This window comes from Marinomonas shanghaiensis (assembly GCF_003259175.1).
In the GTDB taxonomy this organism is placed as follows: domain Bacteria; phylum Pseudomonadota; class Gammaproteobacteria; order Pseudomonadales; family Marinomonadaceae; genus Marinomonas; species Marinomonas shanghaiensis.
The window spans coordinates 403700-461370 of sequence record NZ_QGOK01000003.1 but is presented as its reverse complement, the minus strand read 5'-3'; the positions used below and the strand labels follow the sequence as shown (position 1 = coordinate 461370).

Here is a 57671-nt window from a genome sequence, read left to right as displayed (position 1 = left end):
AAGTTACAACAACGTCTGAGGAACGAGTCACCAAGGCATTTAAAGATTGATAAAGCGTACTATTACGGCGACGAAATAACGACAAAACAATTTCTTCATCTCCATCAATCACGTCGGAACAAGCAATTAGAGACAAACGATTATGAGGCTCAGGAAGATCCAAACCAGAATGAGGGGAATGATACACAGTAATGACGACATCTTTATGGCGAGAAAGAATCTCCACCGCACCGTCAAATGCAATGCGGGGACCTAAGTCCCCGCCCATAGCGTCTAAAGCTACCCTGATCATGGGTATCTTAGTTACTCACCTTTAGGGGTGATAACTTGACGACCACGGTAAAAACCATCAGCAGAAATGTGGTGACGACGGTGAAGTTCACCAGTAGTCTTTTCTACAGAAAGAGTTGGACCAGTCAAAGCATCGTGTGAACGGCGCTGGCCGCGACGTGAACGAGTTACTTTACTTTTTTGTACTGCCATTTTTGGAGCTCCTAACTTTACTTGGCCTTTAATTGGGCCAATATACTAAATGGATTCGGTTTTTCGTCATCCGGTGCGTCATCGGTAGACGAGGCATACTTTACAGCTGTTGGGTTGCAACCACTTTCTTCGTGATAAGCGAAAATCGGTAAGGCAAGTATAATTTCTTGCTCTACCATATCTGCTAAAATTACTTCACCATCGGTCATGACAACAGGATCGTAACTGTTCGGTAGATTTTTGGCATGATCTTCGTCATAGACAAATCCCAAAGACAAATCTAACGCCAGATCATGTGCAACAGCCCCCATACAACGTTGACAAACAACTTGCACTTGAGCAGTCAATAATCCAGTAGCAATGTAACGCCTATCCTCATCAACTCTAAAGTCTAGATGAATAAAAGCATTACCCTCATCAGAGGCTAATATAGCACAAAGCTCCTTAAATTCATTAAGGGGCACGTACCCTTCGAACGATTGCTCATTGCTAGCGTATTTTCGAGGGTCAAAATATTTAGGTAACGTATCATTCAACATGGCGGGGGATAATATTGCTAAGGACCCATTTTGTCAAAGTCTAACTGCTCTTAAAGTGTTTTTTTTCACTTTTTTACGTCATTGCCAATAAAAAAAAGTAAAATAATGACTCATTTTTCAGAAAACGATTAAAAAACAATGCCAACACAACTCATTTTAGGATCATCCTCACCCTACCGTAAAGAGCTTCTACAGCGCTTCGGAGTCCCCTTTGAATGCCATTCTCCTAACATTGATGAAACCCCATTGAGTCATGAATCTGCCATCGATGTGGTAAAACGCCTTAGTATTGCCAAAGCCCACGCCGTTCACAGCGAGCGACTTCTTCAAGACAAAGCCCCCAACGCCCTAATAATCACCTCTGACCAAGTGGCTGTTTTAGGCAATGAAGTGTTGGGCAAACCTCACACGGAGGAAAATGCCATCAATCAACTGAGCCGTTTTAGTGACAAAAAAGTGAGTTTCCTCACAGGGTTGTGCGTATTTAATCAACAAGATGAATCCTACCAGTACACACTAAGCGAGTATCATGTTTACTTTCGAGCACTCACACACAATGAAATCCGCCGATATATAGCTATTGAACAACCACTGGATTGCGCTGGCAGCTTTAAATGCGAAGGACTAGGCATTTGCTTATTTGAAAAAATGGAAGGAGATGACCCTAATAGCCTGATTGGGTTGCCGTTAATATCGCTATCACGTCTGTTACGCGAGCGAAACATCAACCCAATAGGCTAGCCAAAGAGCATTAATAGCCTTTGGGGAATGAGAAATAACTCGACGTTGGTGACTCCAAACCTTCGATCGCCTTAAGAGCGACTTCATAACCGAAGTCAATCAACTCTTTCGCTCGCCAGAACTCATAGAAACCTGAAATATCTTTGGGCATAGAAATAAGTAAATCAGGTGGATACCCAGCCAATTTGTATTGTGTAAGAGATTCTTGCATGGTCTCAAACATCATATTGATTGTCTGAAGGCGTCCCCAACTTTCAGGCGAATACTTAGGCTTCTCTTCTAAATCGTCTTCTTTCTCTTTAGCAAAAAAACCCTTCGCATTTAACCACCAAGCAGGCGCACTAGAGCTCGTATCAGCCACATCCGCCAACACGCCCTCTGCAGGTCCATTCAAGTCAACAGCAATGATATAGTCAGCGCCAGCGGGCACAGAAGGGATAATAGGCAATGGGTTCAAGACACCGCCATCTACATACATCCTACCGTTTAACGGCACAGGTGACACAATAGAAGGGATGGCAGACGATGCTCGCATCGCGCTGATCAAATCACCTCGCTGAAACCAAAACTCTTTCTGATTCAACAAATCAACAGCAACAGACGTATAGTCAATCGGCAAAGATTCAATAACCGGTGTTCCGATCATGCTTTGAATCTTCTCAAAAAACCGATCCCCCTTTATGTAACCCCCATTTAGGAATGACATATCCAACAACCGCAGCACACTTACCCTATCTAATGATTCCGCCCACTCACGGTACTCCGCCAATTTTCCTGCGGCAAAAACACCGCCAACGATGGCACCAATAGAACAACCGGAAATACTGATAATATCGTAGCCGCGCTCTTCAATCGCTTGAATAACCCCAATGTGTGCGTGACCACGCGCGGCCCCACTTCCCAGTATAAGAGCAACTGTTTTTTTTGAGCTCACCAATACCCCCTATTGACGTACATAAACAAAGGACACACGGTTCACACCGAGCGATTCACGCCCCAGATCCGCCAAATTAATAAAACGCACCCTGTCCTGAAATCTATCCCCCAAGCCGGCCTGCATCACAGAAATAAGCTGATCACCCGACTCAAGCGCACTCAAACCAGCCGTTTTTTGACTCGTCACAAAACCAACCAAGGTTTGACCAGCCGGCAACGCACTAACAAAGCGACGTATTCTAGGAATATCCTGAACATCCATTTGCGCCACAATCTCGAACTCCGTTCCGTTTGCTTGCGCTGATTTCACTTCATCTAAGCGCACCATAACATCGCCTGCGCCACGTCGATTGATGTACAAAACTTGGTAAATATCCTGCGTATTTTTCACCACCAACAGAAATTGACTTTGATCTGGCCCGTACAAGAGATAGTCACCAAAAAAGTTATTCGCCCAAGCATTACTGCTACCACAACTGCGGCTATCACACTCGAATAACACAGTGCGCCCATCCACTGTCATCTGCGAACGATAATGGCCATAGACATCCGATAAAACCGCATTACGATGAATTTTATAAAGTGATGAAAAAAGATCTCCCTCCAAACGCTCTACACGCTCCGGCTCCCAACCACTTCCCGCACGACTAATTTTACCAAGCGGTATGTCAACAATCTGACCAGCTTGTGAGTTACTTTTCACCAACTGAGCCTCTCGATAAGGCTCTATCCCCAACATTCCAGCAAAAGAAAGGCCACTGAAAAAAGCCAATGAAAAAAATGACATCATACGTAACTTAAGCATATAACCTTCCTCTCACCCATATAGGGATGAATAACGCCATACAACACTGATTAAACAAGGTTGTCGCATTAATTTTGATCAATAAAGCGCTGAATTTCTGTTGCCACCGCAAAGCACGTCTCTGGTTCAAGATGAAAATGATGATTCCCTTCAAGCCATTTAAGCTTGATCCAAGGAAATTGAGCCGCACGTTTTTCGACCAAATGATGGTCATTTTGATAAATGCCGTCTTTAGCAACCAAGGCCAAAGTAGGACACTTAATCTCTTGAATAAAAGCCTCAACACCCTCTTCATCCATACGAAAAGGTGACGGAAAAGTCAGTTTTCCATCGTGTCGCCATATCCAAGTACCGTCCGTATTTTGCTTCGCACCACGATCAACTAATATTTTAGAAGCCGCTTTGGATAGCTGAGTAAAGCCTTCCATGCGCGCCAGCACCATATCTTCTTTCGTTTGATAACTGGTCTCACGGCCTAAACGAAACTTAGCCATTTTATTCACGGCCCTTTGCAACGTCACCACACGATCGGCTGGCGTTCCAGTAAGTGGCCCCATATTATCCAACACAATCAAACCGCGCACTTTGTCAGACGCAATCGCGGCAACCAACATCGCCACGGCCCCACCCATGCTATGCCCAATCAACCACACACTTTGCTTAGACTGATTTAAAATAGACACCACATCTAAGACATAATCCCACAAGTGATAAAAACTTCCTGCAGGGCGATGCAATGACACACCATGGCCCGCCAGATCTAACGCGATATGAGAGAAATCTGACAAATGAGGAGATAGATTAGAAAAACTCGCCGCATTATCAAGCCAACCGTGCAATGAAAGCACCTTGAAAGCCGATGAATTTTTAGGCAACCACTGAAGTCCCGCTATCTCAGTGTGCGCAAGTTTATAAACGATTTCATTTCCCATATTTGCTTTTTACCGATCCATAAGATTTGATTCAATGACTCATGATGGTGAAACACACCAACGAAATTGGCAGCACGCTGCCGCAAAGAATTCTCCTTCAATCGACGCCAAAGCGCCTGTTGTCATGGCGAAATTCATTGGCAAAGGCTGGTCAACCAGATAATCCACAAACTGATGGGCGAAAGGCTGGTGAGTCACCAGTAAAATAGAGCGATAGGGCTGATCATTTAACCATTGCGCTGTATCGATTTTTCGACCATCAGGGGTAATAAATGGGCAGTTTTTCATCTCAACCGCACCATCTAAAGCCGCCAAAAAAACCTTTGCCGTCTGCTGAGCCCGAACATAAGGACTCACAAACACCGCATCAAACCTCTCGCCTTTTTCGCGAAAAGCGTGAGCAGCCATCTTGACTTCTGCCACACCAAGTTCCGTCAGCTCACGACTCTCGTCATGAGCATAACCATAGGGCTGAGCATTACCGTGGCGCAAAACATAAAGGCGTTTAAGCGTTGTCATCCACACCGTCCGAAGGCCAAGGCTGAAAAGGAAAAGGCTTTTCTTCTGACTGAAAAGATAAGAAAGAAAATATCTGGCCAATAAAGGCGGTTACACTTTTCAACCATGATGACAACATGACAGGCTCATGTTTTGAACCTAATTTCACCAAACTCACCAATACCAGCAAAACACCAAACACTGTTACAGCGATATTTAATACCACCCAATACAGCAACATAAAAATCACTCGAAACCAAAACCCTTGATCCGCATAACCAGGCTTAGACATTGTCGTTCTCCTCATTCGTCGCAAATTCGACATCCCATTTTTGCTCACCCGTCATCATCGAACCTATCAATGACTCCAGCTGGGCATTTTCAAACAATAATTTAGACAAACCTTCTGCAAGTGGCATATACAAACCATGCTTATGAGCCTCATCAACCACCATTTTCAAGGTATTCACCCCCTCAGCAACTTCGCCAATTCCGCCAATTGCGTCGTCTAAATTTTGGCCTGAACCAATAGCAAACCCCACTCGATAATTTCGACTCAGAGGCGAAGTGCACGTGGCTATTAAATCGCCCATCCCAGCCAAACCAAGAAATGTCATCGGATTGGCACCAAAATGCACAGCGAACCGACTCATCTCGGCCAGACTTCGGGTCATAATCATCGACATGGTGTTCTCGCCCACATTGAGCGCCTTAGCAAGGCCACACACGATCGCATAGATATTTTTTAGAGCCCCTGCCAGCTCGACCCCTTTACTGTCTTTATTTTCATAAACACGAAAAGTAGGTGATTTAAGCAACTCAATCACTCGGCGACGGACTTGGTCATCCGCACTGGCAATAACCGTCCCAGTCATTTGACCTGCCGCTATTTCTTTCGCTAAGTTTGGGCCGCTCAACACCCCAATTTTTTGCGTCACAGGGTTTCGACGCAAAACATCACTCATAAGTTCAAAACGATTTGGATTAAATCCTTTCGTTGTGCTAATTAATATTTTATCTGCCGTCAGCAATGGCTCAATACGCTGCACTACTTGCTCAAAAGATTTGGAGGGTATTGATACAAATACCGTATCACTGTCCCGTATTGCCTGTTCTAAATTGCTGGTTGCCAACAACTCACGGTGTAAGGGCGCATTAGGTAAATAGCGACTGTTCAAACCTGTCAGGTTGATCTCTTCAACCTGCTCTTCATTTCGCATCCACTGGCTTACCTGATGACCATTTTTGGCCATAATGTTCGCCAAAGCGGTACCAAAACTACCCCCACCTAATACACATACAGAATGCTTCATAATGACTGCTTCTCTTTAAAAATATCGTCTAACTATGTAAAAACGAACGAGACTAAGACGAACAACTAACTTCTAATGATTTCCCCCATTCTGGCGCTCTTTGCGCCAGAATATCGGATTCTGAATGCTCATCAAAAGGATGAGTGAGCACGTTCAACAAACGCCGAAATGGTAGATAATCACCACGCTCAGCGGCAAGAATCGCATCATGAGCCAAATAATTTCTCAGTATAAACTTTGGATTAACGGTTAACATGGAAGCACTCACTTGAGACCATGTTAATTCATTTTTGATGCGAGCTTCGGCATAGCGCTCCAACCATGCCGACAACCTATCTCGATCGATCACCTCGTCCAATAAAAGCGAAAAATCACTCCGGTCTAGATGACTCAATAAACGAAAAAACACGGTGTAATCCATCTTTTCCGATGCCAATATCGACAATAATGGCGGCAATAAAACATGAACATCTTGCGCTGAACACAAGCCCATTTTACCCATCATTAAAACATCATAATGAGATTGCAACTCTGGTTCATAACATTGCAAAATGGCAACAAGCTGATCTCGCTCAAGGTGTTTGGAAAAACATCGCATCAAGCAATTCAGATTCCACAAACCAACACCCGGCTGCCGAGAAAAGGCATAACGCCCCTCATGATCAGAGTGATTACAGATCCAATCTGGTTCATAATCCTCCATAAAACCATAAGGGCCGTAATCAATCGTTTCTCCTGTGAACGAAAAATTATCTGTGTTCATCACACCATGCTGAAAACCAACAGCTTGCCACTTCGCCATTATTCTGGCCGTACGCTTTACCACTTCTATCAACATGCTTTCTAACGGCGACTCGGTTGCCAAGCACTCTGGGTAATAGTACTTGAGACAATAATCGATAAGCTGATCCAGCTGCGCCTGCTTGCCTTGGTAGAAAAAATATTCAAAGTGACCAAAACGGATGTGACCTTGCGCCACTCTAAGCAACATGGCCCCCGCCTCAGGAGTTTCTCGATACACCGCTTCCCTGCTATCGTAAAGCGCCAAAGCACGTGAAGAAGGAATGGAAAGAGCCGTCATGGCTTCACTGGCTAGATACTCACGGATACAAGAGCGCAAAACAGCCCGACCATCACCGCGTCGAGAATAAGGCGTCGGCCCCGCCCCTTTCATATGCAAATCGTACAGAAGACCATCTTGGCCGCGAATTTCTCCGAGCAAAACGCCACGACCGTCCCCCAACTGAGGTGAAAAACCGCCAAACTGATGCCCCGCGTAAACCATACTTAGACTGAGTGGCAAAGTATCTTCGCCACTCAGAATGCGTTTTGTTTCGGTGGATTTAATATCAATAGACAGAAAAGAAGCGAGCGATTGGTTAAATTCTACCAAACGCTGCTCAAGAAGTGGCTGGACAAGAGTCTTCGAAGAAAACGCCTCACCCAGACTGGCAAAATGGTGCTCTAAATTCATTTTATCTCACTTAAAAATTAAGCGATCTTTATAGCGAAGTATCAACCATGTATTCACAACGGATACTTTCACCCACAACCCTTTCGATTTCAGGAATCATGAAAGCATCATCTTCGCTCGCAAAGCTGACAGACTTCCCTGTTTCACCACCGCGGCCAGTACGACCTATACGATGCACATAATCCTCAGGGTCTTCAGGCAATGAATAATTCACAACAAGCTCCACGTTATCAACATGAATACCACGTCCTGCGACATCCGTTGCCACCAACACTTGAATAATACCTTCTTTGAAGTTATTCAATGTCTTAACGCGTTTGTCTTGGGCCACTTCGCCAGATAAAATCGCACAGTTAATATTGGCTTTACGAAGACGCTCGTACAAATCACGCGTTTCGTCACGACGATTTGCAAAAATAATCGTACGTTGTCCACCGTTCTCATTAATTAGCTGCTTCAAAACGGGCCATTTTTGATCGGCTTCCACCGTATAAATGACCTGATCAATATTTTGGTTAGTCGCTTCCTTTGGTACAACAGAGACCTCTTTTGGAAAATACGTCCACTGCTGCGCAAGCGCTTGAATGTCTTTCGGGAAAGTAGCGCTGAATAACATGGTTTGCCTTAATTCTTTATGAGGCGTCATGCGAATAATACTTTTCACATCAGGAATGAACCCCATAGAGAGCATACGGTCAGCCTCATCAAGAACCAAACACTCTACTTTGCCTAATTGCACTTTTCGGCTACGAGCAAAGTCCAATAAGCGACCTGGCGTTGCGACCAAAATGTCTACATTCTCTGTTTCCAGAGCAATTTTTTGTTTCTCGTAGCTTAATCCACCCACCAATGTCACAACATTTAGGTGACAATTGGACGTTAGCTTAATGGCTTCATCTGCGATCTGAATGGCCAATTCACGAGTTGGTGCGATAATCAAACCACGCGCAAAGTTATTGGGACGTTTCTCTTCAAGAGGATAATCCAGAAAATCACTGATCATCGCGATTAAGAACGCTGCAGTCTTACCCGTTCCTGTTTGCGCTTGACCAATGATGTCATAACCCAATAAGGTCATAGGCAAGGTTTCAGCTTGAATTTCACTGCAATACTCAAACCCCATTTCCGCAATAGACTTAATCACGCGATCTGGTAGATTCAAATCATGAAAGCGCAATTTTCCTTCTACCTTAGCAACTGGAAAATCCTCTATGGACCAAATTGAATTTTGTGCACGACCAGTGGATGGCGTCTCTTCATTGACTTGAGCATTGGCTTGAACCGCATTTAAAGCGTCATCATTATTTTTTGGTCGCTTATTTGGGCGACGGGTACGTTTTGGTTTAGTGCTATTTTCTGATGGTGCTTCTTGAATTTGGTTTTCCATATTGGAATCTTTACGCTTCTATGTTTTGAGGTTAATGATCTTTGCAAAGAGTGTACCTAATTGGTAAAGCTTTATCACCCCTTGCTTACGCTTTGTTCTCGCTATTGGTAACGATACGGCGGCAAGCTATTAATTAACTGCGAGCCATAACGTTTTGTTCGCAATCGCTTATCTAAAATATGAATTTCGCCAGAATCCTGTTCGCTTCTGAGTAATCGACCTGTGGCTTGAACTAAACGCAGTGACGCATCCGGAATAGTAATCTCCATAAATGGATTTCCACCACGCTTCTGAATCCATTCGGCCAACGTTGCTTCAACAGGATCATCGGGCACCGCAAAAGGTATCTTCGCAATATACACACAAGTTAAGTACTTTCCTGGCAAATCTACACCCTCGGCGAAACTTGCCAATCCGAGCAACAAGCTGCCTTTTCCCTCATCAATGCGTGCTTTGTGAGAATCCAAAATAACACGCTTAGATTGTTCGCCCTGCATTAACAAGATTTCTTGCAACTTGGCAGACAAAGACTGAGCAACTTCTTCCATTTGCCGACGAGAGGAAAAAAGAGCTAGGCTGCCCTTTTCTACTTCTACATGTTCATTTAAGTAGGCAATGATCTCAGCCGTATGCTGTTCAACACGATTGGGCTCATTCACCATATTGGGCACAACCAGCAAACCATTTTTTTGAAAATCAAATGGACTCAATACCCGCAAGTATTCACTCTCATAAGGCACACCAGAGCGCATATTAAAACGGTGAAACTGATTCAATGCGGTTAACGTAGCAGAAGTCACCACCGCACCAAAACATTTATCCCACAATTGCTGCCTCAACGTATTCGCAGCAAGAATAGGCGAACCACCCAGTTCAATATCTTGCTCCATTCCCTGCCCCGATAGCAGCAGCCAGCGGGCATTAGGTGGAAAATTCTGATCATCCACGGCAGAGTATAAGCGCCATAAACCAATACACTGCTCTAAGCGACCAAGAATAACGCCTAAAATAGGTTGCCACGTTTCGGCGGTTTCAGGCGTCACTCCCATGCCTTCATTTTGCTTCGTCTTCTTACATTCATCCTGAATGCTTTCAATATTGTTGAATAATTTTTGATAAGAGGTTTGTAAACTGTAAGCCAATTGACGCAACTCATCTGGAATTTGACCAAACTCGAAGCGGTGCTGATTGTTATCTTGATCCAAGCCCAAACCTTGAATATAAGGCGCTAAACCTTGCTGCGCATATTGAATAAAGTTCACTATGCTTTGGATTTGCTGCGGGATTTTTAACAAGAGCTGCCCAGTCACGCTGACATCATCGGTAAGCTCTTGCTTTAAATTCACCAAGTTTTTCTCTAGCTGACGCAACCAAGTAATACTTTGTTGCAAACGCACTTCATGTCGAAAATGCCCAATCGCCTTATCCGGCAAATGATGGCCTTCATCAAACACATATATCGTGTCTTTTGGCGGTGTTAAGATAGCGCCACCGCCCAATGACAAATCGGCCAACACCAAATCGTGGTTGGCAACAATTACATCAGCCACCTCGATCTCTGCTCGCGCCTTAAAGAAAGGACAAGCGGAATAATTTGCACAATTTCGATTCGTACATTGTTGATGATCGGTGGTCAAACGCCGCCAATCTTGATCACGCACGATACCCGCCCAGTTATCTTTATCGCCGTCCCACTCGCCTTTCTGCAAAGCCGTGTCCATTTCCTGATAAAGTACGGTGTTGATATCATCGGAATGAAGATGTTGCTCAAAAAGACCCGCGAACATATCGTCCATCGCTTGCTCTTCTGAGTTGAGAAAACCTTCTAAATTATTCAGACACAGATAACGCCCACGCCCCTTGGCGAGCGTGTATTTAAAACTAAGCTGAGTGTGCTCAAGAAGATCTGGCAACTCTTTATGTAAGATTTGCTCTTGCAGCGCCACCGTCGCGGTAGAAATGATTAATTTCAACCCTCTCGCTTTTGCAATTGGAATCGCCGCAAGGCAATACGACAAGGTTTTCCCCGTCCCCGTTCCTGCTTCAATCACAGCAACATGCTTTTCTCCCAACCGCTCTCCTTCAGAGCCGCGATTGATATTACCCAAGGTTCGCGCGATCGCAGCAATCATTTGACGCTGTCCAGACCTAGGTTTATGGGACTTCGCATCCAATGAAGCACGGTATGCGAGTTGAATTTGTGTTTTTAGTTCATCTGAAAGCATTTATATCATTGAGTATCGTTAAGAATGCTGTATATAATAACAGTTACTGTATAAACAACCAGACTACTTATGATTAAACTAACCAAAAGACAATCTGACGTACTAGAAACCATTCGCGAATTTATTGGTGAAACTGGGTTTCCGCCAACAAGAGCAGAAATAGCGCACCGATTAGGGTTTAAATCTCCCAACGCGGCTGAAGAGCATCTCAAAGCCTTATGCAAAAAAGGCGCAATTGAGATGCTGTCTGGCGCCTCAAGAGGGATACGCTTAGTTGAGCGGGCTTCTAATGACGACCTAAAAGAAGACCTTGGCCTGCCTGTCATTGGCAAAGTCGCTGCAGGTTACCCTATTTTGGCACAAGAAAACATCGCCTCGCACGTGAACATACCTGCTGGTATGTTTTCACCACAAGCTGACTACTTTTTATCTGTGTCTGGAACCAGCATGAAAAACATCGGCATTATGGAAGGCGACCTACTGGCGGTTCACAAAACAACCGCCGTTCGAAATGGGCAAATAGTGGTTGCACGCATCGGCGATGAAGTCACTGTTAAACGCTTCGAACAAAATGGCAAAATTGTTCGCCTTATTCCAGAAAATGAAGAGTTCACAGACATCATCGTTGATCTTGAAAGCGAAGACTTTGCAATAGAAGGCTTATCCGTTGGCGTCATCCGTCAAGGTCTTTAAAAACTTTTCAGCGTACAGGCAAAAAAACACACGAATAAAAAAGCGAAGCCTATGCATCGCTTTTTTATTCGTGTTCACATCCGCTCACAGATTAATGCAAGATTTTGGGTCGAAACTCTTCATCATCAAGATAATCTGAATCTTCATCAAAAAAAGTATCTTCAGAATAAACAAAGTCTATACCAGCATGAAACATGCACTTTGCCAGCTCAAAATAACGATTTTTCAGATAAGACCGAGTGTCATCTGGAATCTGCAATATCGCCAAAGGAACGGTTTCCTCACCATCCTCGCTGGCTGGACGAAGTACGATATCACCATTCTCCAGCTCAACAATTTCTAGGTAGGATTCTTTCATATTCAATACTCTGATGACTCTTCTCTAAAACGCAAAACCAGCTCGACCAACTTGGTCAAATATAAACTCACAGACGCTCCGTTATCACTACCGCGACCAATCAAATTATCACTCTGAACGGAGGAAGACATGGAAGCTCGACACTCAAACTGCACTAAGTAAGCTTGGTTTAACTGGTAACACCAAGATTCAGAGCGTGAAAATAGATCCGCTAACTCAGCCAGTACGGGCACCATGATCTGTTTCTTTTCAGCCTCTTTCAGCAAACTCGCCACATCCAAAGAACCCGATAAAGAATAAGCCGTCGACACTTCTTTTAACAAACCATTCAATGCACTTCTTAATTGAAAAATAGCCGAACTTTCAAGACCAACATTCAGCCATGCCTCTTCACTGATTTGACTTTGCTGGATAAAACGTCTTGCCGTATCCAGCTTTTGATTCGTCAGACTCGCTAGGGTGACACCACTCATTTTTTCTTACCTTCTTCAATCACCCATTTAGAGCCAACGTAAAATGCCTTCCAGCCCGTTGGTTTACCCTCTTCTTCTGTCATCACATACTGCTCTTTTGTCTTACGACTGTAACGAATAATGGCAGGACGACCTTCAGGGTCTTTTTTTGGCGCATCGGCAAAAAAGTGATATTTAGGATCAATTTGATCCATGTAAGGAAGCAGCTCTTCTACCAATGGAGCACGCGTTTCACGCTTACGTGGAAATTGACTGGCCGCTAAGAACAATCCCGTTGCGCCATCACGAAGTACGTAATGATCTTCTACTTTCTGACAAGCAAGATCTGGCATAGGAACAGGATCCATCTTCGGCGGCGCGGCTTCACCACTCTTCAGTAGTTTACGAGTATTTTTGCACGCTTCATTAGTGCACCCAAAATACTTACCAAAACGCCCCGTTTTAAGCTGCATTTCTGATCCACACTTATCACATTCCAGTGTTGGACCATCATAGCCTTTTATTTTGAATGCACCCGTTTCCACTTCATAACCCGAACACGCCGGATTATTACCACAAACATGCAACTTGCGATGCTCGTCCATTAAGTAACTGTCCATGGCCGAACCACAAATTTTACAGCGATGCTTATTAATAAGAGCCTTTGATTCCGCCTCTTCATCATCCACGGCAATCGCTTCATCGCCACGTATTAGGTTAATTGTTGCTTTACAGCGTTCTTTTGGCGGCAGCGCGTATCCAGAACAAGACATAAACACGCCAGTACTGGCGGTACGAATTTGCATAGGACGAGAACAAGTTGGACACTCAATATCAGTCGGAGTCGGCTCGTTCAGCATCATCCCACTATCAGGTGATTCTGCTTTGGCCAATACAGAGCTAAAATCTTTATAAAATGCATTCAGCGTTTTAATCCAATCTTTATGCCCTTCTGCAATATCATCCAGTTGCTCTTCCATTTGTGCCGTAAAACTAAAATTCATCAACGAACTAAAGCTGTCAACCAAACGCTCAGTAACAATATCGCCCATTTTTTCAGCGTAAAAACGACGATTTTCTACTCGCACATAGCCACGATCTTGGATAGTAGAAATAATAGAAGCGTACGTTGAAGGTCGACCAATACCACGCTTCTCCAACTCTTTAACCAAGCTGGCTTCACTGAATCGCGCAACAGGTTTGGTAAAGTGTTGCTCAGGCAACAGCTCTTTAAGGAGCAAATATTCTCCCTGACCAACATCAGGTAAGATATTGTCTTCCCCTTTTTTTGCCACCGTATGCATAGCACGAGTATAACCATCAAAACGCAAGATACGTCCTTTGGCCTTAAATTCATAATCTCCAGAGGTAACCGTAATAGTCGTTGACGTATATTCCGCTGGCGTCATCTGACACGCCATAAACTGACTGCGAATTAAGTCATACAAACGATGCGCGTCTTTTTCCATGCCCTGCAAATCATCAACACGGACCGTCACATCAGAAGGTCGAATGGCCTCATGGGCCTCTTGCGCACCTTCTTTGCTGCTGTAACGAATAGGCTCTTCAGGCAAATATGCCTCACCAAAATTAGACAGTATATAGCCTCTTAGCGCCTCCACAGCATCGACACTCAAGTTTGTCGAGTCAGTACGCATGTAGGTGATATAACCGCCTTCATACAAGCGCTGAGCAAGCATCATGGTCTTTTTAACGCCATAGCCTAAACGCGTGCTGGCCGCTTGCTGTAGCGTAGACGTAATGAAAGGTGCGGAAGGTTTACTGCTGGTTGGCTTGTCTTCTCGACTGCTAACAAGATATTTAGCATCGCTCAAACGCGCCACATGCTCGTCAGATTGCGCCTTGTTAACAGGACGATATTCTTTATCTTGATATTTCGCCGCCTCGAACTTAATCACCTCTTTCGAAGGCGTTGCTAACATCGCGTCGAGTTCCCAAAACTCATCTGGGACAAACGCACGAATCTCTTTTTCACGTTCTACGATCAGGCGGACAGCCACGGACTGTACGCGACCAGCAGACAAACCTCTTGCCACCTTCGCCCAAAGCAATGGCGACACCATAAAACCAACCACACGATCTAAGAAACGACGTGCTTGTTGGGCATTAACGCGGTTCATATCCAATTCAGATGGCGTTTCGAATGCTGCTTTAATCGCCTTTTTGGTAATTTCGTTAAACACCACACGCTTGTAACGACTGTCATCACCGCCAATGGCTTCGCGCAAATGCCAAGCAATGGCCTCTCCCTCTCTATCCAAGTCGGTTGCGAGATAGATGGTGTCAGCATTTTTAGCCAGACGTTTTAATTCATCGACAACTTTTTCTTTGCCTGGCAAAATTTCATAGTGTGCTTTCCAGTTGTGTTCTGGATCCACACCCATTCGAGAAATTAACTGCTGACGTGATTTACTACTTTTATACTCAAGTTTTTCTTCTGGACTCATTTTGCGCGTCAAAGCCGCTTGCTTTGCGCGTTCTTGAGGCGTAGAGGTGGCAGTTGTACCTGTTGGCAAATCTCGAATGTGTCCTACACTCGATTTTACAATAAAGTCGTTGCCCAGGTATTTGTTGATGGTTTTCGCCTTAGCCGGCGATTCCACGATAACCAGTGATTTTCCCATTGAACTGTGTAAGCCTTTTAATAAAGTAGGTCTGCAAATCCACGTTGCACGAAGTTTCATCTCTAGGGGCGCTGATATTAAGCAAACACCTTTTATATGACAAGCGATCCCTGTATTGTTTCACATTAAATCTTGCTGAACTTAGTATTTCTTATTTAACATACTGAATTCATTGCTTAAGGACAATCATGGCTACCCTTCAAATATTAACAATTGCATTTTTGATCATCATTGTGCTTTTGTCTGTGGTCATTGGATCACGCGCACACCAAAAAGAAAAAGAAATTACACAACGGCGCATAAAACAACTGCAACTTTCCAACCGAGCCGATCGCGCCGAGCAACACATCCGCGGTTTAAAAGATATTAACACAGACACCATCGCGACGGATGTGCTTTATGACTTCTATCTAGACACACTTCGCGAGCTTCTGCAATATTCGGACGACCCAGAGAAAATAGAAATCCGCATCGCCACGGCTGAAGAAAATCGTAACAATGATCCACTTGTGTTTAATCCGGAACCCGATTTATTCAGTTTCCAGGAAAAAACCAATTACAGAGAACGCCTAACCAAACTGGCCAAAATGCTGCTCTATCTTCGCCGCAAAGGCCGCATCAGCCACTCCCATTACCAAGCATGTTACGAATATTTGCGCTGGCTCAACCTATGGATTCAATTGAATCGCCAAATAGTTCAAGCCAATAAAAATTTTGCCAGTGGTGATATGCGTGTTGCACAAACACTCTATGGCGTCATTCTGTCGCATCTTAAATCGGATGCGACAGAGCGACCAGAAAAAAACACGTTAAAAAATTTTGTCACAGACAGAATTCGACAGATTTTATCGCCCAAACTTGAAGCGATAAAAGACAGCGACAACCCAGAGGAAGTGCTGAGCGAGTTACTACACAACCTAGACGCTAATCAAAAGACCTAGTCAAACATCAGCAAGCGCTGTCATTACGCCACTATACGGTGACGTTTTTCAACTCTACCAGAGAAAAAAGCAGCTTTGCCAGTTCGTCTAATGACTCTTGGTCTGCAACCTCTTGCCAATAAAATGTGACGTACTCTGGTGTGATTTTTATAGCCGTGAGTAAACGCCCATAACGCTCTAAGATGCTTTTGGACGCCACATCAAACTCAAACAACTCACTAGACCACCACCCATCCGCCACAGGGTGATATTTCCAAACCTCAAATGGCAATAACAAAAGCTGCTTTGGCAAAGAAACAACTGGCTTTAAGCGATAAAAAGAATAAGCGACTGTTTTTTGTCGATTGGTTGTCTTATCCCACTTGTCAGGAAGATCAATTGATGTAAGCTGAACAGTAAGGCCAAGTTTTCGAGCATGCATGCGTAACGCCATGCGCTGACGCTCTTTTTTGGGCGGCATAATCCATAATGCAGAGCCCATTAATGATAACGTAATAAAAATAACAATAAGAGCAGTCATATTTTCATGTCTCTCTAGTTTTCAACTAAAATAAGTTAATCAAGCCAATTTTTTGGAGGTGTTCTATGATGTATAACAGAATTCTACTTGCTGTTGATCTAACGGATGAGAGTATCAAGGTGGCCAATAAAGCCGTCGCCTTATGTAAAGCAACGGGCGCTGAACTGACCATACTCCACGTCATTGAATCACTTAATTATGCCTACGGCGGTGATGTACCAATCGACATAACAGACATTCAAGCCCAGCTACAAGAAACCGCTAAAGAACGTATTGCCATCTTAGAAGCCCAATTGGATGTTCCTGTTCGAGAAAGCTGCATCTCTCAAGGCGGCATAGAAAGTGAAATACACCGCATTGCCGAAGAAAAAAGAGTCGATCTTATCGTGGTAGGAAGTCATGGTCGCCATGGTCTAGCACTTTTATTGGGATCGACCGCCAACGGTGTCCTTCATGGCGCACCCTGTGACGTATTGGCCGTCAAAGTTGTGAAAGATTAATTCAACACAACAATGCAATAAAAAGGCGATGATATCATCGCCTTTTTATCTATTTTAGCTGACTCTTTTTCATCTACTTTGGCGAAATTTCACTTAACTTCTGGTCCACGTAGTTCCTTCACGACTGTCTAAAAGCTCAATCCCCTGACTGGCTAATTCGTCACGAATTTCATCGCTGCGCGCAAAGTTTTTATCCTTGCGAGCTTGCGCTCTTTCGTCGATCAAAGCCTGTATTCTCGCTTCATCCAAGCCGTCGGATACCGTACTATTTTGCAAAAAATACTCTGGGTCTTGGTATAACAACCCCAGAAGTTCTGCCAAAGCACGCAACTCTGCCGCCAACAATGGCGCTCGGCCAGTTTCCTCAGCCTTCGCTTTATTCAACTCTCGAACCAATTCAAATAAAACCGATACCGCGACGGCCGTATTGAAATCGTCTTTCATTGCCTCTTCAAACCGCGCCGTAAACTCGGTCGGCTCATAAGATTCGGCAATGGATTGTTGACGTAATGCGGTGTAAAGACGCTCCAGCGCTACTTTCGCATCTTGCAAACTTTGATCAGAATAATCAATGGCACTGCGATATTGACTAGACACCATCAAATAGCGAACCACTTCAGGGTTAAACTTCGCCAACACATCACGTACCGTGAAAAAGTTACCCAAAGATTTGGACATTTTTTCGTTGTTAACACGAACTGCACCACAGTGCATCCAGTAGTTAACATACTCTTTACCTGTTGCCGCTTCTGACTGAGCAATTTCATTTTCATGATGCGGAAACTTCAGATCCGGTCCGCCACCATGAATATCGAAATGACTACCAAGGCAGTTCGTCGACATGGCAGAACACTCAATATGCCAACCAGGACGCCCCTCCCCCCATGGAGAAGACCAAGATACCTCACCGGGCTTTGCTTGCTTCCATAACACAAAGTCTGCAGGATGTTCTTTGGCTACTTCAACATCAATACGTGCACCAGCCAACATATCCTCTAACTTACGATTATTTAATTTACCGTAATCTTTGAATTTGGTGGCGCGATAATAAACGTCACCCGAAGTGCCTTGATAAGCAAACCCTTTATCGATAAGGATTTGCACCATATCGATAATTTCCTGCATAAACTCCGTCGCTTTTGGCTCACGATCCGGCATTTTATTACCGAGACGCAATTCGTCTTCACGCTGGGCCGCAATCATACGCTCAGTCAAAGACTGTGTAGACTCGTTATTTTCTTCCGCGCGCTTGATGATCTTATCGTCAACATCGGTAATGTTACGAACATAATTCAGTTCATAACCAAGATGTCGAATAAAACGCGAAATAACATCAAACGAAATCATCGCACGAGCGTGACCGATGTGACAGAAGTCATACACAGTGTTACCGCAGACATACATACCCACTTTGCCTTCCACAATGGGTTTGAAAATTTCTTTCTTCCCACTCAGGGTGTTGTAAATCTTCAACATGCGCTTAATTTCCTTTTGCTTCAATTTTCGCCCAAGAATCACGTAACGTTACCGTGCGGTTAAATACCATGCCCTCTTCTTTTAAGTCGCGACAGAAGTAACCTTCGCGTTCAAACTGGAAACCTTGACCTTTGTCAGACGCCAACAAAGAGGGTTCGACTTTGGCATTGGTCAACACAGCCAAAGAATCTGGATTAATGAAGTCTAGGAAGCTTTTATCTTCATAATTCGCATCTGGCGCTTCATTCACGAACAAACGATCATAAAGATTCACCGTCGCATCAACGGCATGTTTCGCACTTACCCAATGAATCACACCATTTGGCTTATAATCTTGCGGATTCACCCCAAGGGTATTTTCATCGTAGCGACATAGCAGCTCAACAACGTCGCCAGCTTCGTTTTTAATTGCTTCATCACAGGTAATGACGTAACCACCACGAAGACGAACCGCGCCATCCAGCGTTAGACGTTTCCATTTACGAGGCGGCACTTCAGCAAAATCCGCTGCATCGATGTACAACTCTTTGCTGAACGGCACTTCACGCGTGCCCGCTTCTTCGTTTTTAGGATGATTACTCACTGTGAAGATTTCTTCTTTGTCAGCTGGGTAGTTAGTCAAAGTTACCTTAATAGGATTAAGAACAACCATGACACGATTCGCACTCGCATCCAAATCTTCACGAATAGCGTGTTCTAGCATACCAACGTCCACAATACCGTCAGACTTAGTCACACCAATACGCTCACAAAAATTGCGGATCGACAACGCCGTGTAACCACGACGGCGCAAGCCCGAGATAGTTGGCATACGAGGATCATCCCAACCATGAACGTGCTTTTCATCCACTAGCTGCTTAAGTTTACGCTTACTCGTCACAGTGTAATTTAAGTTCAGACGCGCAAATTCAATCTGCTGTGGATGAGCCGTATTTAAGGTTTCCAACACCCAATCATACAATGGACGATGATCTTGGAACTCTAGCGTACAAACAGAATGCGTAATATTTTCCAATGCATCAGATAAGCAATGTGTAAAGTCATACATTGGGTAAACGCACCATTTATCACCGGTTTGGTGATGGTGAACATGACGAACACGATAAATAATCGGATCGCGCATATTGATGTTTGGACTGGCCATATCAATTTTGGCACGTAAAACCACGTCGCCATCTTTGTATTTACCGTTCTTCATGTCCATAAAAATAGCCATGTTTTCTTCAACGGTACGATCGCGGAATGGGCTGTTCTTGCCTGGCTCTTTCAGCGTGCCACGGTATTCGCGCATTTGCTCAGCATTGAGCTCGCAAGCATAAGCCTTACCAAGCTGAATAAGCTGAACCGCAAAATCGAATAACTCGTCGAAGTAGTCAGAGGCAAACTTGGGCTCACCACTCCATTCGAAACCAAGCCATTCCACATCGCGTTTAATAGATTCTATGTATTCAACACTTTCCTTTTCAGGGTTGGTGTCATCAAAACGTAGATTGCATTGACCGTTGTAACGCTGCGCTAAGCCAAAGTTAAGACAAATGGATTTCGCATGACCAATGTGTAAGTAGCCATTTGGCTCAGGTGGAAAGCGCGTAAGAACCTTACCGCCATGCTTGCCTGATTCGTTATCTTTATCAATGATTTGGGTAATGAAATTACCTGGTTTAGACGTTTCTGACATGTTTGATGTAAGTCCCGATAAGTGTTGTTCTAACAATATTGTTACTTTGATCGGCAAGTATATAGCATTTAGGTTTACATGGGATATTGAGGGGAAAATCTTTTCGGCCTTTTTCTCTTTTTTATAAGGAAAATCCGCATTTCATGACACAAAAGACCATAACACAACCAAAACAGTATGCCGCTGATGTCATAGAGAAACACCTAAAAGCCAAGCTTTACAAAAACAACCGCTTATTCTTGACCCTGCATAAAAATCAGTAGTGCAATCATCCCCATTAAACCAGCCAACGCCACAAAATCTATCATGGTTAACCTGACTTGTTTCCTCTTAGATTTCTAGTTTGTCCCCCAAAGCCTCTGCTATACTCCGCGTTTTATCAACTCTCACCTTAATCACCGCGGTTATTAAGGCTTATTTCGAGGAACCAAAAGATGTCTGAAAAAGCCGTCGTTGTGTATTCAGGAGGAATGGATTCATTTACCGTTCTGAACACAGCCATTGATAACGGACTGGATGTTTATGCTTTATCCTTTAACTACGGACAAAAGCACAGCAAAGAATTAGAAGTGGCAGCACGTGTCTGCAAGGAACTGGGCGTTTCTCATAAAGTGGTCGACATCACCGCCATTAACAGCTTAATGGCCAACTCATCGCTCACTGGCGATGCACACATTCCAGAAGGCCATTATCAAGACGACAACATGAAGTCTACTGTCGTACCCAATCGCAATATGGTTCTGCTCTCTATGGCAATTGCCTATGCCGTTTCATTAGAAGCAAGCAAAGTCTATTACGGTGCGCACTCTGGCGATCATCATATCTACCCTGATTGCCGTCCAGAATTTGTGGAAGCCATGAACGCGGTATCTAAAATAGCCAACTATCAATCGGTGGAAATCGTCACACCGTTTTTGCATTCATCGAAAGGCGAGATTTTAAAAGCCGGATTGGCTATGAATCTTAACTATGCCAATACATGGACATGTTATAATGGACGGGAAAAATCTTGTGGCAAATGTGGTGCTTGCTACGAACGTTTAGAAGCGTTTGCAGAACAATGCCAAACAGATCCTCTGGACTACGAAGCTTAAACAAGAAGCTAGACAAAGAATTATTCCTGATTTTAGTGTGTTTGTTTTAGTGCCGATTGGTTTTTGTTCCACAAATTCCCAGTTTGGCGATTAAATTATCAACTAAAGTTATCACCCTTACCTCGACTGTTTTTCGAGATGCTGCTTGTCAGTATGTAATAGGTATAACCAAATGTATTCTATTAAAGAAGCCTTTTATTCGTTACAAGGCGAAGGTGCGCATGCTGGACGCCCTGCTCTATTTTGTCGTTTCACCGGCTGCAATCTATGGTCTGGTCTTGAAAAAACGCGCGCAAAATCCGAATGCCAATTCTGTGACACCGATTTTATTGGTACAGACGGGCAGCATGGCGGAAAATTTAACACCGCCGAACAATTACGCTCCCATATCGATGCTCTTTGGCCTGAAAACCAAGGACATAAATACGTTGTTTTTACGGGCGGTGAACCCGCGCTTCAACTGGATACCGAGCTGATTGCTGAGATGAAGCGACACGGTTATACCATCGCAATTGAAACAAATGGCACAATGGCATTACCTCAAGGGATTGATTGGATATGTGTTAGCCCAAAAACCGCCAAGCCTTTGATAGTCACCAAAGGAGATGAGCTCAAGTTGGTGTATCCGCAGTCACATATCTCGCCAGAGTTATTTGAAACATTGGATTTTTCGCATTTTTACTTACAACCAATGGATCAAAGTCACTTAACAGCCGATCAAATTCCACTTATAGACACCCAACAAGCCACTTTGCACTATTGTTTATCGCATCCAAGGTGGCGTCTGAGCTTACAAACACATAAAATGCTCAACATTGATTAGATAAACGACACTTTACTATTAATTAAACAAGGAATCTTAAATGATCATTCTACACACAAATCACGGTGACATTCACGTTGAACTGGATTACGAAAAAGCGCCAAAATCTGCGAAAAACTTCGAAGACTACGTGACATCAGGCTTTTACAATGGCGTTATTTTCCACCGTGTGATCAACGGCTTCATGGTTCAAGGTGGCGGCTTTGAACCCGGCATGACACAAAAACAATCTCGCACCGCGATTGAAAACGAAGCGGATAACGGCCTCAAAAATGAAATCGGCACATTGGCGATGGCTCGCACAATGGATCCACACTCTGCTTCAGCACAGTTTTTCATCAACGTAGCAGACAACAGCTTCCTAAATCACCGCAGCAAGACGCCAGACGGCTGGGGCTATGCAGTATTCGGTAAAGTAACGGCCGGAATGGATGTCGTAAACAAGATCAAAGAAGTGAAAACGACGATGAAATCAGGACACCAAGACGTTCCTGCTGAAGACGTTATCATCGAAAGTGCAGAACTGGTAAAAAGCGAAGGCTAATGATTCGTTATTTTATATCTGATCTGCATTTAAGCGACAATCGTCCGGATCTTATCCGGGCGTTTGTCCAAATGACAAATTCCTTAATTGCTCGCCAAGAAACCGCTGAACTTTATATTTTAGGGGATTTCTATGAAGCTTGGATCGGTGATGACTTCCAGTCCGATTGGAACAATCAAATAGAAAATGCACTGGTAAAGCTCACACAAGCTGGTATCACACTGTATTTTTTACATGGCAATAGAGACTTCTTAATTGGGCAAGATTGGCTGACTCGTGTCAACGCGACCTTTCTACAAGAACAAACACAACTTTCTCTAGACCAATGTTCTATCCTCCTAACCCATGGTGACGAATATTGCTTAGACGATACAGAATACCAAGCCTTTAGAAAAACAGTACGATCTAAACCTTGGCAAGAACACATCTTAGCCATGCCATTAGAACAGCGTATTGCACTCGCAGCCCAACTGCGTAATGACAGTAAATCCATGGCAACAGAAAAATCCATGGACATCATGGACGTTACTGCCAATGCGGTAAAGTCTTCTTTGGCACATCATCAATGCCAAACGGTTATTCATGGACACACACATCGTCCAGACATCCATAAAGCAGATGATTATTTACGTTGTGTACTGGGAGACTGGGACAAAGCTATTTGGCTGGCAAGCATCCAAAACGATGTTTACCGTCAATATAACGCGTCAGTAGAAGATTTTTTGCAAAATGGATTATCTTCATTAAAAGAAATACACCAAGCAAACCTTTGCTTCTAACGAGTGATTAGAAAACAGCAACAAGGACAGCCCTAGCCTTCACCTTGGCTGGGGCGTTTTTCTCAGAAATCATAGCCAAAGGCAACACTTAGCTGTGACATCAACGCTTACTCAGCGTTTTAACAACTGCCTAACCCAAACAGTTTCCTCCGCATTACGAGACCGACTAAACTCAACATTCCGGTTATGCAACATGGCTACTGCCCGAAAAAAGGCATTATTGACGATAACCGGACTTAATTGAATGCCGTAAGCTTGCCACCAATGCTGTTGCACCTTGCAGGTTAGCAGCTGATATAAAAAATCCAACTCTAAAGACCCTTTATACATAACATCCAAATCAACAACAGGATCTACTTTTGCAATTTCTAAGGCAAGCCAGTACGTCACATCTGGGAGGGTTTCGCTCTTATGTATGCCCATCATCTTTCTCCAGCGTATCAAGTCATACGATGAGGTCTTTTTAGAACAACAATAGAAAGACCTCAAATATCAGTGTAGCAGCCTCTTAGAAACTCTCCATTAAGCAAGGGAAATAGATTGTGGCAATTTGTAACTTAATTAATGCTTGGCGGCCCGCTGTGAACACGAAATTCAACATCAGGTTCATTGATCAACTGTCGCTCCAACTCACGAAAAAAAGCCACACGCTCATCAATTGATTCATTCGCATACTCTTGCGCCAGCTCAAGGTAGTCTTCGAAGTGACGCGCTTCCGATTTGAGCAATGAAATATAAAACTTAGACAACTCTTCATCTAGATGCGGTGCTAATATGGCAAAACGCTCACAAGAACGCGCCTCAACAAATGCCCCAATAATCAAAGTATCCACTAAACGAGCAGGCTCGTGAGTTCGAATATGCTTTCGCATCCCGTCGGCATAGCGTGATGCGGTTAAATGCTCATAAGCAATGCCTCTTTTACGCATCAATTTGTGTACCTGCTCGAAATGCAATAGCTCTTCCCGAGCCAAACGAGACATTTTATGCAGCAAATTATCGCGATCCACATAACGATACATTAAGCTCATGGCTGTTGAGGCGGCCTTTTTTTCACAATGAGCATGATCATTTAATAATAAGGTTTGATTCTCTATCGCCCAATTCACCCATGCTTCAGGAGATTTGCATGGAAGAAATTCAACAAGCTCTGGGTATGCAGATAACATTACTCTACCTTTTTGTGTTAAAAAACGTGATTATACTCTGTATTAAACACTTAGGCAGCAACGTCTTGATTTGGATATCAAATTCGTAATGAATGATTTTTATGACCCCCAAAAACTAAAGATTGGACAACATGTTGGCGTCGAGCTCGACCCGTACGTTCTAAATTATCCAGTCGATAGTACAAAAACCACTTGGGTTGCCGACCAGGGCGGACGCCCGTTTGTGCTTCGTTTTTTTCAGCCCAAAAAGGGCAAAATAGAGGATTTTTTACAAAATGCGAGGAAGTATGCCAGCGTAAAACACCCTGCTATCACCCCTAATTATCCGCCCTTCTATTCGAATTTGTGGGTATTTTCCTGTTCTGCTGTTTGCGGTGGCGAAAACCTGTACAGCTTTTTAGGCAAATACCCCGATGGCGCCCCGCTTAATGTTGTCATTGGTTTATTTGACAATATGGCAAAAGCGTTGGACCAGGTCCATAAAAATGGGCTTTTTCACGGCCATCTAGATTTGAACTCAATCCATGTTGTCAACGGTTTGGGCATAATGACAGGGTTTGGTAGCCACAATTGGATGAAGCGCATTGAAGAAAGCGAGATGGATAAGCGCCTTTTTCCTCCCGAATACTCAAAGAAAGAACAAAAGCGCGCCCCCAATTCGGATAGCTTTGCTTTTATGAAACTGCTGATGGCGGCCTTATTAGGGGAATCTATTCTTGATAAAGATTTTGCAACGAGTCTGCCTGACACACATCCAAATCTCAGTGATGCGACCTGGAGCCGCCTCCTCAAATGGAGCCGTGAAAGCGAGCGCCACAGACCAAAGTCACTGACTGAAGTCATTCAGATGCTTCGGGCAAACCTTTACAAACCCGAAGCGGGTCCCAGCTCAAACACAAAACGCGCTATTAAACGCTACATTCGTAATACGTCTTCTAAAACAATGATCATCGCCGGAGGCTCCTTGGCTTCAGGTTTGATTGCCGCCGTCATTTTGTGGCCAGAACCACGCCAAGAAGAAATCGTTAATATCCCCGTACCCGAACAAAAAATAGAAATACAAACACCATTTGAGGCATTGCCCCAAACACTAGAGGAACCTCTGATCTCTGGAGGCACAGCGCCTAAAATAGAAAAAATCCCGCCCGCTACGTTTATGATGGGGGACCAAAATAAGATAGGTGACGACAACGAAAAGCCCGTTCATGAAGTCGACATTCCCAATGGTTTCTTCATCAGTAAATACGAAGTCACCTTTGAGCAATATGATCGATTCGCAAAAGCAACAGGGCGTGAGTTACCTCCAGATAATGGATGGGGCCGTGGTCAACGCCCTGTCATCAATGTTAGCTGGTACGACGCAAAAGCCTACACAGCCTGGTTATCTGAGCAAACAAATGAAGAATATCGTCTGCCCACGGAAATAGAGTGGGAGTATTCTGCCAGAGCCGATTCCAGCACCGCTTTCTGGTATGGCAATAACGTCAAACCAGGCTACAGTGTATGTGATAGTTGTGGGAGTCAATGGGATGGCGTTTCCACTGCCCCTGTTGGCAGTCAGGCGAGTAATCCACTAGGCTTGTTTGATATGCATGGTAACGTAGCGGAGTGGGTAGAAGATTGCTATCACGACTCTTATGAAGGCGCACCGAGCAAAAACCAAGTGTGGTTATCAGACCAGTGTGACAGCAGAGTTTTGCGTGGTGGATCTTGGTTTGACATCCCAAGAGTCGGCAGAAGCGCCACTCGCTATCGAGCTGAGCCAACACTCAAAGCCAGCAACTGGGGATTTAGGGTCGTACGGATTATTCAGCAATCGAATGGTTTGGCTAAATCAGAATAATTCCGCTAAATGTCACCTATTCGAAATTGTTATGGCGCAGAGTAAGTCTTTAGGTCTTTTTTTCTATAAAATAAGTACATCAAAAAATGCTAGAAAACGGGGTTTGCTTGATATCTCAAAGCAAATCAACGTTTTCTAATGTGCGACGAATAAAGTCGAAGATGAAAACCCAAGGGAATCAATATGCCAAAAACATATTGTGGACATGTCAAAAAACGTGTTTGAGATACAATTTTGTATCTGTCCCCTTAATGCCAAAACGATCTGTGTAAAAAAAGCTAAACAAGGGAATGACATAATAAGGTTGGACGGACTATTTTCTTTAGAGCGAATACAGTTAGCCTAAATTCCATTATTAGCACATAACATTATCGTCAATTATTATTCAGAGGTGCAAATGAGCTTATATTTAGAGTACTTACAAGAAATAGAGAATCGCAAAGGCCAAGGATTGCATCCTAAACCGATTGATGGCGGCGATTTACTGGCTGAAATCATTGCTCAAATCAAAGATGAAAAACATGAGCACCGCAAAGAATCACTCTCCTTCTTTATTTACAACACCCTGCCTGGCACCACAAGCGCAGCGGTTGTTAAAGCACAATTCCTAAAAGAGATTATTTTAGGCGAATGCAGCGTAAAAGAAATCACACCTGAATTTGCTCTAGAGCTACTTTCTCACATGAAAGGCGGCCCTTCTGTTAAAGTATTGATCGATCTTGCCTTGTCAGCTGACGTGACTGTCGCAGCACCTGCTGCAGACGTATTGAAAACACAAGTATTCCTGTACGAAGCCGACATGGAACGTATTGCTTCTGCTTACAAAGCAGGCAACACAATTGCTAAAGACATTCTAGAAAGCTACGCGCAAGCAGAATTTTTCACTAAGCTGCCCGACATCAGTGAAAAAATTGAAGTAGTGACTTACATTGCCGCTGAAGGGGACATTTCGACAGATTTACTATCCCCAGGCAACCAAGCTCACTCTCGCTCTGACCGTGAACTTCACGGCAAGTGCATGATCACACCTCAAGCACAGCAAGAAATCAAAGCCCTACAAGTTAAGCATCCAAATGCTAAAGTAATGCTTATTGCTGAAAAAGGCACAATGGGTGTTGGTTCATCACGTATGTCTGGTGTGAACAACGTTGCACTATGGGCAGGTCAACAAGCAAGCCCATACATTCCATTTGTTAACTTTGCCCCTATCGTTGCCGGCACAAACGGTATCTCTCCTATTTTCATGACAACAGTAGGCGTAACAGGCGGTATTGGTTTAGATCTTAAAAACTGGGTGAAAAAACTGGATGCCAATGGCAAACCTGTACTTGATGCAAATGGCGATGCCATTCTCGAGCAAGCTTATTCCGTTGAGACAGGCACAGTATTAACCATCAACACCAAAGAAAAGAAACTCTACAACGGCGATAAAGTATTAGTCGATGTCTCTTCCGCTTTTACGCCTCAACAAGTTGAGTTCATGAAAGCAGGCAGCTCTTACGCGGTTGTATTCGGCAAGAAACTGCAAACATTTGCAGCAGAAACGTTGGGCATCACAGCACCCACCGTTTACGCTCCAGCAAAAGAAATATCGAAAGACAATCAAGGCATGACAGCCGTTGAGAAAATCTTCAATAAAAACGCAGTAGGCGTAAAATCGAAGAAAGCCCTTCATGCTGGCTCAGATGTTCGCGTCAAAGTAAACATCGTAGGCTCTCAGGATACAACTGGCCTAATGACAGCTCAAGAACTGGAGTCTATGGCGGCAACCGTTATCTCTCCAAGTGTTGATGGGGCCTACCAATCAGGCTGTCACACAGCATCTGTTTGGGATTCAAAAGCGCAAGCAAACATCCCTAAACTTATGTCTTTCATGCATAAATTTGGATTAATCACTGGTCGTGACCCAAAAGGCGTCTACCCTCCAATGACAGACGTAATCCATAAAGTATTGAACGACATTACTGTTGATGATACAGCCATCATCATTGGTGGTGACTCTCATACTCGTATGTCTAAAGGCGTTGCGTTTGGCGCAGACTCTGGAACCGTTGCATTGGCTCTAGCAACAGGCGAGGCAACTATGCCAATCCCTGAATCTGTCAAAGTGACCTTTAAAGGCACAATGAAGAGCTACATGGATTTCCGTGACATCGTACACGCTACACAAGCTCAAATGCTTAAACAGTTTGGCGGTGAAAACGTTTTCCAAGGCCGCGTCATTGAAGTACACATTGGTACATTGATGGCTGACCAAGCCTTCACCTTTACTGACTGGACTGCCGAGATGAAAGCGAAAGCTTCTATCTGTATTTCTAAAGACGACACACTAATCCAATCTTTAGAACTGGCTAAAAAACGCATCCAGATCATGATAGACAAAGGCATGGAAAATGAAGCCAAAACGCTTCATCATCTAATCGATCTTGCTAATAAGCGCATTGCAGGCATCAAGTCAGGCGAACAACCTGCTCTTGTACCAGACAATAACGCTAAATATTATGCTGAAGTTATTGTTGATCTTGACGAAATCATCGAACCGATGATTGCCGATCCAGATGTCAATAACGATGATGTTTCTAAGCGCTATACACATGACGTCATTCGCCAAGTTTCTTTCTACAAAGATAAACCGGTTGATTTAGGCTTCGTTGGCTCTTGCATGGTTCACAAAGGTGACATGCAAATCATCGCTCAGATGTTACGCAACATCGAAAAACAAAATGGCAGCGTAACATTCAAAGCGCCACTTGTTGTTGCACCACCAACGTATAACATCGTTGATGAGTTAAAAGCGGAAGGCGACTGGGAAATCCTTAAGAAATACGCTGGTTTCGAATTTGACGACAGCAATCCTAAAGGTCAAGCACGTACTAAGTACGAAAACATCCTTTACTTGGAGCGCCCTGGTTGTAACTTATGCATGGGCAACCAAGAGAAAGCTGAGCCTGGTGATACGGTTATTGCAACTTCGACTCGATTGTTCCAAGGTCGTGTTGTAGCAGACTCGAACGAGAAGAAAGGTGAGTCTTTACTAGGCTCTACCCCTGTTGTTGTACTTTCTACAATATTGGGACGCTTCCCAACGCTAGAGGAATACAAAGCAGCCGTTGATGGAATTCACCTAACAGACTTCGCGCCACCACTAGATGCCATGACAATGGCACCAGTAGAGTTTATTCCTGCTACTAATATTTAATCATCACAGATTAAGTAACGTGTAACATAAAAAAGCGACACCCCGTCAGGTGTCGCTTTTTTTTGCACTGCATTTTATTGAGTCTCTCTTGTCTTATTAACCAGCTCATGTAGGAAAATACAATGTCAAAAAGAACAATGGAATGATGCTATTTTTTAACAGGCATAAAAAAGCCCCGCTACAAGCGAGGCTTTATCCTAAAAGTTAGACTCTCTAAATGACTTCTCGCTCTACAAGCTCATCAAATTCGGCTTGCAACTGGCGCTCAATAGGGCTCTCTACGTCTTTGGCATTAATATGGTGCTGTCGACCAGCATTTTTAGGCTTAGCTTTGTGTTTAATCAGCTGTTTTTCTAACTTACTGACTAACATATCAAGGGCAGGTTTAAGTTGTTTTTCCGTTTGAACCATGGCAAAGAGATCATGACCAGGAATATGCACACTGGCTTCTACTATTAATTCATGAGTCCCATGCTTCTCTGTATTTAAGGTCACATTAATCGTGGTAATCTGATTATTGATACGCGACAAGTGATCCATTTTTTCTTTTACTACTTCTTGAACTTCTTCACCAGATTGGACGTGGTGACCGCTGATATTCAATGTATACATAGAGAATTTCCTTCTGTTGTAATCAGGTTTTTATTAACTTACTTTCTGCTCTCCTCTGTGCCCTTTCTATAATCTATGGATGAATTCGTTTAATTTCAATGCCGAGAATGTAAATACTTGCTCAAGATCATGAATAAAGCAAAATATTTACAAAAAATACCCTCCCCTTATTCAAAAAACTTTATATATCAATATCATAACTCAAAAAATCTAGCAAACCTTTCAACACACTTTACTGCAAATATTTCGCTTTGACACTCTTACAGGTCTACTCAATTAACCATAGCTGATGAATCACAATAGTGACATCTCAAAACACAAAAAAAGCTCCATAGCCTTATCTTAGGATGCCGCTGCCACAAAACGATAGAGAGCCGCCAGTAGCAAACAGACAACCGCCGGTATGGATAAAGCCCAGAATCCAAGCTGCAAAAACAACCATGATCCTATGGCACCGCCACAGATAAAACCCAATACGATAATGACAAACAAACATGCTTTGCGTCGATCCAGTGCTTTGCCTTGAAGACGCTCTCCTAGCATAATCCCCAAATCAGTAAATATACCGGTAAGGTGCGTCGTGCGCACAACCGCGCCACTGTAAGTGGTCGCCAAGGCATTCTGTAAGCCACAAGCCGCTGAAGCAAGATAGTGGCCCGATGTGTGACCATTCAGCAATAAACACATCGCGACCAATAAAAACAAAGCCTCCAAGACCAGTAAAACATCATAAAAACGACCAAGCTTTAATGACCGACCCGTCAGCATATAGCCAGAAATCGCCGACCCCATAACAAAACTTAGTAGAATTCCGGTCAAATGCAACAAGGTACCTGACGATTGGGTAAACAGCACACTGCCGATCAGTGTTGCCGTTCCTGACAAGTGAGACACGGCCTGATGATGGAACCCTAATAAAGCAACAGCATTGACGCTACCAGCAACAAAAGCAAGTAAAAACGCGCCATACTCAACCCATTTAGGCAATCGAGACAACACTCCACCTCCCATTCTGCTTTACATCAATGCCGCCAACTACTGCCACAAAGCAATACAATCTATTCCCCATATCAACACGCCACGCCTCACCTAGCAAGCAAAAAAAAACGCCAGTCGATAGACTGACGCTTTTTTCAACTATCAAACACTAATTAGATTAGTGGTTTAACAAAATTCGCAACATACGACGTAATGGCTCTGCAGCGCCCCATAGCAATTGGTCACCAACAGAGAAAGCGCTGATATACTCAGGCCCCATATTCAATTTACGAATACGGCCAACTGGAATACTCAATGTTCCCGTGGCGGCTGTTGGCGTTAAACGTTCCATCGTTGCTTGCTTATCGTTAGGCACGACACTCACCCAATCGTTATGCTGAGCAAGTATGCCTTCGATATCCGCAACTGGAATATCTTTGTTCAACTTGATGGTGAAAGCTTGGCTATGACAACGCATCGCACCAATACGGACACACAAACCATCCACTGGAATAATAGAACCAGTATTGCCCAAAATCTTATTGGCCTCGGCTTGCGCTTTCCATTCTTCACGGCTTTGACCATTATCCAGTTGTGAATCAATATAAGGAATCAAAGAACCCGCTAGCGGCACACCAAACTGATCAACAGGCATCGTATTCGAGCGCATTTGCTCAGCAACTTTGCGGTCGATCTCTAAAATAGCACTGGCAGGATCAGCAAGCTCAGCGGCAACAGAATTCTGCAGCATGCCCATTTGATTGATCAGCTCACGCATGTGGCGTGCACCACCACCAGAGGCGGCCTGATAAGTCATCGACGTCATCCACTCGATATGGCCTTTTTCAAATAGACCACCCAGTGCCAACAACATCAAACTCACGGTGCAATTACCACCTACAAAGGTTTTTACGCCGTTAGACAAACCTTGCTTGATAACATTTAAGTTAACAGGATCAAGCACGATAATAGCGTCTTTTTCCATACGCAAAGAAGACGCGGCGTCAATCCAGTACCCCTTCCAACCCGCATTACGCAACTGAGGGTAAATAGCCTTGGTATAATCCCCGCCTTGACAGGTAATAATAATGTCCATTTTTTTCAACGATTCAATATCATTCGCATCTTGAAGCAATGGAATATCTTTACCAATTTCTGGACCTTTTTGCCCCGTTTGTGACGTGGTGAAAAAAACCGGATCAATATGATCAAAGTCTTTTTCTTCCATCATACGTTGCATCAACACGGAACCGACCATTCCGCGCCATCCGACTAAACCTACAGTGTGTTTTGACATGGTTAACGTTACCTTTTTTTGTGGGGCCGCTCATACCAAGAGCAGTATCCCTAATGAATGCCCAATATCACTGTGATATTAAGCTTTTAATGCAGCTAGAACCGCATCGCCCATGGCTTGCGTACTAACTGTTTCGCATCCTTTTGATGCTATATCTGCCGTTCTTAGACCCAAGTCTAGAACGTTACTCACCGCCGCTTCAATGGCATCCGCCGCGTCTTTTGCGTCTAAAGAATAACGCAACATCATAGCAACAGACAAAATCGTCGCCAATGGGTTCGCAATTCCTTTACCGGCAATATCAGGCGCAGAGCCGTGACATGGCTCATACATACCACGACCTTCCGCATTGAGTGATGCAGAAGGTAACATACCAATAGAACCTGTCAACATAGCAGCAGCATCAGAAAGGATATCACCAAACATATTGCCAGTAACCATTACATCAAACTGTTTTGGGGCACGAACAAGCTGCATCGCAGCATTATCAACTAGCATATGGCTCAATTGGACATCAGGATACTCTTTCGCCACTTCTTCCATGACTTCTTTCCAGAGCACGGTCACTTCTAGCACGTTGGATTTATCAATAGAGCACACACGTTTGCCTCGTTGACGAGCGGCTTCAAAAGCAGATCGGCCAATGCGGCGAATTTCTGACTCGTTATAAACGTAGGTATTGAAGCCTTCGCGTTCGCCATTTTCTAATGTACGAATACCACGTGGCTGACCAAAGTAGATACCGCCTGTTAATTCACGAACAATCAGAATATCCAAGCCAGCAACGATTTCTGGTTTCAAGCTAGAGGCATCCGCCAACTGTGGGTACAAAATAGCAGGACGAAGATTCGAAAACAGGTCAAGATTGGAACGCAGTCCAAGCAAGCCTTTTTCAGGGCGAACCGACATATCCAATTTATCCCACTTAGGACCACCCACTGCGCCAAGCAAAATGGCATCGGCCGCTTTCGCTTTTGCTAACGTGGTTTCGGGTAAAGGAGACCCAGTCTCATCATAAGCAGCACCACCAACCAAGGCACTTTCATGTTGAATGTTCAGGGAAAACCGCTCGTTAACCGCATCCAACACTCGTACTGCTTGCGCTACGATTTCAGGACCAATACCGTCACCCGGCAATACCAATACATTTTTAGTCATTTTAAACCCTTAAAAGCTCAGTCTTTTATTTATTGACCGCGTGGCAAGAAAAGCCAAGGCGCATCTTTCATTCGTTTTTCTTCATAACGCTGGATAGCGGCATCTTGCTGCAGCGTCAAACCAATATCGTCTAAACCATTTAATAGACAATGCTTGCGGAAATGATCAACATTAAATTCAAACGTCGCGCCCGAAGGTGAAGTAACCGTTTGATTTTCAAGATCTATCGTAATTTGCGCACCTTGACGCAACGCCACTTCAGCGAATAATTGATCCACTTCGTCTGCTTGTAGAACGATAGGCAACAAGCCATTTTTAAAACAGTTGTTGTAGAAAATATCGGCAAAACTTGGCGCAATAATAGAACGGAAACCGTAATCATCTAGGGCCCAAGGTGCGTGCTCACGACTGGATCCACAACCAAAATTTTGACGCGCCAGCAACACACTCGCGCCTTTATAACGATCTTGGTTGAGTACAAAATCATTGCGCAACGGACGGCCATCACATTCTTGATCTGGCTGACCTTCGTCTTCGTAACGAAGTTCATCAAATAAATTCTTACCAAAGCCAGTACGCTTGATGGATTTCAAGAACTGTTTTGGAATAATCATGTCTGTATCAACGTTTGCCAAGTCCAAAGGAGCGGCTAAACCTGTGTGTTTAGTAAAAGGACGCATGCTCTTTCTCCTAGTGTTTAACAAACTCATTAACATCAACAAAGTGACCCGCAATCGCCGCCGCCGCCGCCATCGCAGGGCTAACTAAATGCGTGCGACCGCCAAAGCCTTGACGACCTTCAAAATTACGGTTTGAGGTAGACGCACAATGTTCACCTGCCCCTAATTTGTCAGCGTTCATCGCCAAACACATAGAGCAACCTGGCTCACGCCATTCTAACCCAGCCGCCTCAAAAATTTCGTGTAAGCCTTCTTTTTCCGCTTGGGCTTTTACCAAACCAGAACCAGGAACCACAATCGCTTGCTTAAGCGTCGACGCCACTTTACGACCTTTCACCACTTGCGCAGCAATGCGCAAATCTTCAATACGTGAATTCGTACAAGAGCCAATAAAAACACGGTCTAGCGTCACATCGGACAACATGGTTTTACCTTCAAGGCCCATGTATTTCCACGCACGTGCGTAACCTTCTTTTTTCACCGGATCTTTTTGATCTTCAGGACGAGGAATAGGCTCATCAATCGCAATCACCATTTCTGGCGACGTTCCCCAAGTGACTTGTGGCTTAATGTCTTCCGCTTTTAACACAACCACTTCGTCAAATTGTGCGTCTTTATCAGAAACAAGGTCTTTCCAAGCTTCTACCGCCATATCCCAATGCTCGCCTTTTGGCGCATAAGGACGACCTTTTACATATTCAATCGTCGTATCATCAACAGCAATCAAACCAACGCGAGCACCCGCTTCAATCGCCATGTTGCAGACCGTCATCCGGCCTTCCATAGACAAAGATTGAATACCTGTACCACCAAATTCAATCGCAAATCCCGTTCCACCAGCGGTCCCTATCGCACCAATGATGGCTAACACAACGTCTTTGGCAGATACCCATGGTGACAATTCACCATCAACACGCACCAACATGTTACGGCTTTTCTTTTGTACTAAGCACTGGGTCGCTAATACATGCTCCACTTCTGACGTACCGATACCATGTGCCAATGCACCAAAGGCACCATGTGTCGATGTGTGAGAATCTCCACACACCACCGTCATACCTGGAAGCGTTGCACCCTGCTCTGGCCCAACAACGTGCACGATTCCTTGGCGAATGTCTTTCATATTGAATTCTGTGATGCCGAACTCATTGCAATTATCATCCAGTGTAATAACTTGAATTTTGGACACTGGGTCTTCAATCCCATCCACACCAGAAATACGCTCTTTCTTGGTCGTTGGAACGTTATGGTCTGGTGTCGCTAAACTGGACGACACACGCCAAGGCTTACGACCAGCCAATCTAAGGCCTTCAAAGGCTTGCGGTGATGTCACTTCATGAAGCAACTGCAAATCGATGTAAATCAATGCACTGCCGTCGTCTCGTTGCTGAACAAGGTGGCTATCCCACAACTTGTCATAAAGGGTTTTACCTGACATAAGTTCTCTCCTCAGAAATCTATTGCGCTATCCTAAAACTTTGGCTTAAATTACTCAAATTCATATTTTTCATGTTTTGGATAATTTTTTGGAATGGTAGACATTGCTGAACTGATTACCTTTATAAAAGTCGCAGAAACAGGCTCTTTCTCAGAAGCCGGAGCACTGCTTTTTATCACCCAACCAGCGGTCAGCAAACGCGTTGCCGCCCTTGAAAACAGCCTAGGTGTAAAGCTGTTTGACCGCATAGGAAAACAAGTTCAATTAACCGAAGCTGGTATTCGTTTGTTACCCAAAGCACGCAAGATGGCCGAAGACCTGCAAGACATAAAACGCAGTATGACCTTGCAAATGCAAGATGTAAGTGGAGAGTTACGCATATCAACGGGCCACCATATTGGTTTACACCGCTTACCCAAATCTCTAAAGCGCTTTCAGGAAGATTATCCTAGTGCACAATTGGAAATAGAATTTGTTCAGTCTGAAGAGGCTTACCAAGATGTATTAAAAGGGCGAGCTGAATTGGGGATTATTACACTGTCCAATAAAGAAAATCCTCTCATCGAATCCTTGCCTATTTGGTCGGACCCTCTCGCATGTGTTGTCAGTAAAGACCACCCTCTCGCATTTTCCAAGCATGTTAGTCTAATAGAACTGGCGCAACATGCTTGCGTTTTGCCGAATAAAAACACCTTTACTAGGCAAATTGCGGAACAAGCCTTCGGCAAACAAGGCCTAAAACCTAAAGTCAGAATGAATACCAACAACTTAGAAACATTGGCCATGCTAGTGAACATCGGCTGGGGTTGGTCGCTCTTGCCTTCCACACTGGTCGATGAAAAGCTAGTAGTGTTGAATTTGCCAGATTTAAACGTAGAAAGAAAACTCGGTGTCATACACCACAAACAAAGAACATTGAGTCGTGCCGCCATCGCCTTTATTGAGCTATTAAAAAGCGATGGAACCACCTTATAGACACGTTAACGGCGCTGACTAATCAATAAGATGCTCAGCGCCAGTGCGCTCACACAAGAAGCCAATGTAAACACCCAAGCCCCACCAATCCATTCCCATAGATAACCCGCAATCACCATACCGAGCCCACCACCAAGCCCGATGGCAAAAGCGCTGTACATGGCTTGCCCTTGCCCAGCAAAACGCTCTGGAAACAGACGTCGAATCTGTTCGATAGACACCATATGAAAGAGAGCAAAGGTAATGCTGTGCAGCAACTGAGTAAAAATCAGCACCCAAACAACCGAAGCAAACCATCCCACTAAAAACCAACGTACCATGCCACAAACAAAACACAGAACAATAATATGGACCACATCAAAACGTTTGATCGTATTGCCAAAGAATAAAAACAAAACGATCTCAATCACCACCCCTAACGCCATCAACAAACCAATGTATTGGCCGCTGTAACCCAAGTTCGACAAATGCACAGCGAAAAAAACATTAAAAGGCGCATGGGACATAAAAGCCAAAAACGCCAACCCAAAAAACAACATGGATTCTGGTGTTCTCACCAAAGCCAAAAAAGACGTAGTGGCTTTCTGAGTATGAACCTCATAGGCCTGCTCTTTAATAAAAAAAGAGGTTACCACCGCCAGCGCTAAGAACACACACATGGTCGGAATCACAATCACAACACCAAACTGACCGATCAGGAAACCGGCGCCCGTTACCGCAAAAACATACCCCATAGACCCACCCACTCTTAAACGAGTATAGGGCACGTCTAAATGGCGAATGCTTCTCACCGCTAAAGAATCTGTCATTGGAATCAAGGCGGAATAAAACAACGCCATTGTGCAAGTCAGCAACCAAAGCGTTTCAAATTGATCATTCCAGTTAAATGGGATAACGGCAATAAAACAACCCAAAATACCGATTTGTAATATGCGCTTAGGAAGCCCCACTTTTGCCGTTAACCACCCCCAAAAATGCGGTATCAAGATGCCAGACAAGGTAAACGTGGACATTAAGCGACCAATTTCGGAAGCGGTTAAACCGATCGATTTATAGTACAAAGAGATATAGGGCATCATTACGCCCACTAATGCACAAAAGAAAAAATAAAAAAAGAATAAAGGCCAAGCCACAGGGCGAGCATTATCAGAGAACATCACAGCTCCAAAAAATAACAAAATTGCTGCTAAATAAAGCAACAAAAATCATGCATTAATTATAATCATTGAGTATGCTGGAATTATGTCAAAAAAGCACGACAGAGAATGGAACCCATCCGCTATAAATCTAAGAAATTCTGTTAGCACTGACACCAAAACATCCCTATTACAGAAAGAAGGAATCATGATGATGAATCAAGAATGGTGGCGCGGCGCGGTAATTTATCAGGTTTACCCTAGAAGCTTTTTCGATTCAAATAATGACGGCATTGGTGATCTTCCAGGCGTCACCCAAAAAATGAGTTACATTGCCTCACTGGGTGTTGACGCCATTTGGCTATCGCCCTTCTTCACTTCTCCGATGAAAGACTTTGGCTACGACGTCAGTGATTATTGTGACGTTGACCCTATCTTTGGCACTCTTGAAGACTTTGACGAGCTGATTGAGTCTGCTCATCATCATGGACTGAAAGTCATGATAGACCAAGTGCTTAACCACAGCTCTGATCAACACCCATGGTTCGTCGAGTCTCGCAGCAGTCACGACAATGGGAAAGCCGATTGGTACATTTGGGCAGATGCCAACCCAGATGGTACTGTACCGAATAATTGGCTGTCTGTTTTTGGCGGCCCAGCTTGGCATTGGGACAGCCGTCGTCGCCAATATTACCTTCATAACTTTCTGGACAGCCAACCTGACTTAAACTTCCACAACCCAGATGTGGTCGATGCCTTACTTGATACCGTCGAGTTCTGGCTAAAACGCGGTGTCGATGGGTTCCGTCTTGATACAGCCAACTACTACTACCACGATATAGAGCTGAGAAATAACCCCCCCAAAAAAGAAGTCGTCGAAGGCAGTATTGGGGTCAGGCTAGACAACCCTTACGCCTATCAACTGCATATTTATGATAAATCTAGACCGGAGAACATTGGTTTTTTGCAACGTTTACGCAGCCTGTTAGATAAATACCCCAATACCACAACCGTTGGCGAAGTCGGGTGCGATTTTGCCTTAGAAACCATGGCTGCTTACACCCAAGGCAAAGACAAGCTGCACATGTGTTACTCGTTCGACTTACTTACTCATGACGCCTCAATGACTCATATTCGTAATACCATGGAAACCATAGAAGCAGGCTTAGGCGATGGATGGCCTTGCTGGTCTATCGGCAATCATGATGTAGAACGAGTCGTCACTCGCTGGGGAAACAATCATGATGCCATTGCCAAAAGCAAAATCTACATGGCCATGCTACTCACATTAAGAGGCAGTGTTTGCTTGTATCAGGGAGAGGAACTGGGTCTACCGGAAGCGGAACTGACATTTGATCAATTGGTTGACCCTTTTGGCATTGCTTTCTGGCCCGAATTTAAAGGCCGCGATGGCTGTCGAACCCCTATTCCATGGAAAAACGACATAATGGGAGGTTTTACGCAGTCTACGGAAGCTTGGTTGCCCATTGCCGACAGTCAGCGCCCGCTTGCCGTTCAGGAGCAAGAAGATAATCGTCACTCCGTTCTGCATGCCTATCGCGACTTTCTTCATGTGAGACGCAGCCATCCAGAGTTACGCCACGGTGACATTGAATTTCTTTACAACGATGAAACCACATTGACATTTCTTCGCCGTGATCAAGATAAGTGTCTTTACGTGGGCATTAATACCACTAACCAAGACATCATTTTACCGGTCGAATTCACCCTGTCTGCCTTAACCTTGCCGGAAGCAATACACAGCGGATACATCGACGGTAATACTGTTGTCCTTCCTCCATACAGCATTCTGCTGGCGAAAGTGACGCCCTAAAAAAAAGCCCTTTCTTAGCAACAAGAAAGGGCTGATTGGTGTCATATTATGATAAAGGTTAGATCAGCTGTTGCTGATCTGGCCAAGCATTAATGATGGCCTTCACCAAGGTCGCTAAAGGGATCGCAAAAAAGATGCCCCAGAACCCCCATATACCGCCGAAAAACAACACAGCAACAATAATGGCCAATGGATGCAAATTAACCGCCTCAGAAAACAACAAAGGCACGAGCACATTGCCATCTAGAGCCTGTACCACTAAGTAAGCAATCACAACATACACAAATTCACTCTGAGTGCCATACTGATAAAACGCCACCAATACGACAGGCACAGTTACCGCCGCCGCGCCTATATACGGAATCAGCACCGACAATCCAACTAGTAGAGCAAGCAACTCAGCGTATTTCAAACCAAACACCAAAAACACCACATAAGTTACGACCCCCACGACCAGCATCTCGATGAACTTACCACGAATGTAATTGGCAATTTGCTCATTCATTTCATGGGCGATATTGCGCATCATTTTTCTTTCTTTTGGTAACCACGACGTCATATATGCGAGAATTTTTTGCTGGTCTTTGAGCAAAAAAAACATAACAAGAGGCACCAGTACCAAATAAATAATTAACGAGAACAAAGACGGAATACTGGCAATCGAAAAAGACACCAGCCACTGGCCTAGATTCGTTGATTCATTCGCTAGCGAGTTAATCACCTCATCAATAGCGGCTTCACTGACAAAATCCCGATGACCTTCCGCAAACAGCTGTATTTCATGACGTATATCCGTAAACATGCGAGGCGCATCTTGCACAAGGCGAACAGCCTGACGCCAAATAATCGGCACCATAACACCAATGAAAACACCACATGCGGTTATAAAAGTAGAAAACACAATGAGTACAGAAGTGACATGCCCAAGACCCACACTTTGCAATCGATCCACTAGGCCCTGCAATAGAAAGGCGAGCACGATAGCAATCAGTATCGGCGCTAAAATGCCACCCCAAAAAGCAAAAACACACAAGGTCGCTATCATCAGAAGCAAGAAAACAACCACTTCTTCATTTGAAAAATATCGTTTAATCAGCGTATCAACAATTTTAAACATATCGAATCCGTTTCAGCTTTTCTGAATGACAAAGGTATAGACCGCATTATCTTCCTGCATTGACAATAAAGACAATCCAACCAAGGTCACATATTGAGGAATATCTTTTAACGAACCAGAGTCACTCGCCATGACAAACAACCGCTCCCCGACGGCCATTTTGCTTAACGCCATCTTAGTCTTTAGCAAAGGCATAGGACAACGATCTTCTCTTGCATCCAAGATTACGTCATACTCTTCGTATAGATCGTTCATTTTACAACTTACTCAAAAATACATTAGCCATATTATGAGACTATTTTCAAACGTTACAACAAGCTTAACCATCTTAGCCATTGTTTTTACAAGCACTTTCTCAAATATGTCGAATGCAAACCTGCCAGACCTTGAAGCCAACAAGGACGAGAGAGCGCTGTCTAACCCCTCTTACATATTGGGACAGCACTGGTTCAGAAAACTCAATGGCAGTCGTGCCTTAATCGATTTCCCGCCTGCCTACGACTATTTAAAAGATACACTTTCTCATATTCTGCCACAGACAAATCTTTACAATACCACGGTTGAAATGACCTTGTTAAACAGCTCACAAAGCAATGCCTTTGTTATTCCCGGCAACCATCTTTTTATCTATTCCGATATCATGGAGATGATCACCAGTGAAGACATGCTGTATGGCTTATTAGCGCACGAAGTAGCGCATTTAGATCTTCGACATTATGAACGCCAAACAAAACATTCTAGTGAAGAGCTTAGCAAAACGTTAGTCATGTTAGGCGCTGGGATTGCAGCGGCTCTCGCGGGAGCCGGTGGCGATGCGACAACGGCACTGTGGTTGGGAGGTATCGCAAACCAAGCCGAAAACACGCTCACTTACAGTCGCAATCAAGAACAAGAAGCTGACAGACGCGGACGGGAATACCTTATTAACGCAGGGTTACCACCAGAAGGTATGACAAAACTCTTTCAAGCTTTTTTTAAACAAGCGCTTGGAAGACCAACTTTAGAATTCTTGTCCACCCACCCATCACCAAACTCGCGCCTCTCTGACTCATTCAGCACAGACACTCAGGGAACGATATTAACCACTCGACCGCAAAGCGACTTTGAATATTTCCGGGCTAGCCTGCTCGCTTACAGAGCGGGCTTAGAAGACAGACCCTTAACGTATTTGGACCAAAAAATTCAAGACAATGATGTCAGAAACTTTGCCAAAGCACTCTTTTCTTACATTGTTCAATCACCGGAACGTGCCCTTAGTTTTTTGAGCAAACTCGAAAAACACAATAAGTTTACAGACTACCTGCAAGCTCTAAGCTATATCGCGGCAAATGACGCAGAAAAAGGGTTGGTTATTATTAACCGACAATTAGAACTATCACCAAATAATATTCTTTTCTCAATGTTATACGCGCAATCCACTCGAACCAAACCCATTAATGTTTCATCAGACTATATCTATGAAAAGCGCTTAATCTGGCGCGCGAATATCCAGTACTATCAATCTAGAAACAACATCCCTATGGCATTAAATTATCGAGCTTTGCTAGATTTTAGCCAAGGAAAAGACAAAACAGCTCAATATTTAATAAACCGAGCTGAGAAAGATTCCGCAGAAAATGAAAAGAGCACCATACAAAACACCATTGAAACCTTTAAGATAATAAATGAAGCGGAAAAACAAGAAGATTTAGATGACGAAAAATAGCAAAAAAAAGCCAAACAAATGTTTGGCTTTTTTTGTATGAACCACACAGAATTATTCTGCTGATTGAGCACGCAATGCATCAAACTGAGCTTGTAGTTCAGCGTGTTTATCATTGTAAATTGATACTTTCTGATCTGCTGTGTAAGCACCATTCAAATCAACATTGGCATCAACATCAGCGCCCATGTTTTTCAGTGTAACAGAAAGGGCTTCTACACTGCCTTTCGCACTTTGAATACGGTCCGTTGCGCCTTCAGTATCAGCAAATGCGCTAGTTGTCATAACGGTTGCTGCTAGTAGAGCCAATGCTGCTTTATTTAACGTTTTCATAATGTAACCCTCTTTAATTTAATTAATACAATAGATTTTTTCAGCTTAGATTATTCAGCGGACTGAGCACGTAACGTATTAAACTGGCTTTGCAGTTCAGCATGTTTCGCTTTATAAACCGCTGTTTTTTGATCTGCCGTATAAGCACCGTTTAAATCAACACTGGTGTCCACATTAGCGCCCATATTCTCAAGCGTTACACCAAGTGCTTCTACGCTGCCTCTGGCACTTTGCAAACGATCGGTTGAATCAGAAGCAAACGCAGACGTTGCCATAACAGAAGCGGTAAAAAAGGTAATGGCTGATTTAGAAAAAGTTTTCATATTTGTTTCCTCAGAAGTCTTTAATTAATATAAAATTTGCAATTCATATTTTGTTTCGATGAATTCATAATAGTCTTTTAATTTTATTTAAAAACCCCCAAACCTTATCTTCCACCTTTGTTCCAAATACGAATTAATAACCATCAAATTGCACAAAAATCACACCGAAGAAGATGAAATCAAAAAAAATGAGGCACAAAGCCCCTAGAATGAGGAAAAAAAAGACACAACATGGCTATCGAATGGAGACTAAACTGGCATCATGCGACAAATCAGTGGGATACATCGAAAAATTTGCTAATATAGGCCATCAATTTGGATATAAAAGATTATGACACCGCTTGCTTTAATCGACAATTTGGAACATTTGCCTAACCCTTTTACTCAGTTTGATAGCATTGTTGCCCATCTGACCACAGCCACGCCTCAGCTCAATGACCCTGAGTATCGCAGAGACCTTCAGCTTGCCTTGTGTTTTATCTACAGCTACAACGGCTCTCAAGCGACGTTTAATTCATATCGTCGAGAAGTGGAACGATTACTGCTTTGGTCATGGAACATCGCCAATTGCCCAACGACTCAATTGCGCCGCGATCAAATTGAAGAATTTATCCATTTTTGCATCACACCACCTGAGAGTTGGATTGGTATAAAAAATGTGGCTCGGTTTAAATTACACATGGGGCAACGAACCGCAAACAAAGAATGGCGACCGTTTGTGGCCCATGTCAGCAAATTAGAATTCAAAAATGGAGACGTACCAAAAACAAAACTGCATTCTTTGTCTCAAGCAGCCATTCGTGCCACGTTTTCCATTTTATCTTCCTATTACGGCTTTCTTATGCAGGAGGATGCTGCGCAGCAAAACCCTGTTGCCTTAATTCGACAAAAAAGTAAATTTGTTAAAAAAGAAGTGACTCGTAAACAAGTTCGACGCATTTCCAATCTGCAATGGGACTATGTGATTGAAACCGCAGAAATGCTGGCAGAAGAAGATCCTGCTCAGCACGAACGAACCTTGTTTATTATGAATGCCTTACTCGGCATGTATTTGCGAATTTCAGAATTAGTCGCCGATGAACGATCGGCGCCAGTAATGGGTGACTTTATAAAAGACGCCGATGGGCATTGGTGGTTTAAAGTGCTTTCGAAGGGCAATAAAGAGCGCCTAGTGGCGGTATCAGACGACATGCTTAACGCCTTAATTCGATACCGTCGTTTTCGCGATTTACCCACACTCCCCACCATCGCGGAAAATACACCTCTTGTGCCTAAGAATCGAGGGCAAGGCGCCATGACCAGCTCACGACAGGTACGCAACATTGTCCAACTGTGTTTTGACAAAGCCTATGAGCGCATGTGTGAAGATGGCATGAGAGCCGATGCCGACGACCTCCGTGTTGCAACCGTTCACTGGTTACGACATACAGGCATATCAGAAGATGTAAAAACCAGACCCAAAGAACACGTCAGAGAAGACGCAGGGCACGCTAGCATGGCGACAACAGATAAATACATTGATACAGAATACCGAGAGCGCCACGCAAGCGGACGAAAGAAAACCCTTCGCCCTCATTAATCGCGAACACTCTGCATTAGGGTTTCCAGCGTGCTAGGCTTACTTCATCACGGTCATTGGCTTCTACCCAATGACTGTTTGCCCCTTGGGACTCTTTTTTCCAAAACGCCGCTCGGCTCTTCAAATAATCCATTATAAAATCGCACGCTTGAAACGCTTCTGCACGATGGGCGGCACTGACACCAACAAACACGATTTGGTCGTCCACCGACAAACGGCCAACACGATGAACGACACAAACATCAAGCAAGGGCCAACGCGCATTAGCCTCGTCAACAATCGTTTGCAAATTACGCTCAGTCATCCCGGGATAATGCTCTAGCTCAAACTGGCAGGCTTCGTTTGGTAAATCGGAGAACTGGCGCACCAACCCCACAAACATAGCCACAGCGCCGGTCTCGTTGGCTTTTAATAAGCGCTTATACAGCGCATCAACGTGAAAATCCTCTTCTTGTACTAGAATCATTTAACCCCCTGTTACTGGTGGAAAAAACGCCACCTCTTTCACCAATTCAGTCACTGTGTCTGAGTCTCTGGCAAACTCAAAGTCGATAGAAGATTGAATTCCCTTTTCAAGCAGCGCGCTGCCTTGACTCAGTTGGCGTGCTAACAGGTGCTTTAAATCCCCTATACTTAATGGCAGAGTTGTCTCAACCACATATTCACTTTGGCCGATGCGCTCTTTTAATGAAGCAAAAAATACGACCCTCACCTTAGACATTGTTGTTACTCCAATCACCACTCTTGCCACCCTTTTTTTCTAACAACGCTACTGTCTGAATCACAATACCTTTATCCACCGCTTTGCACATATCGTAAAGCGTTAAAGCAGCAATACTTGCTCCAGTTAATGCTTCCATTTCAACGCCGGTTTTACCCGATAAAGAACAAGTGCATAACACCTCTAATTCGCAATCACTCACCACACTAATGTCCACAGTGACTTTCGTCAGCATCAAAGGGTGACAAAGAGGAATTAAGTCTGCGGTTTTCTTTGCCGCTTGAATACCTGCAATACGCGCCGTAGCTAACACATCCCCTTTGGGTAAACCGCCTTCGATCACTTTCTTTAGCGTCGTAGGTTGCATTAAAACAATCGCCTGAGCGGTCGCCGTTCGCTTAGTGATGTCTTTGTCTGAGACATCCACCATGTGCGCATGTCCTTGGTGATCCAAGTGGGTGAGTTTATCGCTCATAAAAAATCCTAAACAGTATACATTGATTAAAAATGTCGCCTATATTTTAAGAAAGCCAGCCGTATTGCAAGCAAAGTCTTTTAACCGTAACCCAGTTAATCCTAAGAGGCCTATCAGGAATGACAGCCAATCCCCTTTTATTGTGTCTTGTACTACTGGCTCAACTGTCAGCGCAGAATGCCTTTGGAAGCGACGCATACACGCCATCTGTTATTCCCACCTTCAAAGAAATGACCCCCATGAGCGCTGAAGAGGCCTTATTAAGCGATGCATTTAACGACGATCTTTACGCCGAATCACAAAACTTCTCAGAAAACGCTTACTGGCACAAACTCACTTTTCCCAAAACCACAACGCAAGAAAACACACAAAACCTTTACCTTACCTTAAGCTACTTCATCATAGAGCACTTAGACTTTTACTTATTCCATGATGAACAACTCATATCACACTGGAAAAGAGGCGCATTACAAGATTGGGGAGAAGACAATAGCCATTACAAGGGTATCTGGATCCCTATCACACTGTCCGATCAACACAGCACAAGCCTGATTATTCGCAAACAAGGCAATCACCCCCTACTCACCCCCATCAAGCTGATGGATGGCACGACAGCGGCAGAACAAACAACGCATAAATTAATCTTTTGGACCTTCATAATTAGCACGCTAACGATCCTGCTGATCTATAACATTTTTCTTTTTGCTTTATTGAAACAACCTGGCTTTATTTATTACCTTGGTCTGAACCTGATTATCTTTGTTTCACTCTCCGCACTTACCGGCTTTAATCGATGGATTTTTTCACAAACACTCAGCCAGTGGATCACGACCAACCTCTTTGTGGTTTTTGGGCTAGGTGCATGGATCCTATTTCGTTTTAGCATGCACTTTTTAAAAGACATTCAAATACCCGCCCCAAACGCTTTCCTCAAAAAGTACGGTGATTGGCTCTTTATCACTTTTTTGCTCAGCACACAGGTGTTTTCAGTCAAAACATTCGCGCTATTTTTTGCCTTCATTGAAATTTTTCTCTTTTTTATTTGCATTGCTTGGGGAATAAAAGCCTACAAAAAAGGCTTTCTGCCAGTGCGTTTTTATCTATTCTCGTGGTTTTTTTTACTCACGGGTAGCATATTAAATACCTTTATTTTTTGGAAAATTCTCCCGATAACCCCCGTAACAGAATCGATCTTTCCCATTGCGTGCATTTTGCAATTGCTTGGATTTGCTTTCGCTTTTGCAGATAAGGCCAAACAAATGGAGCGTGATCGTCGAACTCAAGCGCTAACAGATTTAACGACCCAACTGCCTAACCGAGCCTATTACTTCGACATGCTCCCAAGCCAAATACAAAAACAAGGCCTAAGCGATCAAAAGCTGGCTCTGGTCATGATAGATCTAACGAACCACCAAACGTTAAGCCAAGCGTTCGGCCCAGCAAAAGCGGACGGCGCCATGTGTGACATTATTTTAAAGCTCCACCAGCAAACCCAAACTATGGAAGGGTTATTGTCTTTTTCACTGGCAAACAAAAAAACGACAACACTCATCCGCATGACAACCAAAAAAATCATCTTTATCAGTACGCACCCAGACGCCCTTAAAACGCAAATTCAGCAAATACAAAACACACTAGACCACCCAACCCGGGTGAATAAAGTGCATTTTCGGCATCAATATAAAATAGGCAGCGCTCTTTACCCTTCCCAAGGTGCCGATCTTGATAAATTGTACCAACACGCCCTTATTGCAAAAGATTCTGTCACTTATTCATCCGGACATTGGCTCCCCTTTACAGACAATCTAAAAAACAATCACGCTCATCAGCTTCGTTTGATTACCCTATTAACGGAAGACATCGAACGCGACATCCTTTACTTCGATATTCAACCGCAAGTGGACCTTTTAACAAATAACATCACAGGAGGCGAAGTGCTCATTCGCTGGAACAATGTCCATATGGGGCAAGTCTCACCGAGTGAATTTATCCCACTTGCAGAACAAACCGGTCTTATCTATAAACTCACTGATAAATTGCTCGAAAGTGTCTTTTTATGGGCATCACAGCACCCCAAAGCGCTCTCCACACAACGCTTATCGATAAACATTTCAGCGCTAGATCTATTACAGGAAAACTTTGCTAATCGCATTTTGGAGCTCTTAGATAAGCAGCAATTAGCGGCTAGCAAGTTCACCATAGAAATCACCGAAACCAGTGTTTTTCAAAATAATGCCGTTGTACACAACAACGTAAAACAACTACACCAAGCAGGTTTTAAGCTTTCTATCGATGACTTTGGTGTCGGCTATAGTTCCATGCAAAATCTTGTGGCGTTAGAAACCGATGAATTAAAAATAGATCGATTCTTTATTATGAACTTACTGGATGATGCGCAAAGTCAGATCTTATCTCGTAACATGATAGACCTGAGTAAAGCCCTCAATATCACCAGTGTCGCCGAAGGCATTGAATCTGAAGGCATACTGCAATTATTGAAAAGTTGGCACTGTCAAGTTGGTCAGGGATACCATCTCTATCGCCCTATGTCCCCTACTGATTACCTTACGCTTTTGGATAAAACAGTTCCGCCTTTGTCAGCGCCAACAAATCGTGCATAATGCGTTGAGTATTTATGTATTCACCCCATCTCACGACAAAAAATGGTTATATAGCTGACATCGCATGAGCCTAATAGACGATTATCAACTGCTGGAAATACCCACGACCGCCAGCGAGCAGGAAGCTAAAATCGCGTTCAGACGGTTGGCTAGACGCTATCATCCTGATAAAAATCCCGACAAAAACACAACGGAGCTTTTTCAACGCCTGCAGGCCGCCTACGAAAATGTCACCAATGCCATTCGGCAAAGCGCGCAAGTCACGGATTGGAAGCCCTTTACCTTCACCAGAGAAAACACCCAAAGCACGACGGCGAAAAACCGCTACACTCACTTTTCGACCGCGACAGACAAAGAGCAAGCGGCCTTTGTCAAAGAGCGTCAACGTGCCTATGAAGAAATGAAACGCAACAACGCGCATCACGAAAAAACCCGTGACGAAGCCATCAAGGCAGCTCGCAATACACTCAATGAAAAACGCGTGAAAGCCTTGTATGAAGAAGCATTCAAAGCCTCAAAAGACTTCAACACTCAAGGCTTTAATTACACCGATAACACCAATACGAAAGACAAAACGGCGGATATACCACCCTACCAATCCTTTGTGGATGAAGATGACGAATACACCCGACCTAGACCGTCCTATTACAACGAGCCGGTGAGCCAACCAATTCGGCTAGATGCCGCTAAAGCCGCTTTTCGAGTCGCCACCTACATCGCCTTTTTTGCCGCAGGAGTTTACAGCACGCTTTATTGGCAGTCCTCAACACAGGAAAGCGCTTCTGACTCCAAATCGACGGCATACATCACAGGTTTATACCCACAATTTCGTATTGGAGTAAGCCACACGTTAAACAGCACCCCACTTTACGCCGAACCGGATGTCTCCAGTGCTCTGGTGCAAACCATCCCAGCACAATCCGACATTCAGAGCATTAAACTACAAGGCAACTGGCTGACAGTGCGCCATGACGGCATGAGCGGCTGGGTACAAGCCAAGAACATTGGCTTTGGCAGTGTGCAACAAGCCATTCAAACGGGCTGCTTTGGTCAGCCAGGCATTGCGCCACAACACGGTGAATTGATAGGTCAAGCGAACGGTAACAGTAGACTGCGCATATTAAACCAGCTTCCAGTACACAGCATACTCACTTTTGAGTCTTATGATGGCAAAGCCCCTTTTTCGATTTACCTCTATGGAAAACAAGCTTACGCGGCCAATTACATTCCCAGAGGTAACTACCGGTTGGTGTTAGAGACCGGTTCCCTGTATCATCACGCCTGTAACCAATTCCTCTTTAACGACACAACCAGAGTCATCTTAGACAAGGTCGATTTCGCTAGCACTGAACAGACGCTCACGCTGTCACCATGACCAGACTACGAAACACGCCACTAAGAGACAACTAACCCTGAGTACTTCAAGACCCATGTTAAGTAATATCCGAATCGTACTAATCAACACCTTCCATCCTGGTAACATCGGCGCCATTGCGCGAGCCATGAAAAACATGGGATTAACCAATCTCTATTTGGTTGACCCAAATGATTACCCCTCTGAAGAAGCCACCAGCCGTGCCGCTGGCGCCGTTGACCTGCTTGAAAACGCCACCATTGTTTCTACACTAGAAGAAGCCATTGCAGACTGTAGTCTTGTGATTGGTACCAGCGCTCGTCATCGCACCTTTCAATTGCCTATCATGAATGCCCGTGAATGTGCTGAAAGCGTGATACCCGAAGCCGTGGATCATAATGTCGCGATTCTTTTTGGCCGCGAAACCACAGGCTTATTAAACGATGAAATCGCTCAATGTCATCGACAAGTGTACATTGATGCAAACGATGAATACCCTGTCTTGAATATTTCACAAGCGGTGCAAATCGTTGCCTATGAAATTTGGATGGCCAACCAAAATACAGAAAAATATCAGAAAGAAACCCCTGAATACCCTCATAAAAAGGACATGGACCTTTTTTACGAGCATTTAGAAGAAACGCTTTATGGGATTAATTTTATTATCCGTAATCACCCTGGTAAAGTTCTGGACAAACTACACCGCTTCTTTAATCGCTCTCGTCCTGAAAAACAAGAATTGGGGATTTTGCGAGGCGTACTCGCTGCCGTGCAAAGGGAAGCGGGTTTAACGGAAGCCAATAATCATCCTGAGAAAAAAGCGAAAGACGCACTCAAAGAAACCGATAAGAACCCATAAACAAAAAGCCACACACCACCAAACGATTTTATGTCGTCTGGTGGTGCCAAAAAAAATGCAGCCTGATGGCTGCATTTTTTTACGCGCAAAAAGAGTAAGCTTACTTCTCTGCACGACCTGCAAATTTACGCTCTTCTACGTTGACCTTAATTCGATCACCAGTAGAGATGTGCTCAGGCACTTGAATCACAGCACCTGTGGATAGTTTAGCGGGCTTGTTACGAGACGTTGCAGAAGCGCCTTTAATGGAAGGATCCGTTTCAACCACTTCTAGCTCAACGTTCGTTGGCAATTCAATAGCAACAGGCACCTCGTTCACCAAAACAACTTGGATACCGTGTGTTTCTTCATTGATAAAAAGCACTTCTTCTTCAATCGCGCTTTTATTCAAGCTGTAAGGCGTATAATCTTCATTGTCCATGAAAATATACTCATCGCCATCAGAATAAGAAAACATAACTTGGCGACGAACAAGATCGGCAAGATCGATCATGTCGGAATCTTTAAACGTCTCATCCAATTTGCGACCCGATACCACATCATACATACGCATACGGTACAAACTACCGCCCGCACGACCTTGTGGTACAGAACGCTCAATGTCTTTTACTATGTACGTTTTATTGTCATAGCTAATAGCAACATTTTTTTTGATCTCACTTGCCTTAGGCATTTTTCTTCGTCCTAAAATTACGTTTTATAAAAATAAATATGGGCACTACATTCATTGCATTTTGTAATGCGAGATCCTAATCCAGTTTGCCAAAGTTCGCTAGATACTAAATCAACATTTACCCGACAAAACTGCCAAAATAACAACGAAAAACGGTCTTAATCCCCACAAACTAATACTGATTGTATTTTTTAGCACTGCCCTTTACTTTTTCTATCGGATAGCGCTCAGCGTTTTTGGCGATTTTTTGTTGCGCTGCGGCAAACAAATCCACGTTCAGTTTATCCGCCAAACGGACAGTAAACAGCAATACATCGGCCAATTCATCGTGCACTGCAGACAATTGCTCAGGGTCTAATTGATAAGACCCTTCTTCTGTCAACCAACGAAAGCAATCAAGTAATTCGGCTGTTTCACCGGCCAAGGCCATCGATAAATTTTTAGGAGAATGGAATTGCTCCCACTCTCTATCTTGGGCAAATTGGCGCATGCTGAGTTTTAACGACTCCAACGAATCTATTTTACCCTCCGCCATTGCTTAATCATTCGCCTTCATATGTGGGCTCATAATCACTTGATAAATAGGATACAAAACATCAGCCCCTAAAATTTTCGCGCGCTCAGGGGACCAACCAACCACTTCATCTGGTAAATTTTGATTGTCTTTAAATGGCATCTCTAAAGTGAAAGACAAACACTTGTAGGTTTCCCCGATCCATTTGGTCGCCACGGTTAAATTCGCTTCGCCAAATTGAGAAGGCGTGTAACCAATGTCTGTCTGAAAATCTGGGCTCACCGCAAGAAAAGCGTCCTTAAACAAGGTTTCCATTGCCTCCATACGCGCATCAAACGACGGCACGCCTTGACAACCATCGACAAAATTCGCCGGCAACGTCTCATCACCATGGATATCTAAGAATAAATCCACCCCTGTTTCAGCCATTTTCTTTTGCACCGCCAATACTTCTGGACTGAATTCTGCAGTGGGATTTTTCCATTCGCGATTCAAGTTCACGCCTTTAGAGTTGACGCGCAAATTTCCATGTACTGCTCCATCTGGATTCATGTTCGGTACCACATAAAAACGGCATTGCTTCAGCAACGAACGCGCGATCGGATGGGACTCATCAAACAAACGCTCAAGCAAACCTTCCACAAACCATTCCGCCATGGTCTCACCAGGATGTTGGCGAGCAATGATCCAAATGTTTTTTGCCAGACCTTGCGTTTTACTCACTTCCAATAGCGTGATGTCACGACCTTCAGCCGTTTCTCCCAAGTGATCCGTAATGCAATCCTCGTGGCTTGCCGCCCAAGCAATCATATCCAAATGGCGTTCGTAGCTGTAAGGTGCAAAGTAAGCGTAATACACGCTGTCTTGCTCTGGCTGATGAGTAATCACTAATTTACCATCGACGTAATCGGTCGGTACACGAAACCAATACTCACGGTCATAAGACGCAACCGCTTGATAATCCACCCAACCACCAGGGTATGCAGCGTCACTGGCATTCTCAAATTGAATGACACACTGCTCACCCATTCCACCCTGCAGACGGAAATAAAACCACTGTAAAAATTTAGAGTTTGTATCATTAGGGATCTTTACTCTAATATTGTCCGGCTCCGAGGCATCAATAACGGAGATGTTACCGCCATCAAACGCACTACTGATCTTGATTCGGCTGGTCATTTATTCTTCCTTAACAATCAAACATTGGTTCTAAATTATGGCAAGTTTACCTATATTCATGACGGCTGTCGCCAATTCTTCTGACGAGCCGGCTTTTCCACTGCTATTCACTTGGTCTACACACGAAGCACAAGTAAAAGAAGTCTTGGTCATACCAGACGACGAATGGTTGGAACATCATCGCATTGAACCCAATGCGCTCGACCTTGATGAACAACAACTCTATGAATTTGGCTACGAAGCCAGCGATATTTTAGCCGAATGGATCAATGAATTTGATACTGATGTCATTTACGCACTTGAGCCTGAATCAATAAGCCTATTGATCGAAGCCGTTTACGAAATAAAGGGCATGGAGCCCAGTTTCGAAGTGCAAAGCATCCATTCTTGGTTTGAAGAGCGTGATGTAGATTTAGACGACGCCGTCGCACAAATCGGCCAAACCACCCCCTTACACTTATTGCCGCCAGACGAGTTAATCATCCAGCTACTGCAAATTGCCGTCGAACATGGGTTGATTGATCCAAGTGAGCTGCCCGCAATAGAAGACTAATCACATTACTGAATAGTCAACATGTGCCAGAATAACTGGCTATTTAATACGCCCCTATTTAGAGTCAAAGACAGTGTTTTTTGATTCTAAAAAGGTGACTTAAATGAAAGATCTCTTACCAGACCTTTGTGATTTATACCAAGAACAATTACAAATCGCCGAGCCCATTTTTACTTCTTATGGGAAACGCTGTCATTTTTATGGACAGGCGGTGACCGTATCCTGCTTTGAAGACAACAGCAGAATCAGAGAACTCGTCAATGAAAATGGCAAAGGAAAAATCATGGTCATTGACGGTGGTGGGAGCAAACGACGCGCACTACTGGGCGACATGCTCGCAGAAAAAGCCGTCAATAACGGCTGGGAAGGGTTTGTGATATACGGTGCCATTCGAGACATAGCAGCCCAATCACAACTCAACATTGGCATTCATGCCTTATGTGCCCATCCTATGCCAACAGAAAAGCGAGGCTTAGGTGACATTGGAAAAACACTTCGCTTTGCCGGCATTACCATCTCTCAAGGAGATTATGTCTATTGTGACCTAAATGGGATTGCCGTCTCAAAACAACCATTAGCCCTTCCTTAAAGGGCTAATGGTTTAAGCCAAAAACGCTTACAAGGCCGCCAATGTATGGGTAAACAGACTGCGAATACCGTTCACCAACATCTGCACCGACATCATCAGTAATAACATCCCCATCAAACGCTCTAACGCGGCTAAGCCTTTTTCTTTCAGTATCCGATTTAATAAAGGCGCCATGGCCAAAATCACCACCGAAATCCCCCATGCTGCGCCAACAGAAAGCAGCAAATCTTGCTGATCATTCGGGTAGCTTTTCACCATCACCAACAGCGTCGCTAAAGTCGATGGGCCGGCCAGCATGGGAATCGAGATTGGCACAATAAAAGGCTCCATCACCGGACCTGAGTCTTTCGTATAGGGCGAAGGGAAGATCATCTTCAGTGCGATGACAAACAACACAACCCCACCGGCGATCGAAATAGACTCCGTTTCCAAATGCAACAGAGCCAAAAACTCCGCACCAAAAAACAAAAAACACACCAATATGATTAGACCAATCAAACCATCTCGAACAACGATCTGATATTGACGTTTTTGCGGTACGCCCTTCATAACCGATAATAAAATGGGAATATTACCAAACGGATCGATGACGAATAAAAACAATAAGGTGGCGGATAAAATAGAAAATTCAGTACTCATTAATGACTCAGTGCAGGCAAGATAAATTCGAAAGCCCATTGTAGCCATCAAAAACGATAAAACAACCGCCATCTTCTTCGATAATTAAAAAGAACGCGGCGCAAAAGAACTTCGTATTAATCCTGTTGAACAACCGATAAACCTTATTTTGTCCATATTTCTCCATTATTACAGTCTACCGTAGACGTTATCATAGGCTTCTTATTTGAAATGATAAAAGTCTCCCTCCGTAATGCCTCCTATCTGAACAATCAAGGAAACAGATAATGAAAAAGTTTTTAGAAAACAGGCTGATTGGTACCAAACTAGGCCTAGGCTTTGGTTCCGTCTTAATACTGGCTCTTATTGTAGGAATAGCCGGAATATCTGGTGTTAATACGCTGCTGAGCCGTGCTGATAAAGTACGTTTATCAAATGATTTAGACGACACGCTAACAGAAGTAAGACAGGCAAGAGAGCGTTTTATGACGTCAGGCGCCAACGCCGATAAAGAGACCTTAATCAATCGTACGGAAACTTTCGGTGCATTCATTGATAAAGCCAAAATCGTATACGATGGCGCAGACATTCGTGAAACCGTAAAAAAAACCGATGCAGATCTCACTGAGTACAAAAAAGCCATCACTGTACTGGCAGACGCTCGACAAAAGTGGGACGCGATAGACAAAAATGCCAACACAATACGCGGCAAAATATTTGATAACTACAGCGACATCATCTCCCAACTAAACCAAAGCAACGACACAGACACCTTAATAGCAGCGCAAAGCATTTCTAGGAACTGGTACGCACTCACCTTCGCCATTAACGACTTTGTGTCTAAAAAGGAAAACATTCCCTTAAAACTGATCACGACGGATTTCCAAGCGGTCGTCAATGATACGCAAAAACTATCTGTTCCCAATGAACTAGAAAGCAAAAAACAAGAAACGCTTTCGCTTTTAAGCCAATACGATGCCCTTGGTAAAAACAACCCCTCTGTGAACAATGAACTGGTTAAATCGCAAGAGAGCATCATGGCGATCGCCAGTAGAATGGATAAAAACATTGACTCGATTACGGTACTGCAAGAACAAAGAAGCAAAGAAGACGGTAATACCATTTCATCCATTCTCACGACCGTTACCGCCATTGCTATATTAATGGGCGTTTTTTTCGCATTATTTATCCGCCACATGATAGTGACCCCAATGAGAGACGTCATGAAAGCGGTCGAAAAAATTGCTTCTGGTGATTTCACGCAACGATTACACACTGACCGCCAAGACGAACTAGGACAGCTCTACAATAATATTGGCACCATGAGTACAACACTCAACACGCTGATTTCAGAAGTCGTTGCAGGCGTGCTTAACTTAAGTGCCACCAGCGAACAGCTAGAAACCATCTCCAAGCAAAGCCAAAAAATGATGCTGTCGCAAAAAGACGAAACCGACCAAGTTGCAACCGCCATTAACGAAATGTCCTCTACCGTGGCAGAGGTGGCTCGTAATGCAGAGACCGCCGCAGAAGCGACCACAGAGACAGATAAAATCGTCAACCAAGGCAACCAACTGGTCTCCGGTGTTGTCTCTTCTATTGGATCACTCGCTAGTGACTTAACGACAACAAGCGAATCCATGGAACAACTAAAAACACGCACCGATAATGTTGGTAATGTGCTAGCGGTTATCAAAGCCGTAGCAGAACAAACCAACTTATTGGCACTAAACGCCGCCATTGAAGCAGCGCGTGCAGGTGAAGCTGGCCGAGGCTTTGCCGTAGTGGCCGATGAAGTCCGTGGGCTTGCCAGCCGCACACAAAGTTCAGCCAAAGAAATTGAAGACTTAATTATTGAATTGCAAAATGGCGCGCAAGACTCTTTAGAGAAAATGTTAACCAGCCGTGATCTATCGACTCGCAATGCAGAACAAGCCAAAGAGGTATTAACGCTCTTTTCCAACATCAGCAAACAAGTGGGCTACATGCAAGACATGGGGCTACAAATTGCGACCGCGTCAGAAGAGCAGTCCCAAGTCTCAGAAGAAATCAATCGAAGCGTTGAAAACGTTCGATTGCTGGCAGATGACACAGCAGAAGGGTCTGCAGAGTCTGTACGCGCAGTGAGTAACTTAAGAACATTGAGTCACCAGTTAAAATCACTGACCGAACGCTTTAAAATTTCTTAATCCTAAAATGGGCAAAAAAAAACCACCGCGTCAAAACGGTGGTTTTTTTATCGAGAACGAAAAAATTCAACCAACTAAGAAAAAATATCGGTTAAATTTTCATTCATTAACGTTTGC

59 protein-coding genes (2 of these 59 running past the window's edge) are annotated in these 57671 nt (G+C 43.9%); 20 read left to right on the top strand and 39 right to left on the bottom strand.

Annotated elements, in window-relative coordinates:
• The 3 genes in view from DKT73_RS02560 to DKT73_RS02550 are tightly spaced (at most 17 nt apart) and all read right to left on the bottom strand, a layout consistent with a single transcriptional unit that may run on beyond the window.
• Nucleotides 1-292, bottom strand: the 5' end (the start) of a protein-coding gene (locus DKT73_RS02560; protein ID WP_111637010.1) for a fatty acid synthesis protein. Its footprint begins 665 nt before the window's first position; only the first 292 of its 957 coding nucleotides appear in the window; it begins with the start codon at nt 290-292; its stop codon lies beyond the left edge, outside the window.
• An 11-nt stretch (nt 293-303) separates the two neighbouring features.
• Nucleotides 304-483, bottom strand: a complete 180-nt coding sequence (rpmF, locus tag DKT73_RS02555) for a 50S ribosomal protein L32 (RefSeq protein ID WP_072839128.1) — start codon at nt 481-483, stop codon at nt 304-306.
• Nucleotides 484-500: 17 nt separating this feature from the next.
• Nucleotides 501-1022: a YceD family protein gene (locus DKT73_RS02550; protein ID WP_111637009.1), complete on the bottom strand. Its 522-nt coding sequence runs from the start codon at nt 1020-1022 to the stop codon at nt 501-503.
• Between the two features lie 138 nt (nt 1023-1160).
• On the opposite strand from DKT73_RS02550, the gene DKT73_RS02545 reads away from it, so the two are divergent.
• The gene (locus DKT73_RS02545) at nt 1161-1763 is read left to right on the top strand and encodes a Maf family protein (RefSeq protein WP_111637008.1); all 603 of its coding nucleotides are present in this window, start codon (nt 1161-1163) and stop codon (nt 1761-1763) included.
• A gap of 10 nt (nt 1764-1773) precedes the next feature.
• On the opposite strand, the gene DKT73_RS02540 is transcribed toward DKT73_RS02545, so the two are convergent.
• The 9 genes from DKT73_RS02540 to dinG form a co-directional block, all read right to left on the bottom strand.
• A complete protein-coding gene (locus DKT73_RS02540) occupies nt 1774-2697 on the bottom strand; it encodes a patatin-like phospholipase family protein (protein WP_111637007.1) in 924 nt (307 codons plus the stop codon).
• 9 nt (nt 2698-2706) lie between these two features.
• Nucleotides 2707-3504 carry a DUF4892 domain-containing protein gene (locus tag DKT73_RS02535; protein WP_111637006.1) on the bottom strand — a complete coding sequence of 266 codons (798 nt, stop codon included), beginning with the start codon at nt 3502-3504 and terminating at the stop codon, nt 2707-2709.
• A gap of 68 nt (nt 3505-3572) precedes the next feature.
• On the bottom strand, nt 3573-4436 hold the full coding sequence (locus DKT73_RS02530) for an alpha/beta fold hydrolase (protein WP_111637005.1): 864 nt from the start codon (nt 4434-4436) through the stop codon (nt 3573-3575).
• A 39-nt stretch (nt 4437-4475) separates the two neighbouring features.
• Nucleotides 4476-4955, bottom strand: coding sequence for a phosphohistidine phosphatase SixA (gene sixA, locus DKT73_RS02525; protein WP_111637004.1), 480 nt, complete (start codon nt 4953-4955; stop codon nt 4476-4478).
• Complete coding sequence (locus DKT73_RS02520; protein ID WP_111637003.1) at nt 4942-5226, bottom strand: DUF4389 domain-containing protein; 285 nt, start codon at nt 5224-5226, stop codon at nt 4942-4944. Before DKT73_RS02520 ends, sixA begins: the two co-directional genes overlap by 14 nt.
• Nucleotides 5219-6247: an NAD(P)H-dependent glycerol-3-phosphate dehydrogenase gene (locus tag DKT73_RS02515; RefSeq protein ID WP_198666518.1), complete on the bottom strand. Its 1029-nt coding sequence runs from the start codon at nt 6245-6247 to the stop codon at nt 5219-5221. The genes DKT73_RS02520 and DKT73_RS02515 overlap by 8 nt, the downstream gene beginning before the upstream one ends.
• 52 nt (nt 6248-6299) lie before the next feature.
• Nucleotides 6300-7721 carry a protein adenylyltransferase SelO family protein gene (locus tag DKT73_RS02510; RefSeq protein WP_111637001.1) on the bottom strand — a complete coding sequence of 474 codons (1422 nt, stop codon included), beginning with the start codon at nt 7719-7721 and terminating at the stop codon, nt 6300-6302.
• 28 nt (nt 7722-7749) lie between these two features.
• Entirely contained in the window at nt 7750-9108 is a 1359-nt protein-coding gene (locus DKT73_RS02505; protein ID WP_111637000.1) for a DEAD/DEAH box helicase, read from the bottom strand.
• A 101-nt stretch (nt 9109-9209) separates the two neighbouring features.
• A complete protein-coding gene (gene dinG, locus DKT73_RS02500; protein ID WP_111636999.1) occupies nt 9210-11333 on the bottom strand; it encodes an ATP-dependent DNA helicase DinG in 2124 nt (707 codons plus the stop codon).
• 69 nt (nt 11334-11402) lie between these two features.
• Between dinG and lexA the strand changes: the two genes are divergently transcribed.
• Nucleotides 11403-12026 (top strand): transcriptional repressor LexA, encoded by a 624-nt coding sequence (gene lexA / locus DKT73_RS02495; protein ID WP_111636998.1) that lies wholly within the window; start codon nt 11403-11405, stop codon nt 12024-12026.
• Nucleotides 12027-12117: 91 nt separating this feature from the next.
• On the opposite strand, the gene DKT73_RS02490 is transcribed toward lexA, so the two are convergent.
• From DKT73_RS02490 to topA, 3 genes are read right to left on the bottom strand one after another with little or no spacing between them, the layout of a single operon-like run.
• Nucleotides 12118-12384: a hypothetical protein gene (locus DKT73_RS02490; protein WP_111636997.1), complete on the bottom strand. Its 267-nt coding sequence runs from the start codon at nt 12382-12384 to the stop codon at nt 12118-12120.
• Nucleotides 12385-12386: 2 nt separating this feature from the next.
• The gene (locus DKT73_RS02485) at nt 12387-12857 is read right to left on the bottom strand and encodes a DUF6586 family protein (RefSeq protein WP_111636996.1); all 471 of its coding nucleotides are present in this window, start codon (nt 12855-12857) and stop codon (nt 12387-12389) included.
• The gene (gene topA, locus DKT73_RS02480) at nt 12854-15481 is read right to left on the bottom strand and encodes a type I DNA topoisomerase (protein ID WP_111637178.1); all 2628 of its coding nucleotides are present in this window, start codon (nt 15479-15481) and stop codon (nt 12854-12856) included. The genes DKT73_RS02485 and topA overlap by 4 nt, the downstream gene beginning before the upstream one ends.
• Nucleotides 15482-15669: 188 nt before the next feature.
• Between topA and DKT73_RS02475 the strand changes: the two genes are divergently transcribed.
• Complete coding sequence (locus tag DKT73_RS02475) at nt 15670-16422, top strand: DNA topoisomerase I (protein ID WP_111636995.1); 753 nt, start codon at nt 15670-15672, stop codon at nt 16420-16422.
• A 31-nt stretch (nt 16423-16453) separates the two neighbouring features.
• Here DKT73_RS02475 and DKT73_RS02470 read toward each other — a convergent pair whose 3' ends face one another.
• Complete coding sequence (locus DKT73_RS02470; RefSeq protein ID WP_111636994.1) at nt 16454-16942, bottom strand: hypothetical protein; 489 nt, start codon at nt 16940-16942, stop codon at nt 16454-16456.
• A 65-nt stretch (nt 16943-17007) separates the two neighbouring features.
• Here DKT73_RS02470 and DKT73_RS02465 point away from each other — a divergent pair, with 65 nt between their 5' ends.
• Complete coding sequence (locus tag DKT73_RS02465; protein WP_111636993.1) at nt 17008-17442, top strand: universal stress protein; 435 nt, start codon at nt 17008-17010, stop codon at nt 17440-17442.
• A gap of 93 nt (nt 17443-17535) precedes the next feature.
• Here the strand turns inward: DKT73_RS02465 and cysS are convergent, their stop codons facing one another.
• Together cysS and DKT73_RS02455 are read right to left on the bottom strand one after the other, a co-directional pair.
• Nucleotides 17536-18918, bottom strand: a complete 1383-nt coding sequence (gene cysS, locus DKT73_RS02460) for a cysteine--tRNA ligase (protein WP_111636992.1) — start codon at nt 18916-18918, stop codon at nt 17536-17538.
• A 4-nt stretch (nt 18919-18922) separates the two neighbouring features.
• Nucleotides 18923-20596 (bottom strand): glutamine--tRNA ligase/YqeY domain fusion protein, encoded by a 1674-nt coding sequence (locus tag DKT73_RS02455; RefSeq protein ID WP_111636991.1) that lies wholly within the window; start codon nt 20594-20596, stop codon nt 18923-18925.
• Between the two features lie 434 nt (nt 20597-21030).
• Between DKT73_RS02455 and queC the strand changes: the two genes are divergently transcribed.
• The 4 genes from queC to DKT73_RS02435 all read left to right on the top strand — a co-directional run bounded on the left by queC (nt 21031) and on the right by DKT73_RS02435 (nt 23836).
• Nucleotides 21031-21690 carry a 7-cyano-7-deazaguanine synthase QueC gene (queC, locus tag DKT73_RS02450; RefSeq protein WP_111636990.1) on the top strand — a complete coding sequence of 220 codons (660 nt, stop codon included), beginning with the start codon at nt 21031-21033 and terminating at the stop codon, nt 21688-21690.
• Nucleotides 21691-21862: 172 nt separating this feature from the next.
• A complete protein-coding gene (queE, locus tag DKT73_RS02445; RefSeq protein ID WP_111636989.1) occupies nt 21863-22513 on the top strand; it encodes a 7-carboxy-7-deazaguanine synthase in 651 nt (216 codons plus the stop codon).
• Nucleotides 22514-22553: 40 nt separating this feature from the next.
• Nucleotides 22554-23057 (top strand): peptidylprolyl isomerase, encoded by a 504-nt coding sequence (locus tag DKT73_RS02440; RefSeq protein WP_111636988.1) that lies wholly within the window; start codon nt 22554-22556, stop codon nt 23055-23057.
• Nucleotides 23057-23836 (top strand): UDP-2,3-diacylglucosamine diphosphatase, encoded by a 780-nt coding sequence (locus DKT73_RS02435; protein WP_111636987.1) that lies wholly within the window; start codon nt 23057-23059, stop codon nt 23834-23836. The genes DKT73_RS02440 and DKT73_RS02435 overlap by 1 nt, the downstream gene beginning before the upstream one ends.
• Nucleotides 23837-23947: 111 nt before the next feature.
• On the opposite strand, the gene DKT73_RS02430 is transcribed toward DKT73_RS02435, so the two are convergent.
• Nucleotides 23948-24262, bottom strand: coding sequence for a hypothetical protein (locus DKT73_RS02430; protein ID WP_232827761.1), 315 nt, complete (start codon nt 24260-24262; stop codon nt 23948-23950).
• A gap of 131 nt (nt 24263-24393) precedes the next feature.
• Nucleotides 24394-25005, bottom strand: coding sequence for a MiaE family protein (gene miaE / locus DKT73_RS02425; protein ID WP_111636985.1), 612 nt, complete (start codon nt 25003-25005; stop codon nt 24394-24396).
• Nucleotides 25006-25093: 88 nt separating this feature from the next.
• Between miaE and DKT73_RS02420 the strand changes: the two genes are divergently transcribed.
• Together DKT73_RS02420 and DKT73_RS02415 are read left to right on the top strand one after the other, a co-directional pair.
• Nucleotides 25094-26848 (top strand): formylglycine-generating enzyme family protein, encoded by a 1755-nt coding sequence (locus DKT73_RS02420; RefSeq protein WP_111636984.1) that lies wholly within the window; start codon nt 25094-25096, stop codon nt 26846-26848.
• 397 nt (nt 26849-27245) lie between these two features.
• Nucleotides 27246-30047: a bifunctional aconitate hydratase 2/2-methylisocitrate dehydratase gene (locus DKT73_RS02415; RefSeq protein WP_111636983.1), complete on the top strand. Its 2802-nt coding sequence runs from the start codon at nt 27246-27248 to the stop codon at nt 30045-30047.
• Nucleotides 30048-30260: 213 nt separating this feature from the next.
• On the opposite strand, the gene hpf is transcribed toward DKT73_RS02415, so the two are convergent.
• From hpf to leuC, 6 genes are all read right to left on the bottom strand, one after another.
• Nucleotides 30261-30659 (bottom strand): ribosome hibernation-promoting factor, HPF/YfiA family, encoded by a 399-nt coding sequence (gene hpf / locus DKT73_RS02410; protein ID WP_111607826.1) that lies wholly within the window; start codon nt 30657-30659, stop codon nt 30261-30263.
• A gap of 342 nt (nt 30660-31001) precedes the next feature.
• Entirely contained in the window at nt 31002-31658 is a 657-nt protein-coding gene (locus DKT73_RS02405) for a YoaK family protein (protein ID WP_111637177.1), read from the bottom strand.
• Nucleotides 31659-31815: 157 nt separating this feature from the next.
• Entirely contained in the window at nt 31816-32934 is a 1119-nt protein-coding gene (gene asd / locus DKT73_RS02400; protein ID WP_111636982.1) for an aspartate-semialdehyde dehydrogenase, read from the bottom strand.
• A 78-nt stretch (nt 32935-33012) separates the two neighbouring features.
• Complete coding sequence (leuB, locus tag DKT73_RS02395) at nt 33013-34092, bottom strand: 3-isopropylmalate dehydrogenase (protein WP_111636981.1); 1080 nt, start codon at nt 34090-34092, stop codon at nt 33013-33015.
• A gap of 29 nt (nt 34093-34121) precedes the next feature.
• Nucleotides 34122-34772 (bottom strand): 3-isopropylmalate dehydratase small subunit, encoded by a 651-nt coding sequence (leuD, locus tag DKT73_RS02390; protein WP_111636980.1) that lies wholly within the window; start codon nt 34770-34772, stop codon nt 34122-34124.
• A gap of 10 nt (nt 34773-34782) precedes the next feature.
• A complete protein-coding gene (leuC, locus tag DKT73_RS02385; protein ID WP_111636979.1) occupies nt 34783-36210 on the bottom strand; it encodes a 3-isopropylmalate dehydratase large subunit in 1428 nt (475 codons plus the stop codon).
• A 93-nt stretch (nt 36211-36303) separates the two neighbouring features.
• Here leuC and DKT73_RS02380 point away from each other — a divergent pair, with 93 nt between their 5' ends.
• The gene (locus DKT73_RS02380) at nt 36304-37185 is read left to right on the top strand and encodes a LysR family transcriptional regulator (protein WP_111636978.1); all 882 of its coding nucleotides are present in this window, start codon (nt 36304-36306) and stop codon (nt 37183-37185) included.
• Between the two features lie 5 nt (nt 37186-37190).
• On the opposite strand, the gene DKT73_RS02375 is transcribed toward DKT73_RS02380, so the two are convergent.
• Nucleotides 37191-38342 (bottom strand): MFS transporter, encoded by a 1152-nt coding sequence (locus DKT73_RS02375; protein WP_111636977.1) that lies wholly within the window; start codon nt 38340-38342, stop codon nt 37191-37193.
• Between the two features lie 187 nt (nt 38343-38529).
• Here DKT73_RS02375 and DKT73_RS02370 point away from each other — a divergent pair, with 187 nt between their 5' ends.
• A complete protein-coding gene (locus tag DKT73_RS02370; protein WP_111636976.1) occupies nt 38530-40155 on the top strand; it encodes an alpha-amylase family glycosyl hydrolase in 1626 nt (541 codons plus the stop codon).
• A 58-nt stretch (nt 40156-40213) separates the two neighbouring features.
• Here DKT73_RS02370 and DKT73_RS02365 read toward each other — a convergent pair whose 3' ends face one another.
• Nucleotides 40214-41272, bottom strand: a complete 1059-nt coding sequence (locus DKT73_RS02365) for an AI-2E family transporter (protein ID WP_111636975.1) — start codon at nt 41270-41272, stop codon at nt 40214-40216.
• A 12-nt stretch (nt 41273-41284) separates the two neighbouring features.
• Entirely contained in the window at nt 41285-41527 is a 243-nt protein-coding gene (locus DKT73_RS02360) for a sulfurtransferase TusA family protein (RefSeq protein ID WP_111636974.1), read from the bottom strand.
• A gap of 106 nt (nt 41528-41633) precedes the next feature.
• On the opposite strand from DKT73_RS02360, the gene DKT73_RS02355 reads away from it, so the two are divergent.
• Complete coding sequence (locus tag DKT73_RS02355) at nt 41634-42977, top strand: M48 family metallopeptidase (protein ID WP_232827760.1); 1344 nt, start codon at nt 41634-41636, stop codon at nt 42975-42977.
• A gap of 51 nt (nt 42978-43028) precedes the next feature.
• On the opposite strand, the gene DKT73_RS02350 is transcribed toward DKT73_RS02355, so the two are convergent.
• Nucleotides 43029-43307, bottom strand: a complete 279-nt coding sequence (locus DKT73_RS02350; RefSeq protein WP_111636972.1) for a hypothetical protein — start codon at nt 43305-43307, stop codon at nt 43029-43031.
• Between the two features lie 50 nt (nt 43308-43357).
• A complete protein-coding gene (locus tag DKT73_RS02345) occupies nt 43358-43630 on the bottom strand; it encodes a hypothetical protein (RefSeq protein ID WP_111636971.1) in 273 nt (90 codons plus the stop codon).
• Nucleotides 43631-43961: 331 nt separating this feature from the next.
• On the opposite strand from DKT73_RS02345, the gene DKT73_RS02340 reads away from it, so the two are divergent.
• Entirely contained in the window at nt 43962-45209 is a 1248-nt protein-coding gene (locus DKT73_RS02340) for a tyrosine-type recombinase/integrase (RefSeq protein WP_111636970.1), read from the top strand.
• 16 nt (nt 45210-45225) lie between these two features.
• On the opposite strand, the gene DKT73_RS02335 is transcribed toward DKT73_RS02340, so the two are convergent.
• Genes DKT73_RS02335 through moaC form a run of 3 tightly spaced genes read right to left on the bottom strand, consistent with a single transcriptional unit; the run spans nt 45226 to nt 46405 of the window.
• Nucleotides 45226-45675, bottom strand: a complete 450-nt coding sequence (locus DKT73_RS02335) for a molybdenum cofactor biosynthesis protein MoaE (RefSeq protein WP_111636969.1) — start codon at nt 45673-45675, stop codon at nt 45226-45228.
• Nucleotides 45676-45930: a MoaD/ThiS family protein gene (locus tag DKT73_RS02330; RefSeq protein WP_111636968.1), complete on the bottom strand. Its 255-nt coding sequence runs from the start codon at nt 45928-45930 to the stop codon at nt 45676-45678. It lies immediately after the preceding gene.
• Nucleotides 45923-46405, bottom strand: coding sequence for a cyclic pyranopterin monophosphate synthase MoaC (moaC, locus tag DKT73_RS02325; RefSeq protein ID WP_111636967.1), 483 nt, complete (start codon nt 46403-46405; stop codon nt 45923-45925). Before moaC ends, DKT73_RS02330 begins: the two co-directional genes overlap by 8 nt.
• A gap of 119 nt (nt 46406-46524) precedes the next feature.
• On the opposite strand from moaC, the gene DKT73_RS02320 reads away from it, so the two are divergent.
• The 3 genes from DKT73_RS02320 to trmJ all read left to right on the top strand — a co-directional run bounded on the left by DKT73_RS02320 (nt 46525) and on the right by trmJ (nt 51239).
• Nucleotides 46525-49026 carry an EAL domain-containing protein gene (locus DKT73_RS02320; RefSeq protein WP_111636966.1) on the top strand — a complete coding sequence of 834 codons (2502 nt, stop codon included), beginning with the start codon at nt 46525-46527 and terminating at the stop codon, nt 49024-49026.
• Nucleotides 49027-49090: 64 nt separating this feature from the next.
• Nucleotides 49091-50401: a J domain-containing protein gene (locus DKT73_RS02315; protein ID WP_111636965.1), complete on the top strand. Its 1311-nt coding sequence runs from the start codon at nt 49091-49093 to the stop codon at nt 50399-50401.
• Between the two features lie 55 nt (nt 50402-50456).
• Nucleotides 50457-51239 carry a tRNA (cytosine(32)/uridine(32)-2'-O)-methyltransferase TrmJ gene (gene trmJ, locus DKT73_RS02310; protein ID WP_111636964.1) on the top strand — a complete coding sequence of 261 codons (783 nt, stop codon included), beginning with the start codon at nt 50457-50459 and terminating at the stop codon, nt 51237-51239.
• A 100-nt stretch (nt 51240-51339) separates the two neighbouring features.
• Here trmJ and efpL read toward each other — a convergent pair whose 3' ends face one another.
• From efpL to DKT73_RS02295, 3 genes are all read right to left on the bottom strand, one after another.
• Nucleotides 51340-51912 (bottom strand): elongation factor P-like protein EfpL, encoded by a 573-nt coding sequence (gene efpL / locus DKT73_RS02305; RefSeq protein ID WP_111607846.1) that lies wholly within the window; start codon nt 51910-51912, stop codon nt 51340-51342.
• 172 nt (nt 51913-52084) lie between these two features.
• Entirely contained in the window at nt 52085-52447 is a 363-nt protein-coding gene (locus tag DKT73_RS02300; protein ID WP_111636963.1) for a nucleotide pyrophosphohydrolase, read from the bottom strand.
• A gap of 3 nt (nt 52448-52450) precedes the next feature.
• Nucleotides 52451-53605 (bottom strand): M14 family metallopeptidase, encoded by a 1155-nt coding sequence (locus tag DKT73_RS02295; protein ID WP_111636962.1) that lies wholly within the window; start codon nt 53603-53605, stop codon nt 52451-52453.
• A 37-nt stretch (nt 53606-53642) separates the two neighbouring features.
• Between DKT73_RS02295 and DKT73_RS02290 the strand changes: the two genes are divergently transcribed.
• Entirely contained in the window at nt 53643-54158 is a 516-nt protein-coding gene (locus DKT73_RS02290; RefSeq protein ID WP_111636961.1) for a hypothetical protein, read from the top strand.
• A gap of 103 nt (nt 54159-54261) precedes the next feature.
• Nucleotides 54262-54747, top strand: a complete 486-nt coding sequence (locus DKT73_RS02285) for a putative 4-hydroxy-4-methyl-2-oxoglutarate aldolase (protein ID WP_111636960.1) — start codon at nt 54262-54264, stop codon at nt 54745-54747.
• 27 nt (nt 54748-54774) lie between these two features.
• Here the strand turns inward: DKT73_RS02285 and DKT73_RS02280 are convergent, their stop codons facing one another.
• On the bottom strand, nt 54775-55386 hold the full coding sequence (locus DKT73_RS02280; RefSeq protein WP_111637176.1) for a MarC family protein: 612 nt from the start codon (nt 55384-55386) through the stop codon (nt 54775-54777).
• A gap of 266 nt (nt 55387-55652) precedes the next feature.
• Here DKT73_RS02280 and DKT73_RS02275 point away from each other — a divergent pair, with 266 nt between their 5' ends.
• Nucleotides 55653-57554, top strand: a complete 1902-nt coding sequence (locus DKT73_RS02275) for a HAMP domain-containing methyl-accepting chemotaxis protein (protein ID WP_111636959.1) — start codon at nt 55653-55655, stop codon at nt 57552-57554.
• 74 nt (nt 57555-57628) lie between these two features.
• On the opposite strand, the gene rluC is transcribed toward DKT73_RS02275, so the two are convergent.
• Nucleotides 57629-57671, bottom strand: the 3' end of a protein-coding gene (gene rluC / locus DKT73_RS02270; RefSeq protein WP_111636958.1) for a 23S rRNA pseudouridine(955/2504/2580) synthase RluC. Its footprint extends 929 nt past the window's final position; only the last 43 of its 972 coding nucleotides appear in the window; its start codon lies beyond the right edge, outside the window; its stop codon occupies nt 57629-57631.

Coding starts and splice junctions, on each gene's coding strand:
- rpmF (WP_072839128.1), bottom strand. CDS start 483: ATGGCAGTACAAAAAAGTAAAGTAACTCGTTCACGTCGCGGCCAGCGC.
- DKT73_RS02550 (WP_111637009.1), bottom strand. CDS start 1,022: ATGTTGAATGATACGTTACCTAAATATTTTGACCCTCGAAAATACGCT.
- DKT73_RS02545 (WP_111637008.1), top strand. CDS start 1,161: ATGCCAACACAACTCATTTTAGGATCATCCTCACCCTACCGTAAAGAG.
- DKT73_RS02535 (WP_111637006.1), bottom strand. CDS start 3,504: ATGCTTAAGTTACGTATGATGTCATTTTTTTCATTGGCTTTTTTCAGT.
- DKT73_RS02530 (WP_111637005.1), bottom strand. CDS start 4,436: ATGGGAAATGAAATCGTTTATAAACTTGCGCACACTGAGATAGCGGGA.
- sixA (WP_111637004.1), bottom strand. CDS start 4,955: ATGACAACGCTTAAACGCCTTTATGTTTTGCGCCACGGTAATGCTCAG.
- DKT73_RS02520 (WP_111637003.1), bottom strand. CDS start 5,226: ATGTCTAAGCCTGGTTATGCGGATCAAGGGTTTTGGTTTCGAGTGATT.
- DKT73_RS02515 (WP_198666518.1), bottom strand. CDS start 6,247: ATGAAGCATTCTGTATGTGTATTAGGTGGGGGTAGTTTTGGTACCGCT.
- DKT73_RS02510 (WP_111637001.1), bottom strand. CDS start 7,721: ATGAATTTAGAGCACCATTTTGCCAGTCTGGGTGAGGCGTTTTCTTCG.
- DKT73_RS02505 (WP_111637000.1), bottom strand. CDS start 9,108: ATGGAAAACCAAATTCAAGAAGCACCATCAGAAAATAGCACTAAACCA.
- dinG (WP_111636999.1), bottom strand. CDS start 11,333: ATGCTTTCAGATGAACTAAAAACACAAATTCAACTCGCATACCGTGCT.
- lexA (WP_111636998.1), top strand. CDS start 11,403: ATGATTAAACTAACCAAAAGACAATCTGACGTACTAGAAACCATTCGC.
- DKT73_RS02490 (WP_111636997.1), bottom strand. CDS start 12,384: ATGAAAGAATCCTACCTAGAAATTGTTGAGCTGGAGAATGGTGATATC.
- DKT73_RS02485 (WP_111636996.1), bottom strand. CDS start 12,857: ATGAGTGGTGTCACCCTAGCGAGTCTGACGAATCAAAAGCTGGATACG.
- topA (WP_111637178.1), bottom strand. CDS start 15,481: ATGGGAAAATCACTGGTTATCGTGGAATCGCCGGCTAAGGCGAAAACC.
- DKT73_RS02475 (WP_111636995.1), top strand. CDS start 15,670: ATGGCTACCCTTCAAATATTAACAATTGCATTTTTGATCATCATTGTG.
- DKT73_RS02470 (WP_111636994.1), bottom strand. CDS start 16,942: ATGACTGCTCTTATTGTTATTTTTATTACGTTATCATTAATGGGCTCT.
- DKT73_RS02465 (WP_111636993.1), top strand. CDS start 17,008: ATGATGTATAACAGAATTCTACTTGCTGTTGATCTAACGGATGAGAGT.
- cysS (WP_111636992.1), bottom strand. CDS start 18,918: ATGTTGAAGATTTACAACACCCTGAGTGGGAAGAAAGAAATTTTCAAA.
- DKT73_RS02455 (WP_111636991.1), bottom strand. CDS start 20,596: ATGTCAGAAACGTCTAAACCAGGTAATTTCATTACCCAAATCATTGAT.
- queC (WP_111636990.1), top strand. CDS start 21,031: ATGTCTGAAAAAGCCGTCGTTGTGTATTCAGGAGGAATGGATTCATTT.
- queE (WP_111636989.1), top strand. CDS start 21,863: ATGTATTCTATTAAAGAAGCCTTTTATTCGTTACAAGGCGAAGGTGCG.
- DKT73_RS02440 (WP_111636988.1), top strand. CDS start 22,554: ATGATCATTCTACACACAAATCACGGTGACATTCACGTTGAACTGGAT.
- DKT73_RS02435 (WP_111636987.1), top strand. CDS start 23,057: ATGATTCGTTATTTTATATCTGATCTGCATTTAAGCGACAATCGTCCG.
- DKT73_RS02430 (WP_232827761.1), bottom strand. CDS start 24,262: ATGATGGGCATACATAAGAGCGAAACCCTCCCAGATGTGACGTACTGG.
- miaE (WP_111636985.1), bottom strand. CDS start 25,005: ATGTTATCTGCATACCCAGAGCTTGTTGAATTTCTTCCATGCAAATCT.
- DKT73_RS02420 (WP_111636984.1), top strand. CDS start 25,094: ATGAATGATTTTTATGACCCCCAAAAACTAAAGATTGGACAACATGTT.
- DKT73_RS02415 (WP_111636983.1), top strand. CDS start 27,246: ATGAGCTTATATTTAGAGTACTTACAAGAAATAGAGAATCGCAAAGGC.
- hpf (WP_111607826.1), bottom strand. CDS start 30,659: ATGTATACATTGAATATCAGCGGTCACCACGTCCAATCTGGTGAAGAA.
- asd (WP_111636982.1), bottom strand. CDS start 32,934: ATGTCAAAACACACTGTAGGTTTAGTCGGATGGCGCGGAATGGTCGGT.
- leuB (WP_111636981.1), bottom strand. CDS start 34,092: ATGACTAAAAATGTATTGGTATTGCCGGGTGACGGTATTGGTCCTGAA.
- leuD (WP_111636980.1), bottom strand. CDS start 34,772: ATGCGTCCTTTTACTAAACACACAGGTTTAGCCGCTCCTTTGGACTTG.
- leuC (WP_111636979.1), bottom strand. CDS start 36,210: ATGTCAGGTAAAACCCTTTATGACAAGTTGTGGGATAGCCACCTTGTT.
- DKT73_RS02380 (WP_111636978.1), top strand. CDS start 36,304: ATGGTAGACATTGCTGAACTGATTACCTTTATAAAAGTCGCAGAAACA.
- DKT73_RS02375 (WP_111636977.1), bottom strand. CDS start 38,342: ATGTTCTCTGATAATGCTCGCCCTGTGGCTTGGCCTTTATTCTTTTTT.
- DKT73_RS02370 (WP_111636976.1), top strand. CDS start 38,530: ATGATGATGAATCAAGAATGGTGGCGCGGCGCGGTAATTTATCAGGTT.
- DKT73_RS02365 (WP_111636975.1), bottom strand. CDS start 41,272: ATGTTTAAAATTGTTGATACGCTGATTAAACGATATTTTTCAAATGAA.
- DKT73_RS02360 (WP_111636974.1), bottom strand. CDS start 41,527: ATGAACGATCTATACGAAGAGTATGACGTAATCTTGGATGCAAGAGAA.
- DKT73_RS02355 (WP_232827760.1), top strand. CDS start 41,634: ATGTCGAATGCAAACCTGCCAGACCTTGAAGCCAACAAGGACGAGAGA.
- DKT73_RS02350 (WP_111636972.1), bottom strand. CDS start 43,307: ATGAAAACGTTAAATAAAGCAGCATTGGCTCTACTAGCAGCAACCGTT.
- DKT73_RS02345 (WP_111636971.1), bottom strand. CDS start 43,630: ATGAAAACTTTTTCTAAATCAGCCATTACCTTTTTTACCGCTTCTGTT.
- DKT73_RS02340 (WP_111636970.1), top strand. CDS start 43,962: ATGACACCGCTTGCTTTAATCGACAATTTGGAACATTTGCCTAACCCT.
- DKT73_RS02335 (WP_111636969.1), bottom strand. CDS start 45,675: ATGATTCTAGTACAAGAAGAGGATTTTCACGTTGATGCGCTGTATAAG.
- DKT73_RS02330 (WP_111636968.1), bottom strand. CDS start 45,930: ATGTCTAAGGTGAGGGTCGTATTTTTTGCTTCATTAAAAGAGCGCATC.
- moaC (WP_111636967.1), bottom strand. CDS start 46,405: ATGAGCGATAAACTCACCCACTTGGATCACCAAGGACATGCGCACATG.
- DKT73_RS02320 (WP_111636966.1), top strand. CDS start 46,525: ATGACAGCCAATCCCCTTTTATTGTGTCTTGTACTACTGGCTCAACTG.
- DKT73_RS02315 (WP_111636965.1), top strand. CDS start 49,091: ATGAGCCTAATAGACGATTATCAACTGCTGGAAATACCCACGACCGCC.
- trmJ (WP_111636964.1), top strand. CDS start 50,457: ATGTTAAGTAATATCCGAATCGTACTAATCAACACCTTCCATCCTGGT.
- efpL (WP_111607846.1), bottom strand. CDS start 51,912: ATGCCTAAGGCAAGTGAGATCAAAAAAAATGTTGCTATTAGCTATGAC.
- DKT73_RS02300 (WP_111636963.1), bottom strand. CDS start 52,447: ATGGCGGAGGGTAAAATAGATTCGTTGGAGTCGTTAAAACTCAGCATG.
- DKT73_RS02295 (WP_111636962.1), bottom strand. CDS start 53,605: ATGACCAGCCGAATCAAGATCAGTAGTGCGTTTGATGGCGGTAACATC.
- DKT73_RS02290 (WP_111636961.1), top strand. CDS start 53,643: ATGGCAAGTTTACCTATATTCATGACGGCTGTCGCCAATTCTTCTGAC.
- DKT73_RS02285 (WP_111636960.1), top strand. CDS start 54,262: ATGAAAGATCTCTTACCAGACCTTTGTGATTTATACCAAGAACAATTA.
- DKT73_RS02280 (WP_111637176.1), bottom strand. CDS start 55,386: ATGAGTACTGAATTTTCTATTTTATCCGCCACCTTATTGTTTTTATTC.
- DKT73_RS02275 (WP_111636959.1), top strand. CDS start 55,653: ATGAAAAAGTTTTTAGAAAACAGGCTGATTGGTACCAAACTAGGCCTA.